The sequence below is a fragment of the Mesorhizobium sp. WSM3864 genome (genome assembly GCF_002294955.1).
Classification (GTDB): domain Bacteria; phylum Pseudomonadota; class Alphaproteobacteria; order Rhizobiales; family Rhizobiaceae; genus Mesorhizobium.
In genome coordinates this window covers 56960-114630 of sequence record NZ_NSGD01000006.1, presented here as the reverse complement: position 1 = coordinate 114630, position 57671 = coordinate 56960, and the positions used below count along the sequence as shown (strand labels likewise).

Here is a 57671-nt window from a genome sequence, read left to right as displayed (position 1 = left end):
CCCTCGCGTGGAAAATGGGCAGGCGCTGGCCGCCCAGTCAGGTCCTCAGCTCGTGCTTCAGTTCGTTGAAGAAACGCCAGTCGGTGCCTTGGGCCAACAGCTTCTGGGGGGTGCTCTTCAGCATCCCGACCTCGTGGAGACGCAGGGCGTAGAAGCGCAGGGTGTCCTCAGCGCTATACTCACGCCAACCGTAGGGGATCGCCTTCATGACCTGGAGGGCATGGTCATAGCGCTTAGTATAGCCTTGCTGCACCAAGAACTGGGCGGACTGCTCGGGCTCGCTGGTGCAGAAATCCGCCGCTTTCAAGATGGCGCGAAGGGCGCGTTTGGTGGCCACCGGATGCGTACGAACGAACTCCCGCTCCCCAGCCAGCATGCAGCAGAAGTATTGCGACCAGGGCCGGTCCACGGTGCTGCTGATCACCACATGGCCGATCTGCTGCTCCCGCATCTCCTGCGGTTCGGGGGGAAAGCCTAGATAAGCATCGATCTTCCCCTCACTTAGGAGCCGGATGGACTCGGGTCCCGGATGCGTGACGAAATGTATGTCCTTATGGAGGTCCAGGCCCACATACGCCGTCATTGTGGCGAGAAAGACGTATCGGCTGGAATCTAGCGCTGGCACGGCCACGGTCTTCCCCTTGAGATCGCGGATCGACTGGATGCGATCGGTCCCGAACAGCTCAAAGCAGCCGACGTGGAGGCCAGCCAGAATGACGATGGAATCCCCCGCCTCCAGGCGGAGAAGGAGCGGGGCGGCGAAATGCGCACTGAGGTCGGCTTCACCGGAGGCGAGGGCCGGCGCGATGTCTGCCGTCCCCTCTCTTTGGAGGTAGTGCACCTCGGTGAACCCTTCGCTGCGCAACAGTTCTTCGGCTATATACTGGGGGGCCTGACAGATGCTGGGAATCCGGACGAGCCGGATTCGCGTCGTCTCAGGCGGTGGCTCCGCTGCGGCGCGCCTGGGGTGCCAGCCCAGAAGCCCCGCCGTCCCCGCCAGCGTAATCCCACGCAGGAACCTCCGTCGGCTGAACCGTCCGGGATCTACCGTATGCATGGGAACCTCCCTTCCAGATGCTGGCCAGTGCGACACCGAGAACACTGACCCGTGGATGCTGTGTTCTCCACAAGCCCGAGTGTCGGCCATGCCTGCATGGCGGGCTCGGGGCTTGCCTGTTGCTCACATCTTAAGGACGACGACACCGGCAGCGCCTGCCAGGGCAGCACCGGCTAGGAAACGTCGGGGGGTTTGCGTGATCTGCTGCATCAGAACGCTCCCATTCCGAATTGCGAAGGGCAATTCTGGCCGGAACCGAGCAAAAGAGGTTTCGACAGAGGCAGGTGGTCTTGTGGGCGCGACGAGTGGTGTGGATGCTAGCGCCCAGTCCGGTGCGGGAGTCTTGCGCTCTCAGTCGCCGGCTCATTTATTAGCAACCGACGATATGTCACGATACGCCCAATTTGCGTCGGCTGCGAGCCCAAAACTTGCTCGCGCCTCTTGCCCCAGAACCGCTGCCCATTTTTGGGCGACATGCATTTGTTAGCGACACCGTCAGGCCGCCATTTCCACCGGAAGGCCAGCGGCTTTCCATTCCGGCATGCCGTCCTCGAGGCGGCGCACGGAATGGCCAAGCGAGCGCAGCGCGGCCACCGCCTCGAAGGACATCACGCACCAGGGGCCGCGGCAGTAGGCGACGATTTCCCGTCCGGGGTCGGCACCCTGGGACCAGGCCTTGACTTCTCCGAGCGGAACATTGACCGCGCCGGGCACGTGGCCAAGCGCGAACTCGTCCGGCGGGCGCACGTCGATCAGCGTCACCAGCCCGTCGCGCATCAGCGCCTGAAGCTCGCCGCGCGTGACCGGCTGTATGTCGTCACGTGCCTCGAAACAGTCGCGCACAATGCGATCGACCTCAGCAAGCTGCCGCTCGGCAATGCCGCGCACCGCGGCAAAGGCCGACAGCACGCTCGCATCGCGCAGGGAATAGCGCACGTATTTGCCGTCGCGTTCGGCCGAGACGATGCCGGCGCGGCGCAGCGCCTGCAGATGCTGGGAGATGTTGGCGATCGGCTGGCCGAGCTTCGCAGCAAGCGCCTCGACGCTGCGCGAGCCTTGCGCCAAATGCTCGATCAGTTCCAGGCGCAACGGATTGCCGAGCGCCTTGGCGACGATCGCGAACTGTTCGTACAGCGCCAGCTTCGGATTGCGGATTGACATCGACCTTTCTGCGACCCATCGTCATTCAATGTAATTATTGAATGATGGTTTCGACCTGCCGTCAAGCCAAGCGGCTCGCAGTTGCCTTGGGAGAAAAGCGATGATCCTCAGACAGCTCCTGCACACCGACCCGGTCGCCGCCTCCTATTTGTTCGGCTGCGGCGGCAAGGCGTCTGCTGCCGTGGTCGATCCGGTCGGCGAGATCGCGCCCTATATCGAGGCGGCGCGCGCGACAGGCATGCGCATCCTCTATGTCGTCGACACGCATATCCACGCCGACCATATCTCGGCAGGCCGTGCGCTCGCCGAAGCGACGGGCGCCGAATACGTGCTGTTCGAAGGCGCCGAGGCGGGCTTCCCGTTCCGTCCCGTGAAGGATGGCGAGGTGCTGGAGCTCGGCAATGTGACGGCGACCGTCATGCACACGCCCGGCCACACGCCGGAGCATCTGAGCCTTTTAGTCACCGACCGAACGCGATCGACCGAACCCTGGTTCGTACTCACCGGTCACACGCTGATGGTTGGCGATCTCGGTCGCACCGAGCTTGCTTCGAGCGCCGAGGACGGAGCCCGCGCGCTCTATGCCAGCGTGCGCCGGCTGAAGGAATTGCCCGATCACATCGAGGTGCTGCCGGGCGCCTATTCCGGCTCGGTGTGCGGCCGCTCGCTCAGCGGCAAGCCGACATCGACCATCGGCTTCGAGCGGCGCTTCAACAAGGCCTTCCGCATCGAGGACGAGGGCCAGTTCATCGCCGCCATGACCGCCGACATCCCTCCCCCGCCGCCGGACGCGGCCCGGAACCGCGCCGCCAACGCCGGATCGCGATCGTGAGCGCAGCGGCGCCTGCCGTCGCGCTCGGCCTCAAGGTCAACTGGAAACAGTTCGCGCTGCTGGTGCTGATCAACGCCTTTGTCGGCGGCATGGTCGGCATCGAGCGAACCGTCGTGCCGCTTATCGGCGCGGAGGAATTCCATGTTGCTTCCACGACGCTCGTCACCTCCTTCATCGTCAGCTTCGGCGTGGTCAAGGCCTGCGCCAATCTCGTCTCCGGCCAGCTTGCCGACACATGGGGGCGCAAGCGCGTGCTGATCCTCGGCTGGCTGTTCGGCCTCCCGGTGCCCTTCATGATCATCTGGGCGCCGAGTTGGGGGTGGATCATTGCCGCCAACGCGCTGCTCGGCATCAATCAGGGACTTGCATGGTCGATGACCGTCATCATGAAGGTCGATCTGGTCGGGCCGAAATCGCGCGGGCTCGCCGTCGGCCTCAACGAGTTCGCCGGCTACCTCGCCGTCGGCGTCACCGCATTTTTCACCGGCTATCTGGCCAGCCGCTACGGGCTGCGCCCGGTGCCGATCTATCTCGGCATCGGCTATGCGATCCTGGGTGCCGCGCTGTCGATCCTTCTGGTGCGCGACACGCGCGAGCATGTGCGGCTGGAACTGGCCAACCATCAGAAAGCTGTCTCCCCGCTCGGCTTTCGCGAGATCTTCATGCTGACCTCTTTCCGGGACCGCAATTTGTTCGCGGCCTCGCAGGCGGGCCTGGTCAACAATCTGAACGACGGCATGAGTTGGGGGCTTTTTCCGCTCTTCTTCGTCGCCAACGGGCTCGGCGTCGAGCGCATCGGCATCCTCAAGGCGGTCTATCCCGCCGTCTGGGGCGTCTTACAGGTCGCAACCGGGCCATTGAGCGACCGTTGGGGCCGCAAGGGCCTGATCGTCGCCGGCATGTGGGTGCAGGCTGCCGGCCTTCTGCTCACCGCCATGACGCGCAACTTCGGCTGGTGGCTGCTGGCGAGCCTCTTGCTCGGCCTGGGCACGGCGATGGTCTATCCGAGCCTGATCGCGGCGGTATCGGACGCATCGCATCCGTCCTGGCGGGCGCGCTCGCTCAGCGTCTATCGCTTCTGGCGCGATCTCGGCTACGCAATCGGAGCGCTGTCGGCGGGCCTCATCGCCGACTTCTTCGGCTTCGCCGCGGCGATCGCGGCGATCGCGGCGCTGACCTTCCTCTCGGGTGTAATCGTGGCGGTGGCGATGCGAGAGACCAGCCGCTGACCCGGCTCCGAGCTCCAGCCCGACAGCGCCGCGTTTACGATATCCGAAGCTTCATGCTGCTAGAGACGCGCCTGTCCGGTACTATGGCGCTGGGTGCCTTTGCGGGGTTTTTCATGAACAATTCGACGCGCATGCCGTGGGTGGACACGGCAAAAGGTCTTTCGATCATCCTGGTGGTGATGATGTATTCCGCCTACAACACCGGTGAATATACCGGCGGCGTCGGCTTCCTGCATTATGTCATCGGCTTCGCGACCCCGTTCCGGATGCCGGAATTCTTCCTGATCTCGGGGCTCTTCCTGTCGCAGGTGATCGACCGGCCTTGGCGGCGCTATATCGACCGGCGCGTCGTCCACTACCTCTATTTCTATGTCCTGTGGGCGGTCATCTCGATCGGGCTGAAGATCGGCATCTTCAGCCGCGATCCCGCCGGCATGCTGCACGACCTCGCCGTGGCTGTCGTCCAGCCCTATGGCGTGCTGTGGTTCATCTACATGCTGGCCGTGTTCGGCCTCGTGGCGCGCATCCTGCGCGAGCTAGGCGTGCCGCACTGGATCGTCATCTCGGCTGCCGCCGCGCTGCAGATGTGGGCGCCGCATTCGGACAGCTATGCGCTCACGCAATTCGCCGCCTATTTCGTGTTCTTCTATCTCGGCTTCGTCATGGCGCCGCTGGTGTTCCGGCTGGTCGCGTGGACGCAAGCTCGTCCGGCGATCGCCGCTGCCGGGCTGATCGTGTGGGCCATCGTCAACGGCCTGCTCGTCTACTCGCCGGGCTACGCCGTCGAGCCGGTCGGCATGCAGATGGGCCTGGCGGCATGGCCGCCGCTGCATCTTACGCTGGCCGTCGCCGGCGCGGTGGCGCTCTGCGTCGCCGGCGGCTTCCTGTCGAAATTCGCCGCGATGGAATGGCTGCGCTGGCTCGGCGAGCATTCGCTGGTCGTCTATGTCGCCTTCACCATCCCGATGTCGATCTTCCGCGGGATCATGCTGGCAAGCGGCCTTCTGACCGATACCGGCATGCTCAGCCTCGCGGTCCTGCTCGTCTCGGTCATCAGCCCGGTCATTCTCTACTTCATCGTCAAGCGCACCGGCTTCGGAACCTTCCTGTTCGAGCGACCGGCCTGGGCGCATGTCGACAGACCGACTGCCGGCCAGATCTCAAACAAGGGCGTTGCCCGGCCGGCGCGCGAGGCGGCTTGATGCAGAAGCGCGCCTAGCTTCCGATTATCATCGCCTGTAGCTGCTTCCGGTCCTCTTGGGACCATTGGCTCGGGTCTTCACCATGCGCGGACCGGGCATGAAGCTCAACGTGCTTCATCACCTCTTCCGCGTTTTCTGCCGTGAAGCTCCCGGGACAGGCTTCCATTCCCGGATAGTCCTTGCACCGATACGTATACGCCATCGCTGCCTCCCTTTTAAGGAACGCCTAATGGAGCGATGGGGCGCGACCTTTGTCAATGGACTGGTCTTAGACCGAAGACCACCGCCGTGCCAAGCCTGGCTGGAGCCGGCTATTTGCCGACTGTCGTGTCCTTGTCAAGGTTGTACCCAGGACGGCGCACGGCCTTGATCTTGCCGCTGCTGCCGCCTCCGCAGAAGAAGCAGCCGCCACCGTCGGATTCCAATCCCGACACGCCGGAGGGCATCGCCAGCTCCTGCAGCACATCGCCCGTCTGGGGGTCGATGCGCAAGAGATCGCCCTCATCGCCTTCCCAGGTGGCATGCCAGAGCTCGCCATCGACCCAGGTGACGCCGGTGACGACGCGCTTCGACTCGATGGTGCGGATCACCTTGCCCGTTTCAGGATCGATCTGATGGATCTTGTGGGCCCTGTATTCGCCGACCCAGAGCGACCCCTCGGCCCAGGTCAGCCCGGAGTCGCCGCCATTGCCGGGGGCGGGAATGGTGGCGACGACCTTGCCTGTACTAGGGTCGACCTTGTGGATGCGGTCCTCGCCGATCTGGTAGAGATGCTCGCCGTCGAAGGCGGTCCCGGCATCGGAGGCAACGTCGATCGACCGCACGATCGCGCCGCTCTCCGGGTCAAGCGCCTTCAGCTTGTCGCCGGTGGCGAACCAGACATTCTTGCCGTCATAGGTGACGCCGTTGATGCGCTCGGCGTCCGGAAAGGGGCCGTATTCGCGCAGGATCTCGGCAGCGGCTCGTTTCATTTTCGATCTCCATTCGAACAATGGCCGCAGACTAGTCGCTCGGCAGCGGACCCGGGAGTAACAAGACAGTCGGGAATCCGGTCACCGGCGGCGTCATCCAGCGGCGCGCCCTGCCGCGTCCGACCGCCTGCACCTTATTGTCGGCCGAAAGCGCTTCCAGCGCCCGCTGCACGGTGCGCGGGCTGGCGCCGAGCGCGATCGCCAGCGCCGAGCTCGACCAGGACTCGCCGTCGGCGAGGAAGGCGAGCACTGCGCCATGCTCCTCCTCGACAGGCGGCGCCAGCACCACGACCTCGGCTGCGGTCAGCGGCGTTAACGCAAAACCGGCCGCCGTCGCGTTGATTTCCGCCAGCGCGTTCATTTCGGCGCGCAGCCGGCCCATCTCCACCCTGAGCCGCGCACGATGCGATTCATCGGCGTGCCTGGCGCGAAAGGCGCGCTTCAGCAGCACCTCCCGCGACGCACCCGCGGGCCAGGCCTCGGCCAGCGTTCGCGCCAGCGCAAACAGCACCGGCCGCGTCGCCAGCGAGACCACCGTGTCGGCTATGCGCACGACATTGCGGCAGGCATCGACGACGAGGGCGCCTGAGGTGAGCAGCGCCTCGACCTCGTCGAGCTGCAGCGGCGTCACCAAGCCCTTCGACACGAGCCGCGCGACGGGCGTGTTCAGCACCAGCGATGCGCTTTCGACTTCCGCCTTCAGCGCCGGGATATTGGCTTCGTAGGCTGCGAGCGCGGCCCGGCCGAGCGCGGCGCGCGCGGCCTTCGTCCGCAGGCGTCTGACCGCGATGCCCGCGGCCGCGAGCTCATGCGCGACGCGCGCGACCGGCGGCAACGGCGCCGGGTCGAAGCCGGCAAGCAGCCGCTCGGCCTCGTCGAGCCGGCCGATCAGGATGAGGCGACGCGCTTCGAGACTGCCGGCATAGGCGGCGTTGACCCGATCGCCATGCGCTTGAAGTGTCGTGCGGGCGGCCCGCAATGCCTTGTCCGGCCAGCCGAGATCGCGCGATACCAGCGCGATCTCGGCCTCGGCGACGACGCAGCGGGCGCGCGCCACCGCCTCTTTCGGGCTGAAGGCGCGGGCGGCGCTCTTCAGCAGCGCCTTGGCCTTGGCGAAATCGCCGAGCTGCGCCATCGCGATGCCGCGCAGCGCCAGCGCCGGGGCGTCGTCGCGCAGCGCGACGCGCTTCAGGGCGCCCAGCGGATCACCGGTCGCGAGCGCGCGGCCGGCGGCATTGATCATCGAGTCCATGCAATGCCCGCCCCGATGCCCCCTTCCGGGTCTGCCGGATCAAATCGCGTCACACTTGTAACTCTCACCATCGCGCGGTCCGGCTCTAAGTTTCCCTTGTCACCCCAACCAAACGCAAGAACGGGACAAGAGCAATGACCCAACACATGAAGACACCACCGGTCGTTTCGCCGGAAGCCTGGGAAGGCGCGTATGAAGAAATGCTGGTGAAGGAAAAGGCGCTCACCCGCGCCCGCGACGCGCTGGCTGCGGAACGCCGCCGCATGCCGTGGATGCCTGTCGAGAAGGACTATGTGTTCGAAGGCCCAAACGGCAAGGCAAGCCTGCTCGACCTCTTCGAAGGCCGCCGGCAACTGGTCATCTACCGCGCCTTCTTCGAGCCCGGCGTCTATGGCTGGCCGGAGCACGCCTGCCGGGGCTGCTCGCTCGGCGCCGACATGGTCGGCAACCTCGCCCATCTCAACGCCCGCGACACCACGCTTGCCTATGCGTCCCGGGCGCCGCAGGCCGACATTCAGCGGCTGAAGCAGCGGATGGACTGGAAGATGCCCTGGTACACCATCACCGACAGCTGGGACAAGGATTTCGGCGTCGACGAATGGCACGGCCACAACGTGTTCATCCATGACGGCAACCGCATCTTCCGCACCTATTTCGTCAACAACCGCGGCGACGAGGCGTTCGGCACGGTGTGGAGCTATCTCGACGTCACCCCGCTCGGCCGCCAGGAGGTGTGGGAGGATTCGCCCGAGGGCTATCCGCAGACACAGACCTACAAGTGGTGGAACTGGCACGACAACTATGAGGAAGGCGCCGCGCCCGACCAGCGATGGGTCGAGGTGTCGGATGCCGGCGAAGCGGCGTTTCGCAACAAGAACGCCTGAGCGCCGAAGCGACTCTGGCGGCGTCGCCCGCGCCGCCAGAGCCGAACTTTCCTGAAAGCAGTTGGAAGGTGGAGATCATGAGCATCGACAATCCCGCCCCTCGCCCGGCAGGCCTGAGCGGATTCGGCCTGGCCGACTGGTTATGTCTCGCGGCGGCACCGACCTTTGCCGTCATGACGTTGCTCACTGCCGCCGATAGCGGACCGGACGCGATGTGCATGTCCGGGCCCGGAGCCTTCGTGCTCAGCGGCATGGCGCCGATGTATTTCCTGATGGCTGCCTTCCACCTCGCGCCCTGGCTGCGGCTGCTCGCCAGAGGGGTGGCGGAATCGGCGCTTCAACCTGCCGACGAGCTGCCGGACCTAAGCGCGGAGCGGATGGCTGAGAGCAGGGATGCCGGCGTGTAGGGTTTTACCAGCCAGCCCAGCGGCTCCGCGGGTGCTGCCCGGGCGCGAACGTCGGAATCGGAATGCGCCGTCGCAAAAACCGAGCGCAAACCGTAAATTCGAAACAGCTCCAGGGCAGTTTGAATTCCATCCATGGCGCCGGACAGCCGGATATCCATCACAACTAGGTCAGGCGGGTCCGCAGCTGCGCTATCGAGCGCTTCCTCGCCCGAGCCGACGACTACGACCTCGAAACCGGCCGCGGTCAGAGTTCTCTCCATCTCGAGGGAGATGAGAAAATCATCCTCGACGACCAAGATCCGCGTGGGCAATGCGGCCGCCACAGGCTCGGCCGACGCGGCTTTCGTTGGGATTGGCCGACGGCGACCGTGTGGAGCAGCAAGCTCGGTCATCGAGAGCGATCCAGGAAGTGAAGAAGTGCCGGCGAGAGCTTCATGAGAACCGAATGCTGCAGCGCGTCTTCGGTTCCTTGGTAACGACAAGCTTGCCGTGCAGCTGCCGCGCCAAGCCCTGAACCAGCTTCAACCCGGACGAACGGTCGCGGACCGAAGCCAGGTCAAAGCCGGGACCGCTGTCTTCGACGAATACCTGGAAGCCGTCGGCATCACGCCGAAGCCCGACCCGGATGGTGCCGACTCCGTCGGGAGTTCCATATTTTACGGCATTGGTCAGAAGCTCGTTCAGGATCAGCGCCAGCGGCATTGCAACGTCATTCGAAAGCTTTGAATCGTCAGCCTCGAACTCAACCGCGACTTCCTTCGGGAAGGTCTGTTTTATTGTCCCGCAGACCGCAAGCAAGAAACCCTTCGCGTTGAACTGCGTCGAATCGACCGTCTCGTACAGGACCTGCTGAGCAGCGGCCATGGCCGCGACGCGGTTGCCGGCTTCACGCAGGATTTCTCGCGCTTGCGGGTTCGCTGCTCGTTGACCGGCCAAGCTCAGCAGCGACTGCAGCATCTGCATGTTGTTCTTCACACGATGATTCAGCTCATTGAAGAGCAGCCGCTGCTGTGTTTCGGCCTGTTTGCGTTCGCTGATATCGACCAGCATGTTGATGCCGCCGACGATCTTGCCATCTTCATCGCGCAGCGGCGTCGGATACGGGATGAAGGGAATGCGCACGCCGTCCGGGCGCTCGGCGACGGCTTCAGCGTTGCGTATCGGACGCCCCTCCTTCAGGGAGACCGCCATCGGGCACTGGTCGTGAGGAAGCGGGGTTCCGTCCGGCCAGAACAGTTTCCACGTCACGCACCACTTATCCTTGCCGATCTGCGGAACGCGCCCGGAAAGCTCGACGGCCGCCTCGTTGAAAAAGGTTATCGTGCCGTCGGCGTCCGTCGTGTAGATCGCGGCCGGAATTGCCGCCAGAAGGTCGCGCAGCTGACGCTCGCTCGCCCGCAGCTTGGCTTCCGCCATCTTTTGGTCGGTAATGTCGCGCGCAATCTTCGAGGCGCCGATGATGCGGCCCTGGCTGTTGCGGATGGGCGAAATCGTCAGGGAAATATCGACGAGACTGCCGTCCTTGCGGCGACGCACCGTTTCGAAGTGATCGACGCTTTCGCCGCTGCTGATGCGCCTGATGATTTCCGGCTCCTCGCCCAGCCGGTCATCGGGGATGATCATCGTGATGTGCCTGCCGATCGCCTCGTCGGCCGTGAAGCCGAACAGGCGCTCCGCGCTGGCATTCCATGAGGCGATAATGCCGTTGAGATCCTTGCTGATGATCGCGTCGTGAGAGGATTCGACAATGGCCACCAGCTGATTTGCGGCGCGCTCCGTCGTCTGGCGGGCGGTCTCGAGCCGCACGCGGTCGACCGCGAAGCCGAGTTGTCCGGCCACCGTCAGCGCAAAACGAAGCTCGGACTCCACGAAATCGTGCGGATGATCGTAATAGGTCATGAACTTGCCGAGCAACTCACCGCGCACCGAGATCGGAATGAAAGCCAGCGCTGCAATGCCTTCGTCCCGCACAGCCGCCTTGAGGTCGTCCGGCAACCCGCTTTGCTCGACGTCGGCAATAGCGATTGGTTCTGGATCGCGTGTGTCTCGCGACCAGGGGGAATGGCCTTCGACGGCCTTTCTGTAAGCTTGCGACAGGCCTCGCGAGGCAGCAAATCTGAGGAAGCCGGTGTTGTCGAAAAAGAGTATGGACGCCCGGTCCGCACCCAATGCTCGAATGATGGTGCTAAGGGCTATCTCGCGAACCTCGCCGAGATTCGCCGCGCGCTGAAGGCTGTCCGTGAATTCGTAAAGCGCCGCCTGCTGCTCCAGATGCCGGACGAGCGCGGCCTCGGCCTTCTTGCGCGCGGTGATATCCTGCTGCACGCGCACCGCATACAAGAAGCGGCCTTCGGAGTCCCTTACGCTCGAGGACGTGACCGCGACCCAGACTCTTGCCCCGTCCTTGCGGATGAAGCGCTTCTCGTGCCGGTAGCTGTCGATCTCGCCTCGCACCTGACGCTCGAACTGACGCAGGTCCGCATCGACATTCTCCGCCAGAGTGGCATCGAACACCGACCTACCCACAAGTTCATCGGCCGAGTAGCCGAGCAGGTCGGCAAGGTAGCCGTTGACGCGCCCGAGTTCGCCCTTCGCGTTGACTTCAGCGATGCCAATCGCCGCATGCTGGTAAGTCGCAGCGAGCCGCTGTTCCTGTTGCCCGATGATCTCATCGCTCAGACGCCGGTCCGTGACGTCGTGGAAACAGTTGATGGCTCCGACGACCCGACCGTCCTCGTCTTCGATCGGCTCGATGTGGACCATCACCCATATCGCCGTGCCGTCCGGCCGCTCGAGCTTGCCTTCAACCCCCCTGACGGGAATGCGGGTTCGCAGCACCGCGGCCATCGGGGTTTCGGCGCGCGCGATCTCGCGTCCATCGAGATAGAGCCTGTGGGATCCGCAATAAAGTTCGGAATCCGAGCCAAGCAAAGGCGTTCGCCCCCACAAGTCGGCAGCGCGTTTGTTGAACCAAAGCAATCGCCCTTGCGCGTCGCAAGCGTAGATCGCAATGGGCAGCGTCTCGATGAAGTCGGGCGGAATTTGCAGGGCGACGGCGTCCTCCGGGGTACGGATAAACCCCTCGGTTCCTTGAAGGCTTTCGATGCGCATCTCCCATTCCCGCTCGGCAACGAAAAGCCAAACGCATCGGATCGCCGAATGTTCCCGCGTGAGCTCCGACACTTCGGCATCGAGGCGGGTGCGGACATAACAGCGATTTCGCCGTGCTTCTGGAAGAGCTGCATGCGAGTCCGCATCGCCTTGACCTGGCGGATTGCCTTCCGCGCCGGCTCGCACAATAGTCGGGCCGATGTTCCAGGCGATAGCGAGTCACTGGTCGACGCTCATCCTTCTCCTGTCGTTGGCGATGGCGGCGGTCGGCATCGTCCATGCCATCATGACGAAGGAAGACGTGCGCGCCGCCACGGGGTGGGTCGGCGTGATGCTTCTGTCGCCCTTCCTCGGCGCGATCATCTACGCCATCGCCGGCATCAACCGGATCCGCCGCGCGACAATCAGCGCCATGCGGCCCAGCGCCGGTTCGGCGGATGAGGGGCACAATCGCGATGTCGCCGTCGAAGCCTTGATCGAGGCCCAGTTCGGCCAGCGCTTCGTCGGATTGAAGACACTGGGCGACAGGGTGGCGCGGCGTCCGCTGACTTCGGGAAACACGATCGCCGTGCTCGAGACCGGCGACGAGGCCTATACGGCGATGTGCCGGGCGATCGACAGCGCGCAAAAGAGCGTGCTTCTCGAAACTTACATCTTCGACAACGACGCCGTCGGACAGATGTTCGTGCAGTCGCTCTCCGCCGCGGTCGAACGCGGCGTTGCCGTGCGCGTGCTGATCGACGCCGTCGGCGTGCGCTATTCGGTACCCAGCATCCTGAAGCAGCTCAGGGAGGCCAACGTCGCCGTCGATCTCTTCAACGGCAACATCGTCATGGGCTTGAGACTTCCTTATGCGAATCTCAGAACCCACAGGAAGGTCGTGGTCATCGACGCGACGGTGGCGTTTACCGGAGGCATGAACATCCGCAAGGGGTTCTCGGCCGAATTCGCCGGTTCCGACAGCTCCAGGGACACGCATTTCGAGGTCACCGGGCCGGTGGTGGTCGACCTGTTCTCAGTCGCCGCCGAGGACTGGCGCTTCGCCAGCAACGAGGCGCTGAAGGGCGACGCCTGGCAAGTCGAGCGAGCCGCCCCGCCGCCCGGCCAGCCGATGCTGGTCAGAGCCGTGGCGACAGGACCGGATGCCGCGAACGAAACCAACCACAAGCTGCTGATGGGGGCGTTTTCGGTCGCCCGCAAATCGATCCGCATCATGTCGCCCTATTTCCTGCCGGACCGCGAGCTGATCAGCGCGCTGACCACGGCCGGCGCGCGCGGCGTCGAGATCGACATCGTGGTGCCGGCAGTGAACAATCTTTTCCTCGTCGACCGCGCCATGACGGCACAGTTCGACCAGGTGCTGAAGCATTATTGCCGGGTGTGGCGCCACCAAGGCCCCTTCGATCATTCGAAACTTATGGCAATCGACGGCGCATGGGCTTATGTCGGCTCGTCCAATCTCGACGCCCGGTCGCTCAGGCTGAATTTCGAGATCGACATGGAGGTCCTGGATGCCAACTTCGCCCGGGCCATCGAGGCGCGTATCGACGCGGCGATCGCGTCGGCGAAACCGGTGACACTCGAGATGCTGAGGGCCAGAGCCTTCGTCATTCGTGTCCTCGACCGATTGCTGTGGCTGGGATCGCCCTATCTGTAGGCAGGAAGACGAGCAGCAGGAACCATGGAGAGAAACGGACGCACCCTCCCCGAAACCGTGCTCCTGTCGATCCGAGGCAGAAAGATGCGGAAAGCCAAAGCCACGGCGCCCAAACGGGTCGGCGGCGCCGAGATGGTGGTCGCCTCCTACAACGTCCACAAATGCATCGGCACCGACCGCAAGTTCGACCCCGAGCGGACCGCGCGCGTCATCCGCGAGATCAGCCCCGATGTGATCGCGCTGCAGGAGGCCGACAACCGTTTCGGCGACCGCGCCGGGCTGCTCGACCTCAACCGCCTCGAAATCGAAACCGGGCTGGTGCCGGTGCCGATCACCGGAAACGGCAAGGCACATGGCTGGCGCGGCAACGTGCTTCTGTTCAAGCGTGGCACGGTGCGCGACGTGCACCAGATCAAGCTGCCCGGCCTCGAGCCACGCGGGGCGCTGGTCGCCGAGATCGACCTCGACGAGAACCGGACGCTGCGGGTGATCGCCGCGCATCTCGGCCTTTTGCGCCGCTCGCGCTCGGAACAGGCCCGCGTCGTGCTCGATATCATGAGCAGCGCGGACGAAAGGCCGACGCTCCTGCTCGGCGACCTCAACGAATGGCGGCTGGGCAACCGCTCCGCGCTCAACACGCTGCACACCACCTTCGGCCCCTCGCTGCCCGCTGTGCCCACCTTTCCGTCGGGCCTGCCGGTGCTGGCGCTGGACCGGATCATGGGCAACCGCGACGGCATGGTGTCGGCGGTGGAAGCGCATGACACGCCGCTGTCGCGCGTGGCGTCCGACCACCTGCCGCTCACGGCTTACGTGCATCTATAGGGAGAGTAGCTCACCCTTCCCTGAGCCAGACCAGCATCTCGCCGGGATCGCGGTTGTCCCAGGCGAAGTAAGGAATTGCCTTGAGCGTCGTCTCTTCGGTTTCCGGCGGCTCGGGGCGGTAGAGATCGCTGCCCCAGGTCTTCGCCTCGGCCCGGCTGCCGATCGCCGAAAGCGTGACGATACCGCCGAGCAGATTCGGCTCTTTGTGCGCCTCCAGCCTGGCCGTGCGCGGCAGCGCAATGCGGTGCAGGCCACCGCCATTGTCGGTCTCCTCGACGCAGTAGAGCAGCGGGCCGCGCGACAGCGCGACGCGGCCGATGTCCTGCCGCACTTCCGGATTGGCGAAGAGGCGGGCCATCGACATTTCGAGGTCGAGCTCGACGCGGTCGCCCTTTTGCCATTCGCGGCGGACCGCGGCATAGCCGTCGACCGTGACCGCATCGAGATCGAGCATATTGCCGTTCACCTTCAGCGCCGCGTTGCGGCACCAGGCGGGCACGCGCAGGTAAAGCGTGAATTCGACCGGTGTCTGTGCCTCGAACTCGATCGACACCGCGCCATCCCAGGGATAATTGCTGGTCTGGACCAGGCTGACCTGGCGGCCCGCGATCTCGAAGCGTGCGGTGGAGTCGCCATAGAGGTGCACGGCCAGCGCATCGTCGGCGAGGCCGTAGAAATAGCTGCCGATCGAGGCCACCATGCGGCCGATATTAGGCGGGCAGCAGGGGCAGCGGTGCCATTTCCAGCGGTGGTGGCCGCCGCGGCTTTCCAGCGGGTTCTCGTAGAAGAACAGCGAGCCGTCGAGCGACAGGCCCGAGATCGAGCCGTTGTAGAGCGCCCGCTCCATCATGTCGGCATAGCGGCGGTTCGGCCCCATGCCGAGCATGCGGCTCGCCCAGAACACCAGGCCGACCGAGGCGCAGGTCTCGGCATAGGCGGTTTCGTTGGGCAGGTCGTAGTCGCTGGTGAAACCTTCATTGTGAGCCGACGGCCCGAGGCCGCCGGTGACATAGAGGCTCTTGGTGGTCAGATCGTCCCACAGCCTGTCGAGCGCAGCGCGCAAGCTGTCGTCGCCATATTCGGTGGCAATGTCGGCCATGCCGGAGAAGAGGTACATCGCCCGCACAGCGTGGCCGACGACCTTGTCCTGCTCGCGCACCGGCTTGTGCGACTGATTGTATTCGTAGGTTTTGAAATGATAGGCCTTCGGGTCGGCGCCGCGGGCGCGCGCCTCCTCGTCGAAATAATGCGGCTGCTGGCCGCGCTGGTCGATGAAGTACTTCGCCAGATCCATGTACTTCTTCTCACCCGTCGCCCGCGCGAGCTTCACCAGCGCCAGCTCGATCTCCTCATGGCCGCAATAGCCCTTTTTCTTGCCGGGCTCCGGGCCGAACATCGAGGCGATGTGGTCGGCGTAGCGGCTCATGATGTCGAGCAGCTTGCGCTTGCCCGTCGCCTGAAAGTAGGCGACCGCGCCCTCGATCAGATGGCCGGCGCAGTAGAGCTCGTGGCAGTCGCGCAGGTTGGTCCAGCGGAGACCCGGCTGGATGCGCTGGTACCAGCTCGAGAGATAACCGTCCTCCTGCTGCAGCTTGCCGTACATGTCGACGACGGCATCGATCTTCTTCTCCAGCTCCGGATTGCGGCGCCGGTAAAGCGAATAGGCGGCGGTCTCGATGGTCTTGCCCCAATCGGAATCCCAGAACATCTGGGTCGTCACCGTCGAGCCGGTGAACTCGGCGCCCTGCGCGTCGGCCTCGTCCGGCGACGGCGAATGGAACGGAATGACGACGCCCGGCGACGGCCGGTCGGGATCGATCTGCTCCAGCATGCGCGCCTCGACGCAGCGGTCGTAGAGGATGCCGGCGGTCTTGGCGGCGACCGCGTCGACCCGGTCGCCCCAGAAGCCGCGGACATCGACCTGCGGCACGGGCAGCGGCCGGAAGGCAAGCTTCGGCTTCGCGGTCGCGGCTGCCTGGGCTGCGGTGGCGGATTGTGCTGCGGTCATAACGTCACTCCATTCGAATGCGGGAAAATCATTTGACGGCCCCGGCCATCAGGCCGCGGATGTAGAAGCGCTGCAGCGCCAGGAACAGGATCAGGCAGGGCACCATCATCACCGTGACGCCCGCCTGCACCGCGCCCCAATCGATGGCGCCGAAGCGGCCGGACTGAAGCGCGGTCATCATCACCGGCAGGGTGAATTTCGACTGGTCGGTCATCAGCACCAGCGCGGCCAGGAACTCGTTCCAGGCGCCGAGGAAGGCGAAGAGCGCGATGGTGACGACGCCCGGCCAGACCAGCGGCAGCATCACCTTGACCAGCATGGTGACATTGTTGGCGCCATCCATGCGCGCCGCCTCCTCGATCTCGCGCGGCACCGCGTCGAAGGCGTTGCGCATCATGAAGATCGAGAACGGCAGCTGCAGCGTGACATAGACGCAGACTAGGCCGGTCAGCGTGTTGTGGAGACCGAATTTCGTCAGCACCAGGAAGATCGGCGTCAGGATCGACTGGAACGGGATCATGATCGTCGACAGGATGAGGATGAAGAAGAAGTCCCGGAACGGGAAGCGGAAACGCGAGAAGCCGTAGCCGGCGAGCACGCTGACCAGCACGGAGAGCAACACCGTCATCACCGAGACATAGATGCTGTTCTGCGCCGAGGCCCAAAGCCCGTCGCCGAAGGTGTTCAGCGTCTGATAGTTCTCGACCGAGAAGCCGGTGGTCGGCCAGGGCGGCAGCGGCGGCTGGCGCGCTTCCTGCGCCGGCTTGAAGGTGGAGAGCACCGTCCACACGATCGGCGCCAAAAACAGCACCGAGGCGATGATGCCGGTGGAATGCCTGGCGAGGCTGAAGGCCGCCTTGCGGTGCTGCGACATCGCCTCGGCCATCAGTCGAGCCCCTCGGGCTTGCGCAGCAGCCAGAGCTGGATGAGGCTGAGCGCCACCAGGATGACCAGCAGCACCATGGAGAGTGCCGCGCCGTAGCCGAGCTTGAACGAGACGAAGGACTGGTTGAAGATCCAGTAGACCGCCGTCAGCGTCTGGTTGCGCGGGCCGCCGCGCAGGATGATGTAGAACTGGTCGAAGGCGAGGATCGAGCCCGCGACCGACAGGATCAGCGCCAGCGCCAGCGTGCGGCGCATCAGCGGCAGGGTGATCGCCCTGAAGCGGGCGAACGGCCCTGCGCCGTCGATCACTGCGGCCTCCTGCAGATCCTGCGGGATCGACTGCAGGCCGGTCATCAGGATGATCATGGTGAAGCCGGCGACCTTCCAGACCACCATGGCGATGATCGACCAGAACGCCGGCTGGAAGGTGGCGAGAAGATTGACCTTCCTCTCGGTCAGGCCGAGGTCGTAAGCGGCCGGGCTGAACAGGCCGGAATCGACGTTCAGCAGCCACGACCAGAGCAGGCTTGCGGAAGCAAAGCCCACCACCGCCGGCATGAAGAAGGCTGTGCGGTAGAGATTGGTGAGCGGGCGCGGCCGCTCGATGAAGATCGCCAGCGGGAAGGCGACGGCGAAGATCGCGATGGTGACGATCAGCGTGTAGTAGAAGGTGAATTTGAGCGCGTTCCAGAACCGGGTGTCGCGCAGGATGGCGACATAATTATCGAGGCCGATGAAAGCGTGCTCGCCCATCAGCGGCCAGTTGTGCAGCGACATCCACGCCGTCATGCCGAGCGGGATGACGAAGAACACGGTGACGAAGGCGACGGCCGGCAGGACATAGAGCAGGCCCACCCATTGCCGGCGGCTGACGCCGATGCGTCTGGCGCGGGCGGGCGCGGAGGTTGCGGCGATGGAGGTCATGGCTTGGCTCCCCCTTCTCCCCTTGTGGGGTGAGCAGCCGGTTCACCGAAGGTGAATTCATCGTGCCACTGGCACGATGAAAGGCCGGCGAACGCCGGGACGCTGCGAAGCAGCGGGGACCCGGCCGGGGGTGGATCGGCCACCGCCCGGCCCTTCGCAGGCTTAGGGCGTTCGAAGCTCGAAAAGCCAAGCAATTGGCTTTTCGTCCGTTGCGCGGACCGCTTCTCACCCCGCAGGGGGAGAAGAGGGAGCGAACCTCGCGGCGCCTCAACTTGGCGATGATGATGAGTGAGCTTTCTCAACGCGATAATCCTGCCATTTAGCGCGGCGTCCCCCTCCCCCTTGAGGGGAGGGTCCGGCCGAAGGCCGGGGGTGGGGTCCGCTGTGAAGTGCGCCTACGGGGAGATAGCGTCGGCGTACTTCGCGGGCGACCCCACCCGGACTTGCGGTCCGACCTCCCCTCAAGGGGGAGGTTTAGGGCCGCGCTTTACTTGTTCGGCGCCTGGTCGATGATCGACTGCATGGTCTCCTGGGCATTGGCGATGGCGCCGTCGACATCGTCGCCGAAGAAGACCTCGTTGACCATCTGCGTCCACGGCCCGTTGGCGGAGTTGATCAGGTCGTTGAACACCACCGAATAGGGCGTGCGGCCCTTGGCCATCGCCTCGGCCGCCACCTGGTAGCGCGGATCGAGGTCCTTCAGCGCCTCCTTGGCGATGTCGCCGCGCACCGGCAGGCTACCATATTTGGCGAGGATGGTCTGGCCCTCGAGCGAGTAGGCGAAGTCCAGAAACTCCTTCACCACGGCGATCTTCTTGGTACCCTTGGTGACGACGAAATTGTCGCCGCCGGCGAAGGACGACCAGCCGCCATCCTTGCCCGGCAGGAAGGTGATGCCGTAGTCCATATCAGGATATTGCGTGTTGAGCGCGCCGATGGCGAAGGCGCCAGACGGCGAGAGGCCGATCTTGCCGCCGGCAAAGGCGGCGAAGAAATTGGCGCCGGTGTCGGTCTGCGCGCCCTCGGGCACCAGCCCCTTCTTGACCATCGAGCGGTAGAGGTCGATCGCGCCGCGCAGCTGCGGGCTGTCCAGCGTCGCCTTGGAGCCGTCCTCGGAGAGGATGTCGCCGCCCGAGGCCCAAATCAGCGGCGTGAAGGTGAAGATGTTGCAGCCGCCGCAATTGCCGGAGAAGTAGAAGCCCTTGATGTCGCCGCCGAGCGCATTGACCTTCTCGGCGTCGGCCTCGATCTCGGCCCAGGTCTTCGGCCCCTTCTCGGGGTCGAGCCCGGCCTGCTTGAACAGCTTCTTGTTCCAGATCAGCACCGAAGAATCGGCCGAGAACGGCAGGCCGTAGATGCGGCCCTTATAGGTGCCGGTCTTCACATGCGCCGGCGACAGGCTCGAAAAATAGGGCAAGGATTTCGCCCAGTCGGTGATGTCCTCAAGCTGGCCGGCGGCAGCGAAGGACGGGGTGTAGATCAGGTCGAGCGACAGCGCATCGGGCGCGGTGCCGCCGGCGGCGGCGGCGCCATATTTCGGGATGATCTCGGCGTTCGGGATGATGTCGAGCTTGATCTGGTCCTTATGCGCCTTGTTGAAGGCGTCGACGATGCGCGGCATGAAATTCGAGCCGTCGGCGCGCACCCAGATGTTGGCGGTCTCGGCGGACGCCGCCTGCAGGCCGCCGCCGATCACGGCCGCGGCCAAGGCCAGCCTGGCAAACATGGTTTTCACGGTATTCCTCCTCATGGTTCTCCTCCCAATTTGGCCGTTGCGCGACGGCCGTTTCGTTCGATGCCTCAGCCGCCCGGCGGACGGCCGCATGACTGACGCACCACCAGCCGGCACGGCAGTTTCCTGATGCCTGGCGCGGCCGGCTGGCCGCCCACGAGCGAAAGCAGAGCGAGCCCGGCCTCGCGGCCGAGCGCTGAAAGGTTCATGTCGACCGAGGTCAGCGGCGGGCGCGTCGCCTCGGCCACGATCTCCCAATTGTCGAAGCCGATGACGCCGACATCGTCGGGCACGCGGATGCCGCGCTCGCGCAGCGCGTCGATGACGCCGCGCGCGATCTGGTCGTTGCCGCAGAACACTGCGTCCGGCCAGCCTTCCCTGCCCCGGCCGTTGCCGAACAGCTTTGCCACCGCATCGTGCCCCCAGGCTTCCGACCAGGCGCCGAGCAGCGGCTCGCCGACCGGCAGGCCGTGCGCCTCGAGCACCTCCCGGTAAGCCTCGGCCCGCGCGTGCACCACCGCGAAGCCCGCCGGCCCGGTGACATGGGCGATGCGGCAGCGCCCGAGCCGCAAAAAATGTTCGACCGCCAGCCGCGCGCCGCCGGCGTCGTCGGAGACCAGGCCGACCGCGCCGGGATCCGGCTGGGTGAAGGCATAGACGACCGGGATGCGCAGATTGGAGAGATCGATCGGCAGATGGCGGTCGATGCGCTTTCCGGTGGCGATGATGCCGTCGACGCGCTTGTCGAGCATGGCCTCGACATGCAGCTGGCCGAGCCTTGTGTCGTCCTCGACATTGCACAGGAACACCGAGACGCCATTGTCGACCAGCGCATCCGAAACGCCGGCCATCAGCGGCAGCGAAAAGCGGCCATACGTATCGTTGGTGAGCAGGCCGACGGTAAACGAGCGCTTGCGCAGCAGGCTCTGCGCCAAATGGTTCGGCCGGAAGCCGAGACGCTGCGCCACCGCACGGATGCGCTCGCGCGTCTCGGCGGTCATGCGCCCCTGCCCGTTCAGCGCCTTGGACGCCGTCGCCACGCTGACCCCGGCCGCAGCCGCCACCTCGCGCAGCGTGACCGGCGGCTTGGCGGAAACTGGCGCTGGCTCGGCGTCGGCGGACATGGTTCGAGGCGCATCCCGGAGTTGGGAAAAGGTTTTCCCTTATCGCCCTGCGCGAAGATGACGGGTGAGGTCAGCGCACGCGAGGCCAGTTGGGAAAAGGTTTTCTCAGAAAGGAGATTAAGCGAAGGTGGCGGGGTTGGCAAGGGGAAAGGACTCGACGCGGCTGCTCGCCCAATCGTTGACGTGCGTGGGCTATCATAAGTTCCAGTCTCGATGAACCGGAAGGGCCCGCAAGCAGACTTGTCGGTTTCCCAGAAGTAGCTAGCGTAAACCTGCACGACCGATATGTGGCGCAACTCGGCGGAGAAGCGATTTTGCGGTTTTACCAGTTGGTCGCGATGTATTTTGGTTGGAGATATTCGAGCAGGCCGTGATGCCCTCCCTCGCGGCCGAGCCCGCTTTGCTTCATCCCCCCGAAGGGCGCTGCCGGGTCCGAAACCAGGCCACGATTGACGCCGACCATTCCACTTTCGATGCGTTCGGCGACCCTCAGGGCGCGTCTGAGATCACTACTGTAGACGTAGGATATGAGGCCATACTCCGTGTCGTTCGCCAGCCGGACAGCCTCGTCTTCCGTATCGAAGGGCGTGACCGCTGCGACCGGCCCAAAGATCTCTTCCTTCGCGATGTCGGAATCGGGAGAAACGTCAGCTAGGACTGTCGGAGGATAGAAGAAGCCCTCGCCAGGCCGCGGTTTGCCGCCCGTTTCGATACGCGCCCCACGGGCAACGGCATCCTTCAGCAAGCGATCAACCTTCTCCACGGCCGTCGCGGTAATAAGGGGCCCGAGCTGGGTCGTCGCTTGAAGACCCGGCCCCACTGAAAGCGACGACATTTCCTGGGTAAGCCGGCGGACAAAAGCGTCGTAAATGCCGCGCTGCACATAGAAGCGATTCGCCGCAGTGCAGGCTTCTCCGCCGTTGCGCATCTTGGCGACCATGGCGCCGGCCACGGCATCGTCCAGATCCGCATCATCGAACACGATGAAAGGAGCGTTGCCGCCGAGTTCCATGGAACAGCTGATGACCCGGTTGGCGGCCTCACGCAACAGGATGCGCCCAACGGCCGTCGAACCCGTGAATGACAGTTTGCGCACCCGACTGTCGTGCAGCATCGCGCTCACCACAGGCCCCGCGGCCGTGGTCGTCACGATGTTGACGGCACCTTCGGGCAAACCGGCTTCCATGAGGATCGCACCGATCGCCAACGCGGTCAGTGGAGTCTCAGCCGCCGGCTTCAGTACGCACGTGCAACCCGCCGCGAGCGCCGGGGCGATCTTGCGGGTCGCCATGGCCGCCGGGAAATTCCAGGGTGTGACGAGAACGGCGATGCCAATCGGCTGGTATTGAACCACGATTCGGTTTGCACCGCCCGGCGCGTGGCCGATGTCGCCGAGAGTACGCACCCCCTCCTCGGCGTACCATCGGAAGAACTCCGCGGCATACGTTACCTCTGCGCGAGCGTCTGGGAGGGCCTTGCCGTTCTCCAGAGATATCAGTTGCGCCAGCCATTCGGCACGATCGAGCATGAGCCGATGGCAGCGCATCAGCATGTCCGATCGCCGGCGTGAGGGGGTTTGCCTCCACATAGTCGCAGAAGCCTCCGCAGCATCGATCGCCCGGATTGCGTCGGCGACTGCGCCGTCTGCCACAGACGCGATCGTGAGCCCGTTGGATGGATCGGCGACATCAAACCGATTGCCGCCGGTTGCACTTGTCCATTTGCCGCCCACCAGCAGATCCACAGGAGCGCTTGCAATGATAGCCGCAGCATCCGCGCAAAACGATTCGATATCCCTTGCTGTCTGACTCACACCCATCCTCTCGCGGCTTTAGAAAACATGCGCAACCAGTCTGTCGATTGCTGGAACCAATATGAAATTGGTATTGCAACCGGTGTCAATATAGATCAAATTGGTTGCAGAGAAATCCGCCCGTTTCTTAGTGGAGTGGCCGCATGACCGTCGTTTTGAGGGATTTCATCGAGGCGGCTGGATTGCAGCCAGGCGACCGGCTGCCACCCGAGCGCGATCTCGCGCTCAAGCTAGGTTTACCCCGCACGGCCCTCCGGCGCATGCTGGCCGAGATGGAGCAAGAGGGGCGCCTGCTTCGCCATGTCGGGCGTGGCACTTTCGTCGCCGAGCGAGGGGCAACCGCGAGCGCTCCGTATCGCGCACACGATGCCTCTCGGAAAGAACTGTGGACCTATCCCGCTGAGGTCTTCGAAGCACGATTAATCATCGAGCCGAAGGTGGCGGCGCTCGCGGCGTTGCGGGCGACCCCCTATGAAACTGAAGAGATGCACAAGGTCATCCAGCATGGCAGTACCGCCGCGACGCTGGCGGAGTTCGAGCGTTGGGACGCCGCGTTCCATCAACTGGTAGTGGTGGCGGCCCGCAATGGATTGCTGGCCTCGCTCTACGAAGGTATTCACTCGCTTCGGGCGGGGCGTCTTTGGGGGCGCATGAAAGAGCTGTCTCTGACGAAAGAGCGTATGCAGGAGTATACGGCTCATCATCGCGCGATCTTACAGGCGATCACTGACCGCGATGGTGGGCAGGCCGAACAAAGAATGCATAGCCATATCTTGACCGCGAGAGCCAACATACTCGGATCGGAGACAATGGGGTGAGTAGGCCTCATCGCCAAAATTTTGAGATTGCCGAACCGAGCAGAATGGCGCGTTCGAACGCTAATCGCTTGTCGTTCTATTCAAGGCGGGGCATCTGACACTGTTTTCAAGACGGACGCGGTGCGCGCCATCCAGACAAGATGAGGTTCCTGTACGCGGCGGGCCCGTCGCCAAGGAAGAGCAAGGTTATCGCCTCTTTGCTTCGGGCTGGCGACGGCGCATCGCACGTTTATCCCGCCATTCGTAAAGGGAATAGACAAGCGGGATGAACCATGGCTTGCCGCGGTAAAACGGCACGGCCTTCGGAGCGGGGTCGAAATCGAAGGCGGACTGCGCCTTTTCGGTTTCGCCGAGGATCTTGAAGGCTGCCTTCTTGCCCAGCCAGCGGGCCCAGACCACTCCGGAGCCGCAGAAGCCGGTGGCGTAAACCGTATCACCCGAGGTGAAAATCCGAGGCACCATGTCGCGATGCATGGCGACCTGGCCAAACCAACTATGCGTCAGGCCGACGCCCCTCAGTTCGGGGAAAATTCGGCCAAGTTCGCTGCGCAAATGGGTGGTCGGCGCCAGCGCGTCACCCGCCGTGGTGCCGTCCCTGCCGCCGAAGAGGATGCGCGATCCGTCCGCCGAAGGGCGATAGTAATAGCTGAGCTGGCGCATATCGCCATACATCATGCGCTTCGGCATCAACCGGTCCATGACGCCTTCTGCCAATGGCTCGGTAGCGATGATGCGGCTGCGCACCGGCACAATACGGCGTCGCAGCCAAGGATCGAAGCCGTCGGTATAGGCATCCGTGCAGATCAGCACCTTCCTGGCGAGAACGTCACCGCGCGACGTTCTCACACGGACCCCGCCGGCCTCGGCGATGGTTCCCGTAACGGCTGTGTTCTCATGGATTACCGCTCCGGTTGCCATTGCCACCCGTATAATACCCGCAAGCAGCTTGGCCGGATGCAGGCCACCGGTATCCATCCGCACGAATCCACCCGTGTAGAAATCCGTCCCGATATAGGTCGGCACGTCCAACCGGCCGACGGGATGAGCCTCGATGCCCAGAAAGCGCCGCAGTAGATCGGCGGAGCGGCTGAGTTCGTCGCATTCATCAGCGTTGATCGCGCCGACGAACAGGCCGGAGAGATGGAAGTCACACTCCACCTTCTCCTCCTTCAGAAAGGCCCACAGGTCTTCCCGTGCGGCCTTTCCCTCCATCAGGATCTCGGTGGCGCGGGCCTCGCCGAATCTTCTGATCAATTCCTTGCGCCCGGGTCGAATGCTCCCGCTCGCCATGCCGCCATTACGACTGGAAGCCGCCTGCCCCAGCGACTGGCGATCGAAAAGCTGAACACTGCGACCGGCACGAGCAAGCTCGATGGCCGCCGAAAGTCCTGCATAGCCTCCCCCAACGATCGCCACGTCGCATTTGGAGGCGACCCGGCGGACTGGGAGGGGAGAGAAGGTGCAATCCTCCCACCAATAGGGCGTGGATTTGAAGGGGCCAGCGGAATCGGCGGTCATGGGAACATACCAGCTTTTGGTCGGATCGGCGGGCAAGCGCAAACCGGTCAATCACGTGAGACCCAGAGTTTGCGCGTGGTTTCGATGGCACGCCATACGCCGGTGAATCCCGGATGCATGACGAAGGCGTCGCCAGCCGCGATGCGGCGCGGCGGGCAGCCATCCTCAGTGAGTTCGGAGACACCCGAAAGGATGTAGCAGAACTCGAAAGTCTCGCCCTTAATCGAACGATAGGCGCCAGGCGTGACCTCCCAGACCCCCGCCTTCACGGCGCCGTCTGCGGTCTGGGCGATATCCCAGCTCAGAAAACGTGGATCGCCCTCCACAAGGCGGTCGGGCAGAGGCTGCCCTTCGCGTGGGCGCGGAAGCACATTCTGGTCGATGAACGTCAACTTGGACATAGGGATGTGGCCTTTCTGCGCGTTGAACGCCGTTCGAACCAAAGTTGCCGCTCCAAAAGCTTCAAGGCAGTCAGTCCGACGACATTGAGGGTGAGGTAGAAGACGGAGGTGATGATGAAGATGTCCATAATGGCGAAGGTTTCGCTCATCAGGCGTTTGGCCCAACCGGTGATTTCGAGCACAGCGATGGTCGAAGCGAGGCTGGATTCTTTGACGATGATGGCAACCTCACTGCTGTAGGATGGCAGCGCTTGTCGCAAAGCCAGCGGGAACTTGATCCGGCGCAAGATAATCCAAGGCGACATGCCGCAGGCTTCCGCCGCCTCGATCAGCCCGCGCGGCAGGGATAAAAACGCGGTTCGAAAGATTTCGGCTGTGTAGGCACCGGTGTTCAACAGGACCGCGAGAATGGCTGCGTGCAGGCCGTCGCCGATCAGCCACCAAATCACCGGGTTGGAGCGAAAGAACCCGACCTGCCCTAATCCGTAGTAGATCACGAATATCTGCACTAGCATGGGCGTGCCGCGAAAGACGGCGCAATAGGCGTCGGCCGCCGTGCAAACCAAGCGATTGCGCGAAGTGCGCGCGAGCGCCACCAGGATGCCGAATGGCAGTCCTAAGCCCACGCCGAACACCGAGATCAGAAGCGTTGTCTTTGCGCCGGTGAGAAGGAACGGAATCGCATAGGCAATAATGGTGAAATCCATTCTAACCTCCGCTGAAGCCGCGATTGATATGGCGCTCAGCCAGGCCGAACAGGGTCTGGCTGACTGCTGTCATGGCGAAGAACAGCGAGGCAGCGATGCAGTAAAAGAGAAGTGGCGAGCGCGTGATGCCCGCCGCGATAGCCGCCATACGCATGAGTTCCTGCATGCCGACGATGGAAACGAGTGAAGTATCCTTGATCGTCATCTGCCAGACATTGTTGATCCCGCCGAGAGCAAGTCTCAACGCGAGCGGCAACGTGATTCTGAAAAAGGCGACCGATCGAGGCAACGCCAAAGATTTCGCGGCTTCAAGAAGACCGTTGGGAACGGCTTCCAAAGCGCCTCGCATCACCTCGATCGAATAGGCGCAGGAAATGGTCGCGATGGCGAGGATGCCGATAATGGACGGGTAGGCACTTTCAGCCGTGTCTCGGTAGCCGAAGGCAACGGCTATCTTCTGCACCCAGTCGACAGAGCCAAAGAACAGGAGATAGATCACAAGAAGACCCGGCACGCCGCGGACGACGATGCTGTAGACATCGATCATCTGGGACAGCACCGGGACCCGCTGCCAGCGCGCTATGGCAAACGGGACGGCTGCGATCAACCCGATCATCATGCCGACCAGCCCGATGCAGATCGTCACGAAGGCGCCGCGCAGCAAAGCGAGTCCCCAGCCCTGCTCCACAACCAGCAACCAGATAGTTTCAAACATGGATGACACCCGTCGGGCCGCCGCGGGCTGCGACGGCCAGTTGTTGCGAGAGGATCACTTCTTGCACGGAATGGTGTAGTCGTCCTTGAACCACTTGAGGGAAGACTCCTTGATCTTACCTCCATCGATCATGTTGCAGAGCGCGGCATCTACCTTAGCCTTGAGTTCGGCATTCCCCTTGCGCATGCCGACACCCATGCCGTGGCCGAGGGTTTGAGGATCGCTCATCGCCGTAATCTTCACATCGATCTTCGTGAAGTTGGCGCCGTCCGGTGTAGCGAGGAAATCCATCCAGGTCGGGGAGTCGCCGAAAGCGGCATCCAGGCGGCCAGCCGCAAGATCAGCGGTCTGCTGAGTGGTGGCATCATAAGTCTTGAGATCGGCGCTGGTCGCCCGCTTGCCGATGAATTTGGCATAGGTCGTGCCTGTCACGACGCCGACACTCTTTCCCGCGAGCGCCTTTTCGATCTCCTCGAGACTCTTGAGCCCGGCAAGAGCGGAATCTTTGGGGACCACGAAATAGAGCGGCGTGGTGGCGTACGGGATGGAGTAGTCGATCTTCTTCTGGCGCTCGGCAGTGATGCCAAGGCCGGAAATGATCACGTCGAAGCGGTCGCTATCCATGGAGGGAACCAGCGAACTGAAAGCCTGCACCACGAATTTGCACTTCATCTTGAGTTCGGCGCAGATACCGTTGGCAACGTCGGCGTCGAAGCCGGTGACGTTTCCGTTGGCGTCGGCCATGCTGAACAGCGGCGCGTCCCCTTCCGTGCCGACGCGTAGGACGCCTTCCTCGGCGCGCGCGGCACCGGCTGCGGCGGCGAGCATGAAACCGGATACGAAAATCGAACGAAACGTTTGAACTGAAAGCATGAGTGTTACCCCTTTTCTTGTTCTGCTGAAGAAAACCGCGATCACGCGGCGGCTGGCATGACGCTGGAGAGAAACCGTTTCACCGCCTCCGAGGCAGGGTTGCGAAACAACTCTTCCGGCGCATCGTCCTGCTCAAGGATACCTTTGCGCAGGAATATCATTCGGCTCGACACGTCGCGCGCAAACCGCATTTCATGGGTGACGAGAAGGATGGTCGCCCCCTCTTCGGCCAGCGTGCGGATCACCTTCAGCACCTCGCCCACGAGTTCCGGATCGAGCGCGGATGTGGGCTCGTCAAAAAGCATGATCTTTGGTCGCATCGCCAGCACCCGTGCGATCGCCACGCGCTGTTGTTGACCGCCTGAAAGCTGACTGGGATAGCGGTCGCGGAATTCGGCCATCCCCACCTTGGAAAGCGCCGAAAGCGCCATATCCTCGGCCTCCCGCCTTCCTTTCCCGAGCACGTAGACGAGCGCCTCTGTCACGTTGCCGATCACGGTCCGGTGCGGCCAGAGATTGAAGTTCTGGAACACCATGCCAGTCCGCTGGCGAAAGAGCCGGATCTTCGCGCGGTTGGTGATTTCGCTCTTGCCCGGTCGATTGGTGGTGATGGAGATTGCGTCGCCCATCACCTCGATCCTCCCTGAGGTCGGCGTCTCCAGAAAATTTATGCAGCGCAACAACGTGCTCTTTCCCGAGCCAGACGCGCCGATAAGGGATATGACCTCCCCTTCCGCCATCTGGAAAGTGACGTCGTTAAGGATCCTGACCGCGCCGAAATTCTTACTGAGTTCATGGACCTTTAGAACCGGGGCCATGTCATGGCGTCTTCGGTTCCATTCAGATCGCACCTTCTCAACATGGGGCTGGCCCCGGCTGTCCATCGTCTGCGCGAGTTCGTTAAGTGTTAGGCGACTGTGACCATCGCTCCCACTTTCGTCGGTGACGGCGCCGTCTATGGCGCTCCTCCTCGAAACGGTTCGATATCCCTTGCTGTCAGTCACGTTCATCGGCTCGCTGCCTCTAGCAACTATTTGAAACCAATCTCGGGATTCTTTGGACCAATATGACATTGGTATCGCAACCGGTGTCAAGATAGATCAAATTGGTTGCGAGAAAAATCTGCAGGAACAGCTTACATTTGGCGCGTCGGATCCAATTCGCGGAATAAAGACCATCGCAGATAAGCCGCCCCTCGCCCGGCCTCAGGCGAACATAGACTCGCCTATCGCTTCCTAAACAGAATGGCCGGGCCCGCTCCGCCGGGCCGCCCACGCGTCGCCGTCGGCGCCAAGCTCGCGCCAGCGGCAACAAGGGACGGCGGCGGCCAGGTGACGGGTCTTAAGGCGGCCGAGGACACTCAGATCCGGTTCGAGCACGTCGAGCATGGCGACGCGGTCTCACGCGCCGCGAGCGCCTCATCCCAATGCCACTGTCGCGGAACGATTAGGCGCTGCTCGATGTTGATGCGACATCGGATGGCGAATCGATGGAACGGCGCGACAAGGAACAGGAGAACCTTTCCCGGCTCGAACGGGCCGCACAGCAGACTGCTGATCCGAAAACGATCCAGCAGCAGGCGAAAAAGCCCGAGGAAAAATTCCGCTTCAGCTTTCGAAAAGAAGACCTCTGGTGGACGGCCGGCTTCGCGGCCGCTGCCTTGCTGCTCTTTGCCGTCCAGCTTCTCATCAATTGGCGCATGGAATGGCTTGACGCGCCTTTGCGCGTCCGCGTGCTGAACTATGTCTGGGGCGGCGTTCTCATTTTCGTCATGCTGACCGTGGCGAATATCATCGAAGTCTTTCTCATCGGCCGAATTCCCAATCGCGTTTCGCGGTTCAACCTGAAACGAATTTTTCGATTGGTCGTCGTGGTCGCCGTCGTCTTCGTGGCCATCTCGGTTCTGTTCGTGAACTGGTACGCCGCCGTCGTTTCGCTCGGCCTGATTTCACTGACTCTCGGCTTCGCGCTGCAGATGCCGATCTCCAGTTTCATCGCCTGGATCTATATACTGGCCCGGGCGCCCTATCGCGTCGGCGACCGGATCCGCATCGGCGATGCCCATGGCGACGTCATCGACGTCAGCTATCTCGACACGACGTTATGGGAATTCGGCGGCGAGCATCTTTGGACCGATCATCCGAGCGGACGCGTCATCAAGTTCCCGAACTCCACCGTGTTCGACACGCCGGTCTTCAACTATTCCTGGCCGCTGTTTCCCTATGTCTGGAACGAAATCAAGTTCCAGCTCGCCTACGACAGCGACCTGGAATTCGTGGCGAAAACCATGCGAGAGGTCGTGGACGAGCAGATCGGCGACATCATGAGCCAGAAGGTGAAGGTCTATAAGGACATCCTGTCGAAAACGCCGGTGGACGAGCTGCAAGTGAAGGAGCATCCGGTGGTGCATTTTCGCGTCAGCGAAAATACCTGGCTCGAAGCCATCGTGCGCTACCTGGTGCCGCCGAAGGAAGCGGGACGCACCAAGACACGCTTGATCAAGGAAATGCTGGCGCGAATGAATGCAGAACCCGATCGCGTGCTGTTTCCAAAGAGCAATTTGCGGTGAACTTCCCGGCAGCCTGCTAGAGCGAGATCGTTCGCATCCCTTCGTGGCCTGTCAGTTCATTGGCCAGACGATCGCCAGCATCGGCACGGCAACAATGACGACAAGGAACGACAGCGGCAGCCCCAGCCGCGGATAGTCGCTGAAACGATAGCCTCCCGGGCCCATGACAAGGGTGTTGCATTGGTGCCCGATCGGCGTGAGGAAGTCGCAGCCGGCGCCAATGGCGACAGCCATCAGAAAGGCTTCCGGCCTGTAGCCCAGATCGGCGGCGAATTCCGAAGCGACGGGCGCCATGACAAGCACGGTGGCGGCATTGTTGAGGAATGGCGTCACGGCCATGGCGGCAACGAGGATGAGCGTCAGTGCGCCGGGCGCCGGAAGAATGGTCCCGAACCTGGCAAGCTCCGCGGCGACCAGTGCGGTTGCCCCCGTGGTGCGCAGCGAATCGCTCACCGGGATGAGAACGGCGAGCATCACGAGGATTGGGCCATCCAGCGATTGGTAGACGTCGCGGAGCGGGATGACCTTGAAAAGCACTATCCCGACCGCGGCCGCAAAGAAAGCGACGGGAACAGGGAGCAGACCCACGGCAGTCGTGAGCATGGCAAGGGCGAGGATTACCACGGGCACGATACCCTTGCGCACGCTGCCAAGAAGGATGGGCCTTTCCGCCAGCGGCAGGCAGCCTAGTCCGCGCAGTGTCTCGGGCATTGTGGTTGCATTGCCCTGCAACACGACGACGTCGCCGAGCCTTAGCTCGACCTTGGCGAGCCTGCGGTCGAGGCGCTGGCCGCGACGGCTGACAGCCAGGAGGTTGACGTTGAAGCGATCGTAGAGGGCAAGTCGCTTGGCGGTCCAGCCGATCAAGGGCGAGCTTTCGCCAATGACGGCCTCGATCGCGACCATCTCGCTGGTGGTGACCTCTTCATTCACCCGATCGCCCGTGACGCTGAGCTTGCCTTGCGAGACAAGGCGATCCAGCGCCGCCGGGTCGCCTTCGAGCAACAGGATGTCGTTCACCTTAAGGACAGCATCGGGCAGCGGCGTCATCCGCATCGTGCGATTGCGCAGGATCGACGTCACGACGGCGTCGCCGCCGGCAAGCTTCATGACGTCGGCGACGGTTTTCCCGAGCACGGTGGAATCGCCGACAACGCGCGCCTCGGTGAGGTAATCCTTGATGTCGAGGGCTTCATTCAGCGCCCCGCCGAGCTTTTCGCGCACCGGCAACAGCCAATAGAAAGACAGCAGAAAGATCATTCCGGCGGCGGCGACGGCCGCTCCAACAGGCGCGAAGTCGAACATTGTGAACGCCGTTCCGGTCAACTGCTCTCGCACCCGGGAGACAACGATGTTCGGGGAAGTGCCCACCTGCGTCATGAGACCGCCGAGCAACGATCCGAACGCCATGGGCATCAGAAATATCGATGGCGAGGTGCCGGACCGGCGGGCGAACTGAAAGGCGATCGGGATCATGATCGCCAGCGCGCCTATATTCTTGACGAAGGCAGACAGGCACGTCACCACGATCACCAGGAGCGCCAGTTGCGAGCGAACTCCCGACAATTTGGGAGCAAAGCGCGCGATGGCGAGTTCCATGATGCCCGATCGGGCTATGCCTGCGCTCACCAGCAGAGCGCTGCCGACAATGATCACGATATCGTCGCTAAACCCGCTGAAGGCTTTGTCAAAGGGCACAATCCCAACGGCGAGGGCGAGCAACAGTGCCGCGGCAGCGACGAGATCATAGCGATAGCGACCCCATACGAACGCTGCCATCATCACGAAGGTGACGGCGAACGATAGGATTTGCGGCATGGTCATGTCTTCGGCTGCTCCGCAAGCGGCTGATCAGAACGCCCAGACTGCTCCTTTGTTGCTTTGGCCCGACGGTCTTGGGCTGCTGGCGGAGCTGAAGGCCATCGCGCATGAGCGCGGCCCCCTCGCCCGGCCCTGCCCTCGCGCGCGGGCGAAATTGCCCTATCGCTTGCTGAAGAAGCCGGACAGAATGTTCGGGCCGGCTTCGCCGGGCCGCAGCCTGATGCCGTCCTCGAACCAGTTCAGCGTCACGCAGTCGAAGCCGCTGTGGGCGAGCAGTGTGACCAGCGAGTCGCGGTCGAAGTGGTGCAAATGCTCGTTGGGGAGACGCATACGCCAGCTTCGGAACCAGGCGTCGCCGTCGGCGCCGAGCTCGCGCCAGCGGCAGTACGGGACGGCGACGGCCAGGTGCCGGGTCTGCAGGCGGTCGAGGAAACCCAGATCCGGGATGTGTTCGAGCACGTCGAACATGGCGACCAGATCCCAGGAACTGGCCAGCGCCTCGTCCCAACCGACAAAGCGGACCCCCGCGGGGAGCGGGAACTCGGCGATATCGTAGCCGGCGCAATCGGCGACCCCGGTTATCTTCGCGGCTTCGATGAACGTGCCGGTGCCGTATCCAATTTCCAGCACCGAGCGGGGGATCGCGCCGGTCAACCCCAGCACCCAGCCAAGCCGCTGATATCCGAGCTTGATCGTCCGGTCGCTCAGGTCCTCGTAATAGGAAATATATTGCTTGTCGTATTTGATCGGCGTGAAGTCGATCTGGTGGATCACGCCAAATCGGTCCACCTCGTAATTGTCCAACATCGGCGTGCTGCCCTCCGGATCCCCTTCCTTATACGGCGGCGCTAAACGCAGCGTAACCGGCGGGGCCGGTGACGCAGCCAAGCAAGGCGACAGATGAGCGATAAGTAGCCCCATTCGCCATTCCGCTTCGCCCCGCTTTCTGTTTCAATATCTCCTCATTCTCGGGAGAATCTCCATCTCAACCGATCCCTTCGCCCCCCTGCGCCAACGTTTCCTCACCCGCTGCGCCGGTCAGCTCGCGGAGCTGCAGGCGGCGCGCGAGACGCTGCCCGGCTCCGACCTGACCAAGCTTGCCCATTCGCTCGCCGGCGCGGCCGGCACTTTCGGCTTTGCGGAGATCAGCGTGCGCGCGTCAGAGCTGGAGACGCTGCTCATCGAGCAGGCGGATGGCGTCGATGTCCGCGCGGCGCTCGATGCCTTAATCGCGGAGATCGAGCGGACGCTGGCCTGACGCCGCCAGCCCGGCTCACTTCTTCGCGGCGCCGAGGCCGGTCCTGGTCATCTCGCCCCAGCCCTGGTCGCCGCGCAAGAACTGCCAGCAGCCCTTCACGCGCCAGAAATTGTTGAGCTGGCGGTAGCCGAAATTCTCGATCACGGCGGCCGCCGTCAGCACGGCGAGATCCCTGGCGCGCGGAAAGCGCTGCAGCTCGGCCTCCTCCAGGATGAGCGAGCAGACGCTGACGCAGACGCCATAGGTGAAGATCAGCGAGGTGAAGGCCAGGAGATATTCGGCCGACAGGATGCCGAGCAGCCAGAAGGCGGGGATCAGGATATAGCCCAGCACCTCCGCCACCGGCCCCAAAACGTCGACGATGAAGATGTGGCCGAAGCCGAGGAAGCCGACGCGGCCATAACGCGGGTTGAGGAACATGGCGCGGTAGCGGAAGAAGCATTCGAGCGCTCCGCGCTGCCAGCGCGTGCGCTGCCTCGCCAGAACGCTCAGCGTTTCCGGCGCCTCGGTCCAGCACACCGGCTCGGGAATGAACTGAACGCGGTATTTGCGCTTCTTGTCGCGCATGTGGCGGTGCAGCTTGATCACAAGGTCGAGGTCCTCGCCCATCGAGCCCTTGGTGAAGCCGCCCACCGCCACCACTTCGGCACGGCGGAACATGCCGAAGGCGCCGGAAACCAGCATCAGCGTGTTGACGCTGCTCCAGGCAAGCCTGGCCATCAGGAAGGCGCGCAGATATTCGACCACCTGGAAGAGCGGCAGCAGGCGGCGCGGCAGATGCACCTCGCGCACCGTGCCGGCCTCGATCTTCGAGCCGTTGGCGATGCGGATCGTGCCGCCCACCGCGATGGTGCGCTCGGGATCGTCGATGAAGGGCTGGGCGGCGCGCATCAGCGCATCGGGCTCGAGGATGGAATCGCCGTCGATCACACAAAAGAGCGGCGCGCGGCAGACATTGATGCCGGCATTCTGCGCGTCCGCCTTGCCGCCATTCTCCTTGTCGATCACGAACAGCCGCTCGGTCATCGGCGAGGAATAGAGGCCGCGGATCGGCTTGTGCGCCAGCGCGTCCTCGTAGGGACGGTGGAACTTCACCAGCTTGAAGCCCTCGATCAGGCGCTGCAAGGTCTGGTCCTTCGAGCCGTCATTGATGACGATGACCTCGAAATTCGGATATTCGAGCGCCAGCATGGAATGGACGCTCTCCACCACATTCACTTCCTCATTATAGGCCGGCACCAGAAGCGCGATCGGCGGCGCGACCTCGCCGTAGCGCTGCCAGAGCAGCGCCGAGCGCGCCACCGGCGGGCGCTTGGACAGCGCATAGCCGGCGAGGACGAGCTGCAGCAGATAGATTGTCGTCTGCGCCAGCCCCGCCGCGATGATGAACCAGGACAGGATGGTGGCGGAAAGGACGATCTCGTCGCTCCACTCGGCAATCATGCGGCCGGCCCCTCGGCAAGAATGAGCGAGGCGGTGCGCTGGCTGCGCGAGACCTCGCTGTCGGCGATTTGGCGCAGCAGCCGCTCGCCCGGCTGGCCAAAGGAGCGCAGCGCGTTGGCGGCGGCATAGCGCACGTTCCAGACCTCGTCGTCCAGCAGCCTGGACAGCGGCGGGGCAAGTTCGGGAAGGCCAAGGCGTCCCGCGGACTCGGCGGCGGCGGCGCGCACGTCCCAGTCGTCGTTTGCCATCGCGCTCGTCAGGATCGCCGGCGCATCGGCGTGTCCGGTGAGGCCCAGCGCGCGCAGCGCCGCGGCGACAACCTCGGGCGAGGCATCGCCGACCAAGCCGGCGAAGAAGGCGGCAAAGCCGAAACCGCCGGCGCGGGCGAGCGCGTCGATCGCGGCCGCCCTGATGAAGGGCACGGCGTCGACGCGCGATGCATGGATCGCAAGCTCGTTGAAGCGCGTGCGCGGAAAGCGCCTGAACAGTTCGATCAGGCGCCGCGAGCGCTGTCCCGCCACGCCTATCTTGTCCAGCGCCACGCCGAGCAGGGGCAGGCTGCCGAGATCGCAAAGCGCGATGGCGGCGGCGATCCTGACTTCGCGCGAGCGGTCCTGGTCCAGCGCCGAAAGCAGGCTAGCCGTCGCATTCTGCGACCCCAGCGCCGCCAGCATCTCGGCCGCGTGGATGCGTTCGGCCACATTGCCCCGTTCCAGCTGCCTGCCGACGAGGGCCGGTAGGCCGCATTCGTTGAAGGCGACAAGGACATCGTCACGTTCCTCGCCGCGCAGCAGCGAAACGAACTCGAAGCCGGCCTCGATCGCCACGCCCGGCGGCACCGAAAGAATGGCCGTATTCAACGTCTGGCGGTCGCGGTCTTCGGTGAAGGCGATCAGCGCCGTCAGAAGCTGCCGCCGCTGTCCGGCTCTGGCGCTGTCCCGGCGCTCCCGCAGCAAACGGCGCGCGATCAAAAACAGCATGATCACGAGGGAGAGCGCGCTGAGCAGTAGGGAGAGATTCCAGACGTACCACATGGTCAGAACCGCGCGGTCAGCCCGAGCCCGAATATGCTTCGGTCGAATGTAAGGCGTTGTTCATGCGCGATGCTGGCGCGCAGCGTCAGCGGATCGCTGACGTCGACGGAGAAGCCGCCAAAGACGGTGCGGGTCGGCACCAGCGTGCCGTCGGAGATTTCGGGGGCGTCGGCATAGCCGCCGAAGAGATTGACATGCGGCGTCACCGCGAGGTCGGCGCGAAGCACATAGCCGTCCGCGCGCGTGCCGATATCGTCCTTAGCATGCACCCAGCGGGCGGAAAGCCCCAGACGGCCGTCGAGGAGATAGCCCTGCAGCCAGGGCTGGATGCTGGTGACGTCGGCGTCGGCGAAATTGTCGTAGCGGGCGTCGACGTTGAGCGAAAGCGGGCCGAAGACCTTCGCCGGCGCCACGACCTGCCACGAAGCGCCGGCCCCGATCGAATACCGCGCCAGAAAGTCGGCATCCGGCGTCGCAGCGGCCAGCGCATAGGCGGAGAAGGCCGGCGAGAAGGCCTGGTCGACGCGGCCCTCGATCTGGACGTCGGTGTTGCCGAAGCGGGTGGCGAGCCGCGTGCGGCCGGAGATCGTCGTTTGGGGCGATAGCCGATAGGAAAGGCCGGCCGAACTGTCGGTCCAGTCGCCAAGCCCGTCGGTGAGATCGCTCACCTCGCTGCCGAGGTCGAGCCGCCATTTGCGCGGCGGCGGCACGGCCAGCCTTTGCTCGATATCGGCGGAACCCGGCTCGATGGCGAGCGCCTGGCCGTAAGCCTGCCGCGCGGCCTCGTCGTCGCCCTCGGCGCGGCGCACGTCGCCGAGCCCGACCAGCGCCTCGGCATTGCGCGGATCGAGCGCCAGCGCGCGCTGCAAGGATTGCCCGGCCCGCTTGTAGTCGGCCTCGAGCAAGGCGATTCTGGCATCAAGGCTGAGAGCCTCGACATTGTCCGGCGCCGAGGCCAGCACATCGTCGACCAGGGCGCGGGCGCGCGGCGCGTCGCCCTGCCAGATCGCCAGGCGGACCTTGCCCAGCCGCGCGTCGAGAAGGCCGGGCCTGATCGCAAGCGCCCGGTCGAAGAACCGCCCGGCCTCGTCGAAGCGCTGGCTGGAGCCGACAACGAGGCCGAGCGTGACCAGGGTGTCGGTGTTCCTGGGCGACAGCTTGAGCGCGCGGCGATAGGCGGTCTCGGCCTCGGGCAGCTTTCCCGCCGCCCGCAACCGCCTGCCCTGCTCCAACTGGATGGCGACGGGATCAGGCCGCCGGTGGGGCGGCTTCTTCGCCGGCGCCGCGGCAGCCGGAACCGGCTTCGCCTGGCTGGCCTGCTTGGCCTTGCGGATGTTCTCTAGAAGCGCTGCCGCGTCGGCATTGCCGGGCTCTGCCTCAGCGACCTTCTCGGCGAGCGGCAGCGCCGCATCCAGATTGCCGGAGCGGAATTCGACCTGGGCCATGCCGAAGCTCGCATCGCGATAGGCCGGGGCAAGGGCAAGCGCCCTGGAAAAGGCGTCGCGCGCCGCCGGCAGATCGTTGCGGCCGAGCTCGGCGAAGCCAAGCTGCACAAGAGCGTCGGCACTGTCAGCTTTCAACGCCAGCGCGCGCCGGAAAAGATCGGCGGCCTCGTCGAAATGCTGCGCCTGCCTGGCCTTGACGCCGGATGCGTAGAGCTCGTCGACAGTCTGCGCCAGCGCCGCGCCGGGAGCGGCGGCGACCGCCAGGATCAGGCATGCGGCAAAGGCTGAGCGCCGGCCGCGCCGCATCAGCGCTTCCCGCCCTTGCGGGCGATGAGACGCGCCAGCCGGGCCAGTAGCTCCTCGGGAATGAACGGCTTCACCAGATAATCGTCGGCGCCCTTCTCAAGCGCCGAAACGATGTCCTTCTCGGCCTTGCGCGCGGTCAGCATCACCACCGGAGTCTTCGACAGCACCGGGTCGCCCTTGATGCGCGCCAGCACCTCGATGCCGTCGGCCTTGGGCATCATCGCGTCGAGCACGATGATGTCGGGGCCGTCCTGCTCCGCCTTCGCCAGCGCCTCGGCGCCGTCCACCGCTTTGATGACCTCGTATCCCTTCGCCCTCAGCCTGAATTCCATCAGCTCGAGCAACAAGGGATCATCATCGCAGATCAGAACTCTTGCCTTCGCTCCATCCACCACCAGTCCTGCTCCGGTTCCGTCGCCCCCCGGAGTGATGACGCCGCGCGATCTTAGATAAAGCCGATTCGCGGCGGCCGCATTTCGACACAATCACTAGATGAATATTGGGCCATGGTATAGGAGCGGCAAACGCAAAACCGACTTTGCCGACAGGCATCTTTTGCGCGGCTTTCTCGCCGGCTAAACCGGGCCGAGACGGCCCGAAAGCAGCCTTCTCACCTCGCCCGCAAGCGCCAGCGGGTCGAACGGCTTGGCGATCACTCCCACGGCTCCCATGGCGAGATAACGCTCCACCTCATGCGTCTGGGTGCGCGCCGTGATGAACGCCACCGGAATCGCGGCCGTCAGCGGCGAATCGGCCAGGCGCCTCAGTGTTTCCGGCCCGTCCATGTCCGGCATCATCACGTCGAGCAGGATGAGGTCAGGGCGCCAATCGGCGGCATCGGTCAGCGCTGCGATGCCCGAGGCGCTGGACCGCACCTCGAATTCCGGCTCGAGTTCCAGCGACATCTGGGCGATTTCGCGGATGTCGTCCTCGTCATCCACATAGAGGATCCTTGCCGGCATAATCATCACTCATTGGCACTGGAGGCGGATCTGGCGCTATCGAGCGATGAGACCAACATGCTCCTGACCAGCCTGGCGACATCGATCTCCGACGCCTTGGTCTTGGTCATCATCGCCTGCACCCGGTCACCGAGGTTCTGATCCAACTCGGCCGCCGAGAACACGATGACTTGGGTTTCCAGCGGCAGATCGATGAGCAGATCCAGTCCCGATCCGTCGGGAAGCAGTATGTCCAGGATGACCAGGTCGAAGCGATGCTTTGCGACCGCCTTCCGCGCCTCCTGCAGCGTTTTGGCGGAAGCGATCAAGACGCCTGGACCCAAGCCAGCTGACATCACGGCAAGGACGCCCTCGTCGTCCTCGACGTGGAGGATCCTCGGCCTCCGCTCGACCTTGCTGGCGAGGATCTTGGCGAGAGCGGCGTGAAGGCGCGCCGAATCCACCGGCTTCTCCAGCCAGTCGACGATGCCGATGGCGGTTCCGTTCAGCGAGCGCCTGGCTTCGTCGGCGATGGCGGAGATGACGATGACCGAAATCTCGGAATTCACCGGTGAGACCCTGATGTCGTGGAAGAGCTTGATGCCGGATTCTCCGGCCAGCTTGATGTCGAGCGTCAGCGCCACATAGTCGCGGGAGTTCAGGAGCGCTTTTGCGGTACCGATATCGGGGGCGACATCGCTGGAAAAGCCGTCGGCGTCGAGAAGTGCCGCGATCACCGCAGCGATGTCGGGCTCGTCCTCGCAGATGAGGACGCGCAGGCGGCCATCGCGCTTTCGCGACCGGCGCTCGACCAAAACCGGCTTCTCGACACTTCTCTGCGCTTCGGCAAGATCGACGTGAAACGAGGTTCCCTTGCCTTCCTCGCTTTCGAAGGACACGGCGCCGCCGAGCTTCTCGACGATGGTCTTGACGATGCTCAGGCCCAGTCCGGTGCCCCCCTTCTTGCGGGTGCTGGAGGCATCCGCCTGCTCGAACTTGCCGAATATGCGGCTGCGGAACGCTTCCGGGATGCCGGCGCCTTCATCGATAACGGAGATGCGCAGCATGTCGCGCTCGCGACGCTGGAGCTTCACCATGACAGTGCCGCAGGGATCGGAGAACTTGATCGCGTTCGACAGCAAGTTCGCCATCACCTGGTGCAGGCGATCGGGGTCGATATTGGCTTCGGCGCGCGGAGCATCGTCGACCAGGACGATGCGGATCCCGCTCTCGGCCATGTAATTGGAACTGGCGGCGATGGCCTGCTCCAAGACCGCACGCACGGGCATCTGCTTGATCTTGAAGGTGATGACGCCCGACTCGATCTTCTCCATGTCGAGAATGTCGTTGATGAGAAGAACCAGCCTTTCGCTGTTGTTGTGGGCGATGTTGACGAGGTTGGCGGCCTTGGGCGGCAGCTCGCCCGCGACGCCGGCTGCGATCAGGCCAAGCGAGCCGCGGATGGATGTCAGCGGCGTTCGCAATTCGTGGCTGACCGTGGAAATGAAGTCGTTCTTGAGCTGGGCGTTTCGCTTCTGCTCGGTGATGTCGCGATTGTAGGTGATGACGCCGACGATCTTGCCGGCCTCGTCGCGGAACGGCGCTTTCAGCGTGTAAAGCCAGCCCTGCCTGCCGTCAGGCAGGAGCGCGGGCTGATCGATGCGCAACGTCTGCCCAGCCTCCAGCGCGCCCATTTCATCCTGCCTGAAGCGCTCGGCCACGTCCTTGGGATAGAAATCGAAATCCGTCTTGCCGATGAGGTCCTCGACGGAGGCGGCGCGCACCAGTTCGGCGGTGGCTGGATTGGCCGCGATGAAGCGCCCCCGAGCATCCTTCACGTTGAGACTATCCGGCAGCTCGCGAACCATGGCACGGAATATCATGTTGGACATGGCGAGATCGCGTCGCCGCTGCTGCCGGTCGACCAGCACGGCAATGATGAAGGTGCTCAGGAAGCGGAACAGGAGCGACGGCAACGTGCTCTGCTGCACGAAGCCGGTCACGACCTGCGAGGGAATGACCAGAAGCGTGATGAGCCCGGCCAGCGCGACTGATAGGCCGAGGCCGAGTATGTCGAACATGGTGCGCGAACGGACCGCGACGATGTGGTGCCAGGCCAGGCCGACGACGGCGGTGATCAGGATGCTCATGACGCCGACTTCGGCGCCCTGACCGCCCAGATGAAGACGATAGGCGATGGAGCCGGCAGCGGCGATGAACATCGCCGGCCATCCGCCGAAGAACGCGGCCGCGCCGATAAACGCGGCACGCAGGTCGACGATGAAGCCAGAGACGGACAAGGCCGTCGCCATGGAAATGACCGCGCCCGCGCACATGACCACGCCCAAAAGCAGCGACTGTGCCCGCCGCGAGAGACGCCCGGTGAAATCCGCCACAAGGTCCCAGGCGACGATAAGGATGGAGACCAGCGCAAGATTGGCCAGCAGTGAGTGCCAGATCTCGGTCATGATTTTCCGGCTCCGTTTTTTCCGACAAATACCGGCAAAACCTATCCGAGGTCTAAAGAGCGCCGGAGTAGGCTGATTCGGAATGACCGCCGAATACGAGACATGGCGCCAAGATCCCGTCGGACCGACGCGATCATGCCGGGATATGTCGAGGAGCTCGGCGGCGGGTGGCTCTAAGCCAGACTGCGGAAGCTCGACGGTGGCCGCGACACCCAGCCTTCGATCTCGCGGGTGACGAAGGCAGCGGCCTGGTGATGGATGAAATGCCCCGCACCAGGCAGCGCCAGCAGCGATGTGACGTTGTCGACCTCGCGGAACGTACCATCGAAAGCGCTGGCAGGAACATAGGGGTCTTGGGCGCCGAACATCACCAGCGTCGGCGCCTTGACTAATGGCAAATGGCCAATATCCGGCACCCTGCCGAGCGGAATATTGGCCCTGTAGTAGCCCAGCATAGCCTCGGGATCGGAATGTCGGAGCGACGCCGAGAGCGCCTGCCGGTCGCTCTCGTCGGCAACCCATGCGGCAAGCTCGTCAGGCGCCGGCAAGGCGGCCGCACCAACTTCCTGGAAGAGGCGCATATAGGCGAAATATCGGGCGTTGGCCGGATCGACGATGGCACGGAGATAGTTCCGGGGGTGAGGCGTAGCCAGAACAACCAGATGGCGTACAGCCTGCGGAACACGCATGGCCAGCCACCATGCTATGGTTCCACCCCAGTCATGACCGACGATCGAGGCTTGGGAAAGTTGCTCCGCCACGAGCACGGACAGGACGTCCTCCACAAGGTTCGGCAGCAGGGCGTAGTGGGCGTGTCCCCGCGGAGCGTCGCTTCGCCCAAAACCGCGCAAATCCGGCGCCAGCACCCTGAAGTTGCCGCACAGAGCTTCCAGTTGCCTGCGCCAACCGAGACCATGATCGGGAAACCCATGGAGAAAAACGATCGGCGGGCCTGAGCCCGCCGCAACGTAATGTAGCTTTATTTTGCCGTTCGATGCGAACTTCGACTCAAAACCTGTATCCGAAGTCACCTTAGTCAACCGACTGCGATCACATCTTTACTTCGAGGCGCAGGAACGGGCCTTGGAAAACCTGATTTTCGTGGTCTGCGTTCACAAGCAGGTTGTGCCACGCTTCGATCTTGTAGCCTGCGGTGAATGTGGTGTTTGCTATCGGCGTCCAGCTCAAGCCGAGCGATGCATCCAGGTTCGAGACCGTTTCGCTCGAGCCCTGACTGAACAGCGTCTCGGAAGCGTGCGCGTCCGGATTTGTTTGCGAGAGATTGAGACCGACGCGGTCGATGCGGCGGCCCCACATGATGGCACCCGAAACGGCACCCGTCAGGCCCCAGTTCTCGCCGACAGGGTAGTAAGCCTCCGCACCGGCCCGGGGACCGATGCCCCAGTATTCGGACGTGCCCATCTTGTCGGCGGAGCCCCCCTTGTCGGCAGGATTGGTCGGCGTGAATGTGCTGGACACGTCGAATACCGTTTCGTCGGAATGCACGAGCCGCAGGCCGCCGAAGAAGCGGATATCGGCCTGCTGAACCTTCACGTGCTTGCCGACGTCGAAATCGAAAGCCTGGAAAGTGTAACCGTCGCCGTAGCCAAGGCTCAAAATACCGTCTGGATCAGTCACTGGTCCTTCACCAAGGATGACCGACCGGTCCTTGCCGATATGGAAAGCGCCGGCAAGACGCCAATCCAAGTCCGAGGAAATCTGCTTGGTTAATGAGACCGACCCGGAGATGTCGCCGTTGCTGTTGCCGAGCTTGTCGCTGCTGAGCTTGTCGTCCTTATGGACATTGTTCCAGAAGTACGAACCTTCGAACGACATCTTGATGCGCGAATCGATGACGGTCTGGTCCGACGGCTGCGTCTCTGTAGCGTGAGCCGTGGCCATGCCCATAGTTGTCGCCGAGGCAGCCGATGCCGCCATCGTCGCCAAAAGTTTACCCTTGCCCTGCGAATGCATTTCAATCCCCACCCAGAATCCAGCCCGCGTGTTATTGCAGACAAGTTCATAAAGGCATATTCCCCGCTGCGGGACGCCAACAACTTTACGGCGTCACTGTCACGTCTTTGCAACAATAGCGCACATCGCCCGGTTGGGAGGGACGCCGCAGTCGTGGGGCGTTCCGGCATGGAGGTAGAGTGAGCAATCCCACGCAAATCGAAGGCATGCTCAACAATCTCGTCTACAACCTGTTCGCACAAAGCGGACAAGATGACCGGGAAGGTGCTGGTCCCAAGGAGATCGGCAACCTCGTCGTATTCGACCATCCGGACAGCGTCGACAAGATCGTCAAAGCCGCAACCCTGTTCCGCAAGAACTTCTCGCTGATCTCGGCGCTCGGCTTCAGCCGCTTCAACACTAATGACGAGGAGTGGGCGACAAGGCGCGCGATCACGCAGGACCGCTATCTCACTGCCGCCAAGCCCGCCCACGAGGCAGGCGTATACGAGATCTTCAGCGACTGTCTTGCCGGCTCCGAGCCCTCGCTTGTCGGCATCCAACAAGCCCTCTTCGCGGGCGCCATGAAAATCTTCTACCAAGCGTTCGGGCTTGCTGCTGATGCCCGCCCCACGGCGGTGCTGCTTGACCGGGTGCGTGAGGTACTGCGTCGTCTCCAGTACTATTCCTGGGTCACGCCGAGCAATGACGAACGAAACAGTGCCATCCAGGATGCCCGCGCCGTCATTGCGGATTTCGGCTCGCAACTGATGGCAGAGCCTCGGGCGGCGGCCGAGATGGGGCGCTTCGCCGAGAAAGCCCGAGGGATCGAAAGCTTTTCCCCGATCGAGGAGTTCGTAATGAACCTCTTCGCCGGCGTCGAGACCACCGTGACGACGGTGCTGTGGGTGGTCGACAGGCTCGGCGCAAACCAGAAAGTGCAGGAGCGCATCCATGATGAAATCTTGGGCGACGGGCCGCAGACGCCATTTACCGACTGCTTCATCAATGAGACGATGCGGTATTTTCCGCCCATTCCATTCCTGACGCGCGAAGTGAGCTCCGACACCATTCTGGATGGCACGGCATTGCGCGCCGGACAGCTTGTCATGCTTTCTGTCGTCGGCGTGCACCAGCATCCCGATTTCTGGGAAAATCCGCGGACCTTCGATGCCAGTCGCAAGGAGTTCATCGACAACAGTTTCGACCGGCGCGCCTTCATCCCCTTTCTGACCGGACCGCGCATGTGCGGAGGCGCGCGCCTCGGCCGCCTTGAAGTGGAGCAGGCGGTTCGCGCGGCGGTGCGGCAATTCGAATTCGCCCGTGCCGACGATATTATCCGCTTCGACTATGCACTGGCGCTGCGCCCGGCGAGCGGCATGTCGGTAACGGTATCAAGGCGCTGAGGGGCTCTGATCCGCCCCGACAGGCATGTCGCGCCAAAGCTCCCGGATTAAGCCTCCGAATTGCCTTGCGATGATTGTTTTTACGGCCGCATCATTGCCATAGCGCCGACTTTCGGCCACGGGAGCGATATCCAGGTCGTGGGCCGGAAACCAGTTTCGCATTGTCGCCCGGACATTGTCATATGGACTGGCGACAAAGTCCTCATAGGCGACATGGACTATCCTCGCCGCATCGATCCTCGAAAGGTAGCTCCGCCACCTTACCTCGCAGTCCGCAATGTGTCGCACTGTGTCGAGGACGGCCTTCTGGCTTATGGTTGTCAACGCCGGGATTCCTGGCAGCGTTTCTCCGCCATCGAATGGTTGCCCGGTATAGAGCAACGAAAGCAGGCTGACGGTCTGATCAAACTTGTTCCGCCGGCTCAGGAAGACATAAAACGAGTTGGCATCGTCATCGCCGACCGCGCGGCGGGCAAAATTCAGGTTCCCGACAAACAGCTTGGCTGCAAACACGCCGTTCACCGAGCGCTTGTCCAGAAGCTGCCTTCCGTATGAGGCCGCCAGGCGATCAAGTGCCAGGACGTCGATCGTATCGTCATCAGTCCAGCGACGCATGAGCGGCACCGCAAATTGCCACTGGAAGTATTCGGTGGGCAGGCCGAGCCCGAGATACCGCATGACCATACAATAGGTATGGCCGGCTGTCCGCGGCGTTGTGCAGATCAAGACCCTGGCCGGATTGCTCGACGAACCATGTCGGTCGAAAGCTGTCGAAAGGAGCCTGCTATATGCCTCCTCGAAGTGCATTTGTGGTTTCGCCAGGGTAGACCTCGCTCAAGCTGCCGAGAGAAAGCCGAGGATCAGGAAAAGCTGATCAGGCGTCATCAGCGACGGGGAGTTGCCGGCATCAATATTGTCGACGAGACAGAGATCAGGGCGGGCGCGACGAGCTCGTTCCAAGGCCTTCCTCTCAACGAACTCACTCTCGCGGCTGTACATGAGCATCACGCGGGCGTCGAGCTTGGCCATCATTGGGAACAGGTCATACTCGCGCCCCGTCATCGCCTCGAAATTTCCGGTCGTGGCGGGATCGAACCCAAATCGAAAGCCGCCCGGACCTGCAGCAATTCTATTGTCGATGAAACGGTCCAAAACCGGCTGTTCGACCTGCACCATGCTCGGCTTTGAGGCGCGAAGATATTCCCTCGCTGCAGCGCGCGTCTCGAAAATGAGCGTGCTTTCCTGGATCACCTCTCGCCGCAGCGCGTCGACTCTCGGTCCGCCGATCATTGGGACATCATTGAGGACAATCTTATCGACGCGGCCCCGGTTCGCGTACAGGAACAGAATCAGGATCAAACCGCCCCACGATGTGCCGACGAAATGGTTCTCCTTGCCGGCAAATTGACCGAGCGCCCGCAAGCACCTCGAATAGACTTCGATGTCGTAACCCGACCCCAGATAGGCGCTGCGCCCACGGCCGAGCAGGTCAGGGCAAATTACCAAATAGCCGTTGCGGCAGAGGAAGGCCGCCAGATAGTCGAAATCGGCTCCATTGCCGGTGAACCCGTGCAGACAAAAAACGGTGCCGCGCGGCTGGGCTGCCGGCTGCCAGATGCGCACGAACATCGACGCATAGCGGTCGCCAAGGCGGATGAGGATTTCCTGGGTCAGCGCCTCAATGGACACTACCTTGTCCATCACGCGTCCCGCTTGCGGACGGCGCGCTTCATGGAGCCGCGCGCATCGATGAAGTCGCGCTTCCAGTAGACGGATTTGTCGAGATTGAGCAGCTTCGCCTCTTTGATCAAGGGCAGGATGTGCGAGGATGAGCGCGTCACCATTATCGTAGCGGCAACGGAGTTGCCACTGGGATCGGAATTGAGCGGACCATTGTTCGCGACCCACGCCTCAGCAATTTCGCTGCTGGTCACGATCCATCCCAAATAGGCAACGATTGCATCGTCGATCGAGCCGATCAGATGCGTCTGCTGCTCGAGCTGGTAGCGAAGCGACTTCACCATCTGGCCGAATTCATAGCCGTCGAATGGCGGATAGTGAGCGATGAAGTTGCAGACAAGCCCGAGCGAGACCGGATTGAAAGGAACGCGGGTGAAGAGGAGATTGCTCATGCGGACTCAGGGGTTGGAAACGGGCGCGAGATTATGCTGAGCAGCCAAGGTAGGGCTAGTGGGGAAATGGGAATCGACCGCCGGCACCGCCGCAATGCTTGGACTGCAGCCGTCCAATGCTTGCGCTACCCCTTGACGGGCAGTTCCCTCACTTCTGCCGGAAGGCCGTATGGAGCGACGTGGTCAGCGGCCCCAGAATGTAATCCAGCGCGGTGCGTTCCTCGGTGACGATCATGACCTGCGCCGGCATGCCGGGATAGAGCTGGATCTGCGGCGCGGCGGCGAGTTCCTGCTGATTCACCGCCACGTCGGCAACGTAATAGGGAAAGCCGGTCTTGGCATCGGTGACGCGGTCCGCCGAGACGCGGGTGACGCGGCCGTGGATGACCGGCGTCGTGCGCTGCTTGTACGAGGTGAAGCGGACCTCGGCCGTCATGTCGGCGCGCAGGCTGGATATGTCCTCGACCTTGACCTGCGCTTGAACAATCAGCGAATTCCTGGTCGGCACGATATCCAAAATGGTCTGGCCGGGCGCGACGATCGCGCCGGTCGAAAAGACGGTCAAGTCCATCACCTGGCCGTCATAGGGCGCGCGCACTTCGGCGCGGTCCACCGTGGCCTGTGCGGCAAACATCTTCGGCACCAGATCGGCAAGGTTCGACTGGGTTTCGATCAGCATGGCCGAAAGTTTTGCGCGACGCTCGTTGGTGAGCTGCGCGATCTGGCTTTCGAGTTCGGCCTTGCTCTGGCGATTTCCGGCGATCTCGCCGAGCGCCTGGTCGATCAGGCCCTGCAGGTCGGAGGCCGAGCGGTCGAGCTCCAGGATGCGCGGCTTCGTCGTCAGCCCCGCCTTCAGCAGCTTGTTGAGGCTCGCCTTTTCGTCGATCGTCGACTTGAGCTGCGCGCGGAAGGACTCGACGCGCGCCTGCTTGCCATCGATCTGCTCGTCGAGTTCGGCGATGCGCTTCTGCAGGATCTGCCTGGCGCCGGCCATCGAGGCGCGCTGGCTCTCGAGGTCGGCAATCTGGTTGGCCATGGCGTCCTGCAGATAGGCCTGGTGCTCGGCGGTGATGTCGTTCGGGAAGGCAACCGCCTCATGGCCGTCCAGCTCGGCGCGGATGCGGGCATCGGTGGCGCGCAGCAGCGCATATTGCTGGGAATAGAGGTTGAATTCGGACCGGGCGCGGGTGTCGTCGAGCAGCACCAGCACATCGCCGGCCTTGACGATGTCCCCGTCCTTGACCCGGATTTCCTTCACCGTGCCGCCGTCGAAATGCTGGACGCTCTTGCGGTTGCCCTCGACCTTCACCACCGCATCGGCAAGCACCGCGCCATTGAGCGGCGCGACCGCGGCCCAGCCGCCGAACACGCCGAAGAAGGCGGCGATGATGAGCAGGCCGATCCACACCGGTGCCCGGATCGAATCCGCGTTGGCGCCCGCATCTTCGGTGCCGGAGAGGCTGCGATAGGTAGCGGCGATATCGGTCATTGGGCCGCCACCGTAATCGGTGCCGCGCGCTGGTTGAGCAGCGCCACGATCTCGTTTCTCATGCCGAAGGCTTCGACCGCGCCATCCCGCAAGAGCAGGATCTTGTCGACATTGGCCAAAGTCGAGGGCCGGTGCGAGACGATGATCACCGTGCTGCCGCGACGCTTCAGCTCCAGCGCGCATTCGGCCAGGGCGCGGTCTCCGTCGGCATCGAGATTGGAGCTCGGCTCGTCGAGCACGATGAGGTTCGGCAGGCCGAAGACGGCGCGGGCAAGCGCGATGCGCTGCCGGTAGCCGCCGGACAGCACCGCCCCGCCCTCGCCGATCTGCGTCTCGTAGCCTTGCGGCAGCCGGATGATCATCTCATGCACGCCGGCGAGCCGTGCCGCCTCGATCACCTCGCGGTCGACATCGGTCTTGAAGCGGCCGATATTGGCGGCCACCGTGTCTGAAAACAGCTCGATGTCCTGCGGCAGGTAGCCGATATGGTCGCCGAGCGCCTCCCTTCCCCACTGCGTCATGTCGGCGCCATCGAGCCTGACCGTGCCGCGGCTTGGCTGCATGATGCCGGCGAGGTGACGCGCCAGCGTCGACTTGCCGGCGCCGGAAGGGCCGACGATGCCGAGCGCCTCGCCTGCCTCGAGCCGGAACGACACATCGCGCAGCAGCACCTTCTGCAGGCTGGGAATGGCGAAGCTCAACTGCTCGACGGCGACCTTGCCGGTGGGCTTCGGCAGGTTGAACGAGCGTTCGCCCTGCGCGCCGCCGTCCAGCAGCCTCTCGACCCTGCCAAGGGCGGCCCGCGCCAGGATCAGGCTGCGCCAGAGGCCGACGATCTGCTCGACCGGCTGCAGCCCCCTGCCCAGCAGCAGGCTGGCCGCAAACATCGAGCCGCCGGTGATCTGCCGCTCGATCACCAGATAGGCGCCGAGGCCGAGGATCAGCGACTGCATGGTGAGGCGCAGGAAGCGGATCAGCCCGGACATGACCGCTGCCCGGTCGCTCGCCCGCCCCTGCTGGCCGAGCGCCAGGCCGCGATCGCGCCCCCAGCGCCGGACGAGGCCGTCGATCATGCCCATGGCGCGGATGACTTCCGCGTTCCTGAGGCTCATTTCGGTGAAATTGTAGTTGGCCGTGGCAAGGTCGTTGGCCTGCTTCAGCGGCGCCCGCACGATATATTCGTTGAGCACCGCCATGGCGATGAGAAGCAGCGAGGAGCCCAACGCGAAGAAGCCGAGCCAGGGATGCAGGAGGAAGATGATGCCGATATAGATCGGCGACCAGGGCAGGTCGAACAGGGCATGGATGCCGCTGCCGGTGATCACCTGCCGGAAGGTGTCGAAATCGCGGATCGGCTGGCTTGGCGAGGCACCCTGCGACGGGGTCTCGACGGAAGCCGCCAGGATCCTGGCCGAAAGCAGCCGGTCGAGCCGGGCGCTGGCACGCGTCAGGATCGCGGCGCGCACGAGGTCCAGACCGGCGAGCGCCAGGAACGCCGCAAGCAGCACCAGCGTCAGCATCACCAGCGTCGTCTCGCTGCCGCTGGTGACCACCCGGTCGTAGATCTGCAGCATGTAGAGCGGCGACGCGAGGTAAAGCAGGTTGATCGCCAGGCTGAACACCGCCGCAAACAGGAAATAGCGGCGGCAGGCGCGAAGCGCTTCCCTGACGATTTTAGGCTTGCCGTTCAATTCCAGAGCCCCACTCGATACACGTCTGGTCATTGCGTCAGAGGGTCAGGCGAGCCGCCGCTGCCGGCGGCCTGCCTATTGTTCATACGAGCTCGCTCGATCCGCTGCCGATGCCCGTCAGCGTGAACTCCGCCGGATTGTAGGTCACGACCGTATGGCCCTCGCCGTCATCGGCGAGCCTGAAGCCGCTCGCATCGTAGGTGCCAAGCAAATGCAGCGTGGTATTGTGCACGCCGTCCGAGACCGTCAACGTGCCGCCACTGCCACCCTGGCTCGCCTGGTAGCTGACCGTCGTTCCGGCACCGAACAGGATGTCGTTGAGGTCCAGCTTGTCGTCGTTGGTGATGCCGCTGATCCGTCCGCTGTAGTCGAAGGAGTCATCAAGCTCCAGCGTGCCGGCCGCACTCTGCGCAAAGGTGACATCCGTCGACGAAGCTGAGCCGAATTCCAGCTTCGACAGGTTGCCGATCGTGGCATCGCCGTCGCCGGTGACTTCGCCGTGGATGACAATGTTGCCGCCATTGGCCGAGAGCATGCCGGAATTCGCCAGTCCGCCGGCGACGACCAGGCCGCCCGAACCGGTCGCTTCGAGCGTGCCGGAGTTGATGACGATGCTGCCGCCGGTGTCGATGACCAGGGCATTGCTGCCAGAGGCGATGATGGTGCCCTTGTTGTCGAGGCCGAGCATGCCATCGCCCAGTTGGCCGGCACCCGAGATCGTGTTGTCGACATTGACGAGCGTAACGTCCGGGCCGGTGCCGGAGATGACGTTGGCCGCGCTGTCGGACAGGACGACCTGCCCGCCGCCCTCAAGGGTCACGCCATGCTGGATGATCTGCAGCAGGGTCTCGGCGCCGGTCGAGTTCAGCGCAATGATGCCGCTGTTGTTGACCGTGCCGCTCAGCGGCAGCAGGGCGCCGTCGCCAATCGTCATGGTGCCGGCGTTGTTGACTACCGGAGTCTGGTCGAAGACGAAATTGCCGGCGCCGAGCGCGGAGGAGTGCACGCCTTCCAGCGTGATCGACTGGCCGTCGGCGAGCGTGATCACCGCATTGCCGCTGGCGTTGTCCGCGGTATGCGCCTGGACGTCGGCGAAGCTCTGGAAGCCGGAGTAGCCGATGAGGTCGATCTGGTCGGCGGCAGCATCGAAGCTGTGCACGGTATCGTTGCCGATCGGCTGCGAGAAGACGAAGAGATCGTTGCCGCTCGAGCCGGTGAGCACGTCGTCGCCCGACCAGGCAAAGATCGGCGAACCTGGCGCGTAGGCCTCGACGTTGTCGGCGATGAACTGGGTAATCGTGTTGCCGTCCGCTCCCGTCCAGGTCTCGATGATGTTCAACGTGATGGCGCCGGTGAAATCGGCTGGCGAGGTAACCGTCAGCGATTTCACATCGGTTGTCTCTATGGTCCAGGTGCCGTCGCCATTTTCCGTTCCACCATCGAGCCTCCATCCCGAGGGTACATCCTTGACAAGGACACTGGCGGACTGACCGTCCGCTAGCGGTAGAGCGGGCAAGCCGAGATTGATTGAAGACCCTGCGACGCCGGCCGGAGCGGTATTGAGGACGAAATCGGTCGCCGTGAGTGCGATATTTCCAGACAGGTGAACCTCGAATTCGACAGTCCCGACATTGCCGTTTGTGTCTGCTCTGACGATCGTTTCGTCGGTGGCAGCGTTGTAGAACCACCACACGTTGTTGTTTTGGGCCGCGCCTGGACTACTCGTGTTGGTGACAGTGGTGAAATTCTGAGTCCCTCCGGCGTTCGTGTTCGCGTCGATCGTGTTCGACAGCTTGATTTTGTCGGTACCTGCCGTGAAATCGATCATGGTGTCGATATTCGTGCCAGATGACTGGGCGGTGGCAGTGTATGCGAACACGTCAGCACCAGCTCCGCCGGACAGGATGTCAGCGCCTGTTCCGCCGGTCAGTGTGTCGTTGTTGGCGCCGCCGAGCAGCAGGTCCGAGCCGGCGCCGCCGAGCAGTGTATCGTCGCCGTCGAGGCCCACGAGAATGTCGTTGCCGTTTCCATTTGCGTTGCCGTCGAGGGCGCCGATGGTTTGGCCGACATTAGTGCCAACGATCGTGTTGTCAGCGCTGTTGCCAGTCAAGTTTGTCGTGAATATATCTGGAAGGTTCGCATCGGCTGTGCCGATGGCCGTATACTTGATCACTGCCCCATTCGCGGCAGCCACCGCCAATTGGGCCATGCCAAAACCTGCCACTTTGGCGTTCCAAGCCGACCCAGAAAGGTCAAGTGCGTCGCTGTTGCTGATGGTTCCGTCCATATATGTTTGCAAACGCGCGCCATAGGTGGCGTCCGCCATAATTGATTCTAGTTGAGCCGCAGAGAAAAGCAGGGTCACACTGTCATTGGGGTTCCCTGGCGTTCCAACTGGTACAGTGTCGGCAAAGTACGATGTTGTCCCGTTGAGATGATTCCATGCAGTCGTAAGATTGTCTTGACTGCCGCCCATATAGACAGACCAGGCGCCTCCTGTTGTCGGGTTGTTATCAAACGTGGCTTTCGAGAAGTCGGCAGTGTCCTGAGCCGATCCAAAGTCAATAATATGTCCACTGGAAGATCCAGCCGTTACCGCGATCGACACCGTAACTACATTGCTCGAAGCGGATCCGTCACTTGCATGGTAAGTGAAAGTGTCTGTGCCGACATAGCCTGATGTCGGAGTGTAATCGAAGCTGCCGTTGGCGTTTAGAGTGAGAGTGCCGTGCGCAGGTCCTGTATCGAGGACCGCTGTAATCGCGCTATCCACATCGGTATCATTGGCAAGCACGCCGTCAGGCGTGCCCCCCGCGACAATGTGAAGTGCGCCGCCGCTCGCCACGGAGTAGACATCACCCTGCGCCACAGGCGCATCGTTGACCGCGGTGACGTGGATGGTCGAGATTGCCGTGTTGCTGTTGGTCGAACCGTCGTTGACCACGACCGTTATGTTGCGGTCCGTCGCGCTCGGATTGTCACTCGAGTTGCTGAACACGATCTGGTGCAGCGCCGTCTGGTAGGCGGCCAGCGTCGCCGCGCCGGAGAGCGTCAGCACCCCGGTTCCGGAGTTGTAGCTGGAGGCCGTGATGCCGGCCGGCAGAGCGCCGTTGACGGCGAGGAGATCGCTGGCCTGCGCGTTGGTCAGGGTGATCGTCGCCGAGGTGACGTTGGTGCTGTCGGCGTCGGTGATGCTGACGTCGGTGTCGGCAATGGCAACGGCAGAACCGTTCTCGGTGAAGGTCGCCTGGTAGTCGGCCCCGGTCTTCAGGCTCGAGTTGTTGGCATCCAGATCCAGCACCGGCGCATCGTTGGCCGCGGTGACATGGATGGTCGAGATTGCCGTGTTGCTGTTGGTCGAACCGTCGTTGACCACGACCGTTATGTTGCGGTCCGTTGTGTTCGGATTGTCGCCCGAGTTGCTGAACACGATCTGGTGCAGCGCCGTCTGGTAGGCGGCCAGCGTCGCCGCGCCGGAGAGCGTCAGCACCCCCGTTCCGGAGTTGTAGCTGGACGCCGTGATGCCGGCCGGCAGACCGCCGTTGACGGCCAGGAGATCGCTGGCCTGCGCGTTGGTCAGGGTTATCGTGGCCGAGGTGACATTGGCGTTGTCGAGGTCGGTGATGCTGACGTCGGTGTCGGCAATGGCAACCGCGGAACCGTTCTCGGTGAAGGTCGCCTGGTAATCGGCCCCCGTCTTCAGGCTCGAGTTGTTGGCATCGAGATCCAGCACGGCCGCGTCATTGGTGCCGGTGACGGTGACGGTGACGGTGGAGTTGGAACTGCCGCCGTGGCCGTCGGAGATGGCGTAGTCGATGGTGACGGCGGCGCTCTCGCCGACCGCCAGGTAGTTGTAGGCGCTGCCCGGATCGTAGGTGACGGTGGTGCCGTCGGTGGAGGCGCTGCCGAGGCCGGTCGAGACCGAGGCGGCGGTGACGGTCAGCGTGTCGGTGGCGTCCGGATCGGTGTCGTTGGCGAGCACCGGGATGACGACCGAATTGTCCTCGTCCGTGGTCGCCAGGTCGGCGACCGCGGTCGGCCCGTCATTGGTGCCGGTGACGGTGACGGTGACGTCCTGCGTGGTGGTGGCGCCCTTGTCGTCGGTGACCGTCACCGTGAAGATCTCGACGTGGCTCTCGCCCTGGGCGAGGTTCTGGTGCGCGGCATTGTCCAGCGTGTAGGTCCAGACGCCGGTCGAAGCGTCGACCGCGAACGAGCCGTAGCTGCCGGCGGCGTTGCCCGAGTAGGTCTGGGTGGCGCCGTTGTCGACGTCGGACGCCTGCACCTGGCCGGTCGCCGTCAGCTGCGTGTCCTCCGTCACCGAGCCGGCCTGCGTGCCCGACGTGATCACCGGCCCGTCATTGGTGCCGGTCAGCGTGATGGTCAGTTGCGCCGTATCCGTCAACCCATGCGGGTCACGGACGGTGTATGTAAACACCTCGGTAACAGTGGCGCCCTGCGCCAGAGCGTTGGTGTCGGGATCGGTGTTGTTGAGCGTGTAAGTATAAGTTCCGTTCGCATTCAAGGTCAGTGAGCCATAGGTGCCCACCAACGGAGATCCGACGGTCCCGCCATTTCCAGATCCGGATTCCGGACCTGTCCGGACCGCCGAGACAACCAAGGACGGCTGGCCATCGTCCGCATCCGTATCATTGGACAGCACGTTGCCCGCGGCTGTGGGATCGCCCGCTACAGGTGTATTTCCCGGGCCGACACCGGCCTCGCGCACCGGATCCGCGGCGTTGGTGTCGTCAATTCCGACAGGTGAGCCTGGGTCACGGGCGACGAAAACCTGCTCAATCGCGGAGACTTTCAAATTGATGCTGGTGAAGGTGAATTCTGCCTGCCCCGCCTGGCCGGTATTGGTGTTCGAATTTGCGCTGATAAAAGCGCGAAACTGAGCGATCTCGCTGTTAAGCGTCGCCATAAACGAGGAGTTGTTGAGCTGGTCATTGCTCAGGTAGATGAAAAGCGTATCGATCTCGGCGGTGCCTTTGGCGGCGCTTCCGTTGCCGCCATCATAGACATCGTAGCCGGAAAAGGTGGTTTGCCCGGTCGTTGTGCCCGTGCCGTAAACCTGGCCGCCAATCTTGTACTGATTTTCCCACGCTCGATAGATGAGCTTATCCGCGCCGGAGCCGCCAAGCACTGTATCGAAACCGCTGCCCCCGTCGAGCGTGTCGGCGCCAGACCCGCCATTCAGACGGTCGCTTCCGGCGCCCCCGGACAGAATGTCATCTCCGCTGCCGCCAACCAGATTGTCGTTGCTGCTCGTGCCAACGGTCGTGGCCATCTTTCATCCCCCTGGCAGACGCGCTCCGCGCCTGCTCGTTGGCCGTCCGAGACGGCTGACTACCCCATGCCGACGAATCGGCGCCCAGTCTGACGGGGAGAGGAAAGGATCAGAGTGCCATGCAACCAGGCGCAACCCGACGGTCCGGCCGTGAACGGCCAGCCCAAGGCGGTTCACAGACAGGTGGTGACTCGATGGTGATGGCTACGACGGCGATGATCGCCGCGTTGCTTTTCCCCTACCCCAGTAGCGCCGAAACTCGTTGTTGCCGGTCGGGAGATTATTCGCGCTACCCTATATATTAGGATATTATTAACTCTACCGCAGCGCGCGTCAATGTCGAATTCGAAGAAGAGTTAATGACAAAATGCGTACTTGTACGCAGAGGGTGGTTAAACTGCGTCGCGCAGACAAATAGAAATTGGTCCTTCCACGTAGCGGATCAAGCCTGTCCTACCTCTCACACCGCCTTGCCGAGCTTGCCGCCGCGCTCGGCGACCGCCCTCTCGACGGCGCGCTTCAGCTCGTCCTTGATCTCGACGGTGTCGGCCATCAGCGTCTCGATCTTCAGGAAATCGAGCACGCGGTATTTCGAGACGGCCGGGCGGATAAGAATATCCGGCGGATGCTGCCGCAGCTTGTTGGCGATGATCGACTGCATCATCAGCTGCGTGGCGCCATACATCAGGTCGACCGTTGTCGGATGCTTGCGTTCGACGTCGCTCGGCGCCCCGACCACGTCGATGGCGATAATGATGTCGGCAGCCTTCTCGACCAGGTCGAAGGGCACCGGGTTGTAGATGCCGCCGTCGATCAGCAACCGGCCGTCGCGCGTCACCGGGCGGAACACCGCCGGAATTGCGGCCGAGGCCGCCAGCGCCGATTGCAAATCGCCCTGCGAGAACACCGCGAGCTTGTGGCCGAAATAGTCGGTCGCCGTCACCTTGAGCGGAATCTTCAGCTCTTCGAAGGTCGCCGGAATGGCGTCAGGCAGGAAGGCCTTCAGGATACGCTCGATATTGAACTGGCCGACGCGGATGCCGCCCTGCATGGCCTCGGCGATCGTGCCCGGCCGCGAGCGCCACATGCGTGCGGCCACCTCGGCGCGGCTGCCGAGGATCAAGCGGCTGTACTCGTGGATCTCCGCCCCTCGCATGCCGGCGGCCATGCCGGCGCCCATGATGGCGCCGATCGAGGAGCCGGCGATCGCCACCGGTTTGATCCCTAGCTCGTCCAACGCCTCGACGGCGTGAATATGCGCCAGCCCGCGCGCGCCGCCGCCGCCGAAGGCAACCGCGAAGGTCGGGCTCATCCCTTGCGGGCTCCCGCCACCTGCACCAGCGGCGGTCCGATCACCATTATCGCCGGGTCGGCCGACAGAAGCTTCCTTGCCGCCGCCTTGACGTCTGCAAGCGTCACCGCATCGATCAGCGCGGCGCGGCGCTTGATGTAGTCGATGCCGAGATCGTCGAGCTGCAGCTCGACCAGCGTCGCGGCAATGGAACTGGAGGAGTCGAGATTATTGATGGCGTAGGCGCCGATCATGTATTTCTTGGTCGCCGCGAGCTCCCCCTCGGTCGGGCCGTTCTCGGCCATCTCCTTCACCACCTGACGCACAATGGCGAGCGTCTCGGCGGCGCGGTCGGAACGCGTCGCCGTCGTGACCAGCAGCGCGTTGGAATGCTCGTGATCGACGAGATCGGAGCTGACGCTATAGGCAAGGCCGCGCTTCTCGCGCACCTCCTCGTAAAGCCGCGACGTGAAAGTCGAGCCGCCGAGGATCTCGTTCATCAGCACGGCCGCGTAAAAATCGGGATCGCTCCGTTTGACGCCGGGCCAGGCAAGCTGCAGCGAGGTCTGGGGCAGGTCGTAGTTCACTTCCAGCTGCTGGCCGAGCTTCAGCGACACGTCCGCCACCTGGGCCAGCATCTGCGTCTGCGGCAGGTCGCCGAACACCTCGTCCAGCTTGCCGGAGAGCGTGGCGGCGTCGATGTCGCCCACCACCGCCACATGCAGGCCGGCGCGCGCGAAACTCGCTTTGCGAAAGGCCTTGATGTCGGCGGCCGTTATGGTGGCCAGGCTCTCCTTCGTCCCCTCATCCGGCCGCGCATAGGGATGCTTGCCATAGATCGCGCGCAGCCAGCGCTGCTGGGCGATCGTGTTGGGGTCGCGCTCGTTGGCGAGAATGCCCGAGAGCATCTGGGCGCGGATGCGGTCGATCGGCGCCTGGTCGAAGCGCGGGCTGTTCACCGCCAGCTTCAGCAGGCCGAACGCCTCGTCCTTCTGGTCGGACAGCATGCGCATCGAGCCATAAAG

The 57671-nt window shown here is 63.4% G+C and carries 47 protein-coding genes and 1 pseudogene (1 of these 48 cut by a window edge); 11 read left to right on the top strand and 37 right to left on the bottom strand.

Annotation, left to right across the window (positions count from 1 at the left end):
• Positions 1–37 precede the first annotated feature (37 nt).
• The gene (locus tag CK215_RS15250; protein ID WP_095831401.1) at positions 38–1057 is read right to left on the bottom strand and encodes an ABC transporter substrate-binding protein; all 1020 of its coding nucleotides are present in this window, start codon (positions 1055–1057) and stop codon (positions 38–40) included.
• A 495-nt stretch (positions 1058–1552) separates the two neighbouring features.
• Positions 1553–2218 (bottom strand): metalloregulator ArsR/SmtB family transcription factor, encoded by a 666-nt coding sequence (locus CK215_RS15245; RefSeq protein ID WP_095780009.1) that lies wholly within the window; start codon positions 2216–2218, stop codon positions 1553–1555.
• Positions 2219–2318: 100 nt separating this feature from the next.
• On the opposite strand from CK215_RS15245, the gene CK215_RS15240 reads away from it, so the two are divergent.
• The 3 genes from CK215_RS15240 to CK215_RS15230 are packed head-to-tail and all read left to right on the top strand — an operon-like array spanning position 2319 to position 5481.
• A complete protein-coding gene (locus tag CK215_RS15240; protein ID WP_095828615.1) occupies positions 2319–3050 on the top strand; it encodes an MBL fold metallo-hydrolase in 732 nt (243 codons plus the stop codon).
• A complete protein-coding gene (locus CK215_RS15235) occupies positions 3038–4279 on the top strand; it encodes an MFS transporter (protein WP_095831508.1) in 1242 nt (413 codons plus the stop codon). Before CK215_RS15240 ends, CK215_RS15235 begins: the two co-directional genes overlap by 13 nt.
• 53 nt (positions 4280–4332) lie before the next feature.
• Positions 4333–5481 (top strand): acyltransferase family protein, encoded by a 1149-nt coding sequence (locus CK215_RS15230; RefSeq protein WP_245418690.1) that lies wholly within the window; start codon positions 4333–4335, stop codon positions 5479–5481.
• Positions 5482–5494: 13 nt separating this feature from the next.
• Here CK215_RS15230 and CK215_RS15225 read toward each other — a convergent pair whose 3' ends face one another.
• The 3 genes from CK215_RS15225 to CK215_RS15215 all read right to left on the bottom strand — a co-directional run bounded on the left by CK215_RS15225 (position 5495) and on the right by CK215_RS15215 (position 7704).
• Positions 5495–5683 carry a DUF1059 domain-containing protein gene (locus CK215_RS15225; protein ID WP_067000403.1) on the bottom strand — a complete coding sequence of 63 codons (189 nt, stop codon included), beginning with the start codon at positions 5681–5683 and terminating at the stop codon, positions 5495–5497.
• A gap of 109 nt (positions 5684–5792) precedes the next feature.
• Entirely contained in the window at positions 5793–6452 is a 660-nt protein-coding gene (locus CK215_RS15220; RefSeq protein ID WP_095831400.1) for a DUF5074 domain-containing protein, read from the bottom strand.
• Between the two features lie 31 nt (positions 6453–6483).
• On the bottom strand, positions 6484–7704 hold the full coding sequence (locus CK215_RS15215) for a helix-turn-helix domain-containing protein (protein ID WP_095831399.1): 1221 nt from the start codon (positions 7702–7704) through the stop codon (positions 6484–6486).
• A gap of 134 nt (positions 7705–7838) precedes the next feature.
• Between CK215_RS15215 and CK215_RS15210 the strand changes: the two genes are divergently transcribed.
• On the top strand, positions 7839–8588 hold the full coding sequence (locus CK215_RS15210; RefSeq protein WP_067329733.1) for a DUF899 family protein: 750 nt from the start codon (positions 7839–7841) through the stop codon (positions 8586–8588).
• A 131-nt stretch (positions 8589–8719) separates the two neighbouring features.
• Positions 8720–8914, top strand: a pseudogene (locus CK215_RS31785) (hypothetical protein); the annotation flags it as partial.
• 11 nt (positions 8915–8925) lie between these two features.
• On the opposite strand, the gene CK215_RS15205 reads toward CK215_RS31785, so the two are convergent.
• Both CK215_RS15205 and CK215_RS15200 read right to left on the bottom strand, forming a co-directional pair.
• Positions 8926–9387, bottom strand: a complete 462-nt coding sequence (locus CK215_RS15205) for a response regulator (protein ID WP_095831398.1) — start codon at positions 9385–9387, stop codon at positions 8926–8928.
• A 40-nt stretch (positions 9388–9427) separates the two neighbouring features.
• A complete protein-coding gene (locus CK215_RS15200; RefSeq protein WP_095831506.1) occupies positions 9428–12106 on the bottom strand; it encodes a PAS domain S-box protein in 2679 nt (892 codons plus the stop codon).
• 199 nt (positions 12107–12305) lie between these two features.
• On the opposite strand from CK215_RS15200, the gene CK215_RS15195 reads away from it, so the two are divergent.
• Both CK215_RS15195 and CK215_RS15190 read left to right on the top strand, forming a co-directional pair.
• A complete protein-coding gene (locus CK215_RS15195; RefSeq protein ID WP_095831397.1) occupies positions 12306–13763 on the top strand; it encodes a phospholipase D-like domain-containing protein in 1458 nt (485 codons plus the stop codon).
• Positions 13764–13787: 24 nt separating this feature from the next.
• Positions 13788–14588 (top strand): endonuclease/exonuclease/phosphatase family protein, encoded by an 801-nt coding sequence (locus tag CK215_RS15190; protein WP_095831396.1) that lies wholly within the window; start codon positions 13788–13790, stop codon positions 14586–14588.
• Between the two features lie 10 nt (positions 14589–14598).
• Here the strand turns inward: CK215_RS15190 and CK215_RS15185 are convergent, their stop codons facing one another.
• The 6 genes from CK215_RS15185 to CK215_RS15160 all read right to left on the bottom strand — a co-directional run bounded on the left by CK215_RS15185 (position 14599) and on the right by CK215_RS15160 (position 23080).
• A complete protein-coding gene (locus tag CK215_RS15185; protein ID WP_095831395.1) occupies positions 14599–16596 on the bottom strand; it encodes a glycoside hydrolase family 127 protein in 1998 nt (665 codons plus the stop codon).
• 28 nt (positions 16597–16624) lie between these two features.
• Complete coding sequence (locus CK215_RS15180) at positions 16625–17482, bottom strand: carbohydrate ABC transporter permease (RefSeq protein WP_095831394.1); 858 nt, start codon at positions 17480–17482, stop codon at positions 16625–16627.
• Positions 17482–18405 carry a sugar ABC transporter permease gene (locus CK215_RS15175; RefSeq protein WP_095831393.1) on the bottom strand — a complete coding sequence of 308 codons (924 nt, stop codon included), beginning with the start codon at positions 18403–18405 and terminating at the stop codon, positions 17482–17484. Before CK215_RS15175 ends, CK215_RS15180 begins: the two co-directional genes overlap by 1 nt.
• A gap of 487 nt (positions 18406–18892) precedes the next feature.
• Complete coding sequence (locus tag CK215_RS15170; protein WP_095831392.1) at positions 18893–20140, bottom strand: sugar ABC transporter substrate-binding protein; 1248 nt, start codon at positions 20138–20140, stop codon at positions 18893–18895.
• Between the two features lie 65 nt (positions 20141–20205).
• Entirely contained in the window at positions 20206–21261 is a 1056-nt protein-coding gene (locus CK215_RS15165; protein ID WP_095831391.1) for a LacI family DNA-binding transcriptional regulator, read from the bottom strand.
• Between the two features lie 322 nt (positions 21262–21583).
• Positions 21584–23080, bottom strand: a complete 1497-nt coding sequence (locus tag CK215_RS15160) for an NAD-dependent succinate-semialdehyde dehydrogenase (RefSeq protein WP_095779998.1) — start codon at positions 23078–23080, stop codon at positions 21584–21586.
• Between the two features lie 137 nt (positions 23081–23217).
• On the opposite strand from CK215_RS15160, the gene CK215_RS15155 reads away from it, so the two are divergent.
• A complete protein-coding gene (locus tag CK215_RS15155; RefSeq protein WP_095783156.1) occupies positions 23218–23892 on the top strand; it encodes an FCD domain-containing protein in 675 nt (224 codons plus the stop codon).
• Between the two features lie 186 nt (positions 23893–24078).
• On the opposite strand, the gene CK215_RS15150 is transcribed toward CK215_RS15155, so the two are convergent.
• From CK215_RS15150 to CK215_RS15125, 6 genes are read right to left on the bottom strand one after another with little or no spacing between them, the layout of a single operon-like run.
• Positions 24079–25410, bottom strand: a complete 1332-nt coding sequence (locus CK215_RS15150; protein ID WP_095783303.1) for an FAD-binding oxidoreductase — start codon at positions 25408–25410, stop codon at positions 24079–24081.
• Positions 25411–25457: 47 nt separating this feature from the next.
• Positions 25458–25811, bottom strand: a complete 354-nt coding sequence (locus CK215_RS15145; protein WP_067329699.1) for a cupin domain-containing protein — start codon at positions 25809–25811, stop codon at positions 25458–25460.
• Complete coding sequence (locus CK215_RS15140) at positions 25799–26518, bottom strand: ABC transporter permease subunit (protein ID WP_067329696.1); 720 nt, start codon at positions 26516–26518, stop codon at positions 25799–25801. Before CK215_RS15140 ends, CK215_RS15145 begins: the two co-directional genes overlap by 13 nt.
• Position 26519: 1 nt before the next feature.
• The gene (locus tag CK215_RS15135; protein WP_095779996.1) at positions 26520–27233 is read right to left on the bottom strand and encodes an ABC transporter permease subunit; all 714 of its coding nucleotides are present in this window, start codon (positions 27231–27233) and stop codon (positions 26520–26522) included.
• Positions 27234–27287: 54 nt separating this feature from the next.
• Entirely contained in the window at positions 27288–28106 is an 819-nt protein-coding gene (locus CK215_RS15130) for a transporter substrate-binding domain-containing protein (RefSeq protein WP_095783155.1), read from the bottom strand.
• Between the two features lie 41 nt (positions 28107–28147).
• Positions 28148–28924, bottom strand: coding sequence for an amino acid ABC transporter ATP-binding protein (locus tag CK215_RS15125; RefSeq protein ID WP_067330146.1), 777 nt, complete (start codon positions 28922–28924; stop codon positions 28148–28150).
• Between the two features lie 671 nt (positions 28925–29595).
• Here CK215_RS15125 and CK215_RS15115 point away from each other — a divergent pair.
• Positions 29596–30675, top strand: a complete 1080-nt coding sequence (locus tag CK215_RS15115) for a mechanosensitive ion channel family protein (protein ID WP_095831390.1) — start codon at positions 29596–29598, stop codon at positions 30673–30675.
• A gap of 51 nt (positions 30676–30726) precedes the next feature.
• Here CK215_RS15115 and CK215_RS15110 read toward each other — a convergent pair whose 3' ends face one another.
• Both CK215_RS15110 and CK215_RS15105 read right to left on the bottom strand, forming a co-directional pair.
• Positions 30727–32499 carry an SLC13 family permease gene (locus CK215_RS15110; protein WP_095831389.1) on the bottom strand — a complete coding sequence of 591 codons (1773 nt, stop codon included), beginning with the start codon at positions 32497–32499 and terminating at the stop codon, positions 30727–30729.
• A gap of 156 nt (positions 32500–32655) precedes the next feature.
• On the bottom strand, positions 32656–33384 hold the full coding sequence (locus CK215_RS15105) for a class I SAM-dependent methyltransferase (RefSeq protein WP_245418689.1): 729 nt from the start codon (positions 33382–33384) through the stop codon (positions 32656–32658).
• Between the two features lie 19 nt (positions 33385–33403).
• On the opposite strand from CK215_RS15105, the gene CK215_RS31780 reads away from it, so the two are divergent.
• A complete protein-coding gene (locus tag CK215_RS31780; RefSeq protein ID WP_170950317.1) occupies positions 33404–33754 on the top strand; it encodes an Hpt domain-containing protein in 351 nt (116 codons plus the stop codon).
• A gap of 15 nt (positions 33755–33769) precedes the next feature.
• Here CK215_RS31780 and CK215_RS15095 read toward each other — a convergent pair whose 3' ends face one another.
• From CK215_RS15095 to CK215_RS15060, 8 genes are all read right to left on the bottom strand, one after another.
• On the bottom strand, positions 33770–35197 hold the full coding sequence (locus tag CK215_RS15095) for a glycosyltransferase family 2 protein (protein WP_170950310.1): 1428 nt from the start codon (positions 35195–35197) through the stop codon (positions 33770–33772).
• The gene (locus CK215_RS15090) at positions 35194–36231 is read right to left on the bottom strand and encodes a HEAT repeat domain-containing protein (protein ID WP_095831387.1); all 1038 of its coding nucleotides are present in this window, start codon (positions 36229–36231) and stop codon (positions 35194–35196) included. Before CK215_RS15090 ends, CK215_RS15095 begins: the two co-directional genes overlap by 4 nt.
• 2 nt (positions 36232–36233) lie before the next feature.
• Complete coding sequence (locus CK215_RS15085; protein ID WP_095831386.1) at positions 36234–37982, bottom strand: YaiO family outer membrane beta-barrel protein; 1749 nt, start codon at positions 37980–37982, stop codon at positions 36234–36236.
• Positions 37982–38374, bottom strand: coding sequence for a response regulator (locus tag CK215_RS15080; protein WP_067000929.1), 393 nt, complete (start codon positions 38372–38374; stop codon positions 37982–37984). Before CK215_RS15080 ends, CK215_RS15085 begins: the two co-directional genes overlap by 1 nt.
• A gap of 183 nt (positions 38375–38557) precedes the next feature.
• Complete coding sequence (locus tag CK215_RS15075) at positions 38558–38944, bottom strand: response regulator (RefSeq protein ID WP_095831504.1); 387 nt, start codon at positions 38942–38944, stop codon at positions 38558–38560.
• Between the two features lie 5 nt (positions 38945–38949).
• The gene (locus CK215_RS15070) at positions 38950–41391 is read right to left on the bottom strand and encodes an ATP-binding protein (RefSeq protein WP_095831385.1); all 2442 of its coding nucleotides are present in this window, start codon (positions 41389–41391) and stop codon (positions 38950–38952) included.
• 173 nt (positions 41392–41564) lie between these two features.
• On the bottom strand, positions 41565–42422 hold the full coding sequence (locus tag CK215_RS15065) for an alpha/beta hydrolase (protein ID WP_170950309.1): 858 nt from the start codon (positions 42420–42422) through the stop codon (positions 41565–41567).
• A gap of 19 nt (positions 42423–42441) precedes the next feature.
• The gene (locus CK215_RS15060) at positions 42442–43365 is read right to left on the bottom strand and encodes an Lpg1974 family pore-forming outer membrane protein (RefSeq protein ID WP_095831383.1); all 924 of its coding nucleotides are present in this window, start codon (positions 43363–43365) and stop codon (positions 42442–42444) included.
• A 179-nt stretch (positions 43366–43544) separates the two neighbouring features.
• Between CK215_RS15060 and CK215_RS15055 the strand changes: the two genes are divergently transcribed.
• Positions 43545–44750: a cytochrome P450 gene (locus tag CK215_RS15055; protein ID WP_095831382.1), complete on the top strand. Its 1206-nt coding sequence runs from the start codon at positions 43545–43547 to the stop codon at positions 44748–44750.
• Here CK215_RS15055 and CK215_RS15050 read toward each other — a convergent pair.
• From CK215_RS15050 to CK215_RS15010, 8 genes are all read right to left on the bottom strand, one after another.
• Positions 44739–45557: a hypothetical protein gene (locus CK215_RS15050; protein ID WP_141245479.1), complete on the bottom strand. Its 819-nt coding sequence runs from the start codon at positions 45555–45557 to the stop codon at positions 44739–44741. The two genes, CK215_RS15055 and CK215_RS15050, sit on opposite strands and share 12 nt — an antisense overlap.
• 27 nt (positions 45558–45584) lie before the next feature.
• Entirely contained in the window at positions 45585–46451 is an 867-nt protein-coding gene (locus tag CK215_RS15045) for an alpha/beta hydrolase (RefSeq protein ID WP_095831380.1), read from the bottom strand.
• Entirely contained in the window at positions 46451–46882 is a 432-nt protein-coding gene (locus CK215_RS15040; protein WP_095779982.1) for a hypothetical protein, read from the bottom strand. The genes CK215_RS15045 and CK215_RS15040 overlap by 1 nt, the downstream gene beginning before the upstream one ends.
• A gap of 148 nt (positions 46883–47030) precedes the next feature.
• Complete coding sequence (locus tag CK215_RS15035; RefSeq protein WP_095831379.1) at positions 47031–48371, bottom strand: HlyD family type I secretion periplasmic adaptor subunit; 1341 nt, start codon at positions 48369–48371, stop codon at positions 47031–47033.
• The gene (locus CK215_RS15030; protein ID WP_095831378.1) at positions 48368–50062 is read right to left on the bottom strand and encodes a type I secretion system permease/ATPase; all 1695 of its coding nucleotides are present in this window, start codon (positions 50060–50062) and stop codon (positions 48368–48370) included. The genes CK215_RS15035 and CK215_RS15030 overlap by 4 nt, the downstream gene beginning before the upstream one ends.
• 82 nt (positions 50063–50144) lie before the next feature.
• Positions 50145–55355 (bottom strand): Ig-like domain-containing protein, encoded by a 5211-nt coding sequence (locus CK215_RS15025; RefSeq protein ID WP_141245478.1) that lies wholly within the window; start codon positions 55353–55355, stop codon positions 50145–50147.
• A 460-nt stretch (positions 55356–55815) separates the two neighbouring features.
• Positions 55816–56667 carry a patatin-like phospholipase family protein gene (locus tag CK215_RS15015; RefSeq protein ID WP_095831375.1) on the bottom strand — a complete coding sequence of 284 codons (852 nt, stop codon included), beginning with the start codon at positions 56665–56667 and terminating at the stop codon, positions 55816–55818.
• A protein-coding gene (locus CK215_RS15010; RefSeq protein WP_245418699.1) for a pitrilysin family protein crosses the window boundary here: on the bottom strand, positions 56664–57671 show its 3' portion. The gene runs 318 nt beyond the window's last position; the window shows 1008 of its 1326 coding nt (coding positions 319–1326); its start codon lies off the right edge, out of view; its stop codon occupies positions 56664–56666. The genes CK215_RS15015 and CK215_RS15010 overlap by 4 nt, the downstream gene beginning before the upstream one ends.

Excerpts from the sequence above, each read along its gene's own strand:
- CK215_RS15110 (WP_095831389.1), bottom strand. The coding sequence starts at position 32,499 with ATGACCATGCCGCAAATCCTATCGTTCGCCGTCACCTTCGTGATGATG.
- CK215_RS15200 (WP_095831506.1), bottom strand. The coding sequence starts at position 12,106 with ATGCGCATCGAAAGCCTTCAAGGAACCGAGGGGTTTATCCGTACCCCG.
- CK215_RS15240 (WP_095828615.1), top strand. The coding sequence starts at position 2,319 with ATGATCCTCAGACAGCTCCTGCACACCGACCCGGTCGCCGCCTCCTAT.
- CK215_RS15175 (WP_095831393.1), bottom strand. The coding sequence starts at position 18,405 with ATGACCTCCATCGCCGCAACCTCCGCGCCCGCCCGCGCCAGACGCATC.
- CK215_RS15130 (WP_095783155.1), bottom strand. The coding sequence starts at position 28,106 with ATGCTTTCAGTTCAAACGTTTCGTTCGATTTTCGTATCCGGTTTCATG.
- CK215_RS15125 (WP_067330146.1), bottom strand. The coding sequence starts at position 28,924 with ATGGCCCCGGTTCTAAAGGTCCATGAACTCAGTAAGAATTTCGGCGCG.
- CK215_RS15230 (WP_245418690.1), top strand. The coding sequence starts at position 4,333 with ATGCTGCTAGAGACGCGCCTGTCCGGTACTATGGCGCTGGGTGCCTTT.
- CK215_RS15135 (WP_095779996.1), bottom strand. The coding sequence starts at position 27,233 with ATGTTTGAAACTATCTGGTTGCTGGTTGTGGAGCAGGGCTGGGGACTC.
- CK215_RS15155 (WP_095783156.1), top strand. The coding sequence starts at position 23,218 with ATGACCGTCGTTTTGAGGGATTTCATCGAGGCGGCTGGATTGCAGCCA.
- CK215_RS15040 (WP_095779982.1), bottom strand. The coding sequence starts at position 46,882 with ATGAGCAATCTCCTCTTCACCCGCGTTCCTTTCAATCCGGTCTCGCTC.
- CK215_RS15225 (WP_067000403.1), bottom strand. The coding sequence starts at position 5,683 with ATGGCGTATACGTATCGGTGCAAGGACTATCCGGGAATGGAAGCCTGT.
- CK215_RS15090 (WP_095831387.1), bottom strand. The coding sequence starts at position 36,231 with ATGTGGTACGTCTGGAATCTCTCCCTACTGCTCAGCGCGCTCTCCCTC.
- CK215_RS15050 (WP_141245479.1), bottom strand. The coding sequence starts at position 45,557 with ATGCACTTCGAGGAGGCATATAGCAGGCTCCTTTCGACAGCTTTCGAC.
- CK215_RS15210 (WP_067329733.1), top strand. The coding sequence starts at position 7,839 with ATGACCCAACACATGAAGACACCACCGGTCGTTTCGCCGGAAGCCTGG.
- CK215_RS15095 (WP_170950310.1), bottom strand. The coding sequence starts at position 35,197 with ATGATTGCCGAGTGGAGCGACGAGATCGTCCTTTCCGCCACCATCCTG.
- CK215_RS15205 (WP_095831398.1), bottom strand. The coding sequence starts at position 9,387 with ATGACCGAGCTTGCTGCTCCACACGGTCGCCGTCGGCCAATCCCAACG.
- CK215_RS15075 (WP_095831504.1), bottom strand. The coding sequence starts at position 38,944 with ATGCCGGCAAGGATCCTCTATGTGGATGACGAGGACGACATCCGCGAA.
- CK215_RS15185 (WP_095831395.1), bottom strand. The coding sequence starts at position 16,596 with ATGACCGCAGCACAATCCGCCACCGCAGCCCAGGCAGCCGCGACCGCG.
- CK215_RS15220 (WP_095831400.1), bottom strand. The coding sequence starts at position 6,452 with ATGAAACGAGCCGCTGCCGAGATCCTGCGCGAATACGGCCCCTTTCCG.
- CK215_RS15190 (WP_095831396.1), top strand. The coding sequence starts at position 13,788 with ATGGAGAGAAACGGACGCACCCTCCCCGAAACCGTGCTCCTGTCGATC.
- CK215_RS15195 (WP_095831397.1), top strand. The coding sequence starts at position 12,306 with ATGTTCCAGGCGATAGCGAGTCACTGGTCGACGCTCATCCTTCTCCTG.
- CK215_RS15145 (WP_067329699.1), bottom strand. The coding sequence starts at position 25,811 with ATGTCCAAGTTGACGTTCATCGACCAGAATGTGCTTCCGCGCCCACGC.
- CK215_RS15150 (WP_095783303.1), bottom strand. The coding sequence starts at position 25,410 with ATGACCGCCGATTCCGCTGGCCCCTTCAAATCCACGCCCTATTGGTGG.
- CK215_RS15165 (WP_095831391.1), bottom strand. The coding sequence starts at position 21,261 with ATGTCCGCCGACGCCGAGCCAGCGCCAGTTTCCGCCAAGCCGCCGGTC.
- CK215_RS15180 (WP_095831394.1), bottom strand. The coding sequence starts at position 17,482 with ATGGCCGAGGCGATGTCGCAGCACCGCAAGGCGGCCTTCAGCCTCGCC.
- CK215_RS15060 (WP_095831383.1), bottom strand. The coding sequence starts at position 43,365 with ATGCATTCGCAGGGCAAGGGTAAACTTTTGGCGACGATGGCGGCATCG.
- CK215_RS15140 (WP_067329696.1), bottom strand. The coding sequence starts at position 26,518 with ATGGATTTCACCATTATTGCCTATGCGATTCCGTTCCTTCTCACCGGC.
- CK215_RS15015 (WP_095831375.1), bottom strand. The coding sequence starts at position 56,667 with ATGAGCCCGACCTTCGCGGTTGCCTTCGGCGGCGGCGGCGCGCGCGGG.
- CK215_RS15035 (WP_095831379.1), bottom strand. The coding sequence starts at position 48,371 with ATGACCGATATCGCCGCTACCTATCGCAGCCTCTCCGGCACCGAAGAT.
- CK215_RS15085 (WP_095831386.1), bottom strand. The coding sequence starts at position 37,982 with ATGCGGCGCGGCCGGCGCTCAGCCTTTGCCGCATGCCTGATCCTGGCG.
- CK215_RS15070 (WP_095831385.1), bottom strand. The coding sequence starts at position 41,391 with ATGACCGAGATCTGGCACTCACTGCTGGCCAATCTTGCGCTGGTCTCC.
- CK215_RS15115 (WP_095831390.1), top strand. The coding sequence starts at position 29,596 with ATGGAACGGCGCGACAAGGAACAGGAGAACCTTTCCCGGCTCGAACGG.
- CK215_RS15215 (WP_095831399.1), bottom strand. The coding sequence starts at position 7,704 with ATGGACTCGATGATCAATGCCGCCGGCCGCGCGCTCGCGACCGGTGAT.
- CK215_RS15045 (WP_095831380.1), bottom strand. The coding sequence starts at position 46,451 with ATGGACAAGGTAGTGTCCATTGAGGCGCTGACCCAGGAAATCCTCATC.
- CK215_RS15160 (WP_095779998.1), bottom strand. The coding sequence starts at position 23,080 with ATGGGTGTGAGTCAGACAGCAAGGGATATCGAATCGTTTTGCGCGGAT.
- CK215_RS15025 (WP_141245478.1), bottom strand. The coding sequence starts at position 55,355 with ATGGCCACGACCGTTGGCACGAGCAGCAACGACAATCTGGTTGGCGGC.
- CK215_RS15250 (WP_095831401.1), bottom strand. The coding sequence starts at position 1,057 with ATGCATACGGTAGATCCCGGACGGTTCAGCCGACGGAGGTTCCTGCGT.
- CK215_RS15245 (WP_095780009.1), bottom strand. The coding sequence starts at position 2,218 with ATGTCAATCCGCAATCCGAAGCTGGCGCTGTACGAACAGTTCGCGATC.